Source organism: Micromonospora sp. CNZ297 (genome assembly GCF_007827625.1).
Map to the genome: position 1 here is coordinate 341,923 of NZ_VISU01000004.1, position 55,653 is coordinate 397,575.

General features: G+C 73.6%; 56 protein-coding genes (2 of these 56 cut by a window edge). 23 read left to right on the top strand and 33 right to left on the bottom strand.

What is annotated here, in order from left to right:
* The 3 genes from FB454_RS10475 to FB454_RS10485 all read left to right on the top strand — a co-directional run.
* Window positions 1-474, top strand: partial view of a SpoIIE family protein phosphatase gene (locus tag FB454_RS10475; RefSeq protein WP_145753263.1) — the 3' portion only. It extends 1,332 nt beyond the left edge of the window; only the last 474 of its 1,806 coding nucleotides appear in the window; its start codon lies off the left edge, out of view; it ends in the stop codon at window positions 472-474.
* Between the two features lie 85 nt (window positions 475-559).
* The gene (locus FB454_RS10480) at window positions 560-1,735 is read left to right on the top strand and encodes a PQQ-dependent sugar dehydrogenase (RefSeq protein WP_145753265.1); all 1,176 of its coding nucleotides are present in this window, start codon (window positions 560-562) and stop codon (window positions 1,733-1,735) included.
* Window positions 1,736-1,788: 53 nt separating this feature from the next.
* A complete protein-coding gene (locus tag FB454_RS10485) occupies window positions 1,789-3,402 on the top strand; it encodes a metallophosphoesterase family protein (protein WP_013474306.1) in 1,614 nt (537 codons plus the stop codon).
* Between the two features lie 618 nt (window positions 3,403-4,020).
* Here the strand turns inward: FB454_RS10485 and FB454_RS10490 are convergent.
* The 7 genes from FB454_RS10490 to ligA form a co-directional block, all read right to left on the bottom strand.
* Window positions 4,021-6,378, bottom strand: coding sequence for a transketolase-like TK C-terminal-containing protein (locus FB454_RS10490; RefSeq protein WP_145822873.1), 2,358 nt, complete (start codon window positions 6,376-6,378; stop codon window positions 4,021-4,023).
* Between the two features lie 117 nt (window positions 6,379-6,495).
* A complete protein-coding gene (gene gatB, locus FB454_RS10495) occupies window positions 6,496-7,989 on the bottom strand; it encodes an Asp-tRNA(Asn)/Glu-tRNA(Gln) amidotransferase subunit GatB (RefSeq protein WP_091329759.1) in 1,494 nt (497 codons plus the stop codon).
* 124 nt (window positions 7,990-8,113) lie between these two features.
* The gene (locus FB454_RS10500) at window positions 8,114-9,286 is read right to left on the bottom strand and encodes a putative Ig domain-containing protein (protein WP_145753269.1); all 1,173 of its coding nucleotides are present in this window, start codon (window positions 9,284-9,286) and stop codon (window positions 8,114-8,116) included.
* Window positions 9,287-9,519: 233 nt separating this feature from the next.
* Window positions 9,520-10,995 (bottom strand): Asp-tRNA(Asn)/Glu-tRNA(Gln) amidotransferase subunit GatA, encoded by a 1,476-nt coding sequence (gene gatA / locus FB454_RS10505; protein ID WP_145753271.1) that lies wholly within the window; start codon window positions 10,993-10,995, stop codon window positions 9,520-9,522.
* On the bottom strand, window positions 10,992-11,297 hold the full coding sequence (gene gatC / locus FB454_RS10510) for an Asp-tRNA(Asn)/Glu-tRNA(Gln) amidotransferase subunit GatC (RefSeq protein WP_013284468.1): 306 nt from the start codon (window positions 11,295-11,297) through the stop codon (window positions 10,992-10,994). Before gatC ends, gatA begins: the two co-directional genes overlap by 4 nt.
* A gap of 105 nt (window positions 11,298-11,402) precedes the next feature.
* Window positions 11,403-13,946 (bottom strand): GGDEF domain-containing phosphodiesterase, encoded by a 2,544-nt coding sequence (locus FB454_RS10515; protein WP_145753274.1) that lies wholly within the window; start codon window positions 13,944-13,946, stop codon window positions 11,403-11,405.
* Window positions 13,947-14,097: 151 nt separating this feature from the next.
* Window positions 14,098-16,251 carry an NAD-dependent DNA ligase LigA gene (gene ligA, locus FB454_RS10520; RefSeq protein ID WP_145753276.1) on the bottom strand — a complete coding sequence of 718 codons (2,154 nt, stop codon included), beginning with the start codon at window positions 16,249-16,251 and terminating at the stop codon, window positions 14,098-14,100.
* Window positions 16,252-16,433: 182 nt separating this feature from the next.
* On the opposite strand from ligA, the gene FB454_RS10525 reads away from it, so the two are divergent.
* On the top strand, window positions 16,434-17,048 hold the full coding sequence (locus FB454_RS10525; protein WP_145753279.1) for a type II toxin-antitoxin system PemK/MazF family toxin: 615 nt from the start codon (window positions 16,434-16,436) through the stop codon (window positions 17,046-17,048).
* 38 nt (window positions 17,049-17,086) lie between these two features.
* On the opposite strand, the gene FB454_RS10530 is transcribed toward FB454_RS10525, so the two are convergent.
* From FB454_RS10530 to FB454_RS10560, 7 genes are all read right to left on the bottom strand, one after another.
* Window positions 17,087-18,154: an ADP-ribosylglycohydrolase family protein gene (locus tag FB454_RS10530; protein WP_145753282.1), complete on the bottom strand. Its 1,068-nt coding sequence runs from the start codon at window positions 18,152-18,154 to the stop codon at window positions 17,087-17,089.
* Window positions 18,155-18,180: 26 nt separating this feature from the next.
* Window positions 18,181-18,549, bottom strand: a complete 369-nt coding sequence (locus FB454_RS10535) for a VOC family protein (protein WP_030270144.1) — start codon at window positions 18,547-18,549, stop codon at window positions 18,181-18,183.
* Between the two features lie 37 nt (window positions 18,550-18,586).
* Window positions 18,587-19,591: a methionine synthase gene (locus FB454_RS10540; RefSeq protein WP_145753284.1), complete on the bottom strand. Its 1,005-nt coding sequence runs from the start codon at window positions 19,589-19,591 to the stop codon at window positions 18,587-18,589.
* A gap of 30 nt (window positions 19,592-19,621) precedes the next feature.
* Window positions 19,622-20,698 carry a tRNA 2-thiouridine(34) synthase MnmA gene (mnmA, locus tag FB454_RS10545; protein WP_013284461.1) on the bottom strand — a complete coding sequence of 359 codons (1,077 nt, stop codon included), beginning with the start codon at window positions 20,696-20,698 and terminating at the stop codon, window positions 19,622-19,624.
* A gap of 37 nt (window positions 20,699-20,735) precedes the next feature.
* Complete coding sequence (locus FB454_RS10550) at window positions 20,736-21,911, bottom strand: cysteine desulfurase family protein (RefSeq protein WP_030270148.1); 1,176 nt, start codon at window positions 21,909-21,911, stop codon at window positions 20,736-20,738.
* 108 nt (window positions 21,912-22,019) lie between these two features.
* A complete protein-coding gene (locus tag FB454_RS10555; RefSeq protein ID WP_145753286.1) occupies window positions 22,020-22,691 on the bottom strand; it encodes a class F sortase in 672 nt (223 codons plus the stop codon).
* Window positions 22,688-23,521, bottom strand: a complete 834-nt coding sequence (locus tag FB454_RS10560) for a DUF4397 domain-containing protein (RefSeq protein WP_013474295.1) — start codon at window positions 23,519-23,521, stop codon at window positions 22,688-22,690. Before FB454_RS10560 ends, FB454_RS10555 begins: the two co-directional genes overlap by 4 nt.
* Before the next feature lie 240 nt (window positions 23,522-23,761).
* Between FB454_RS10560 and FB454_RS10565 the strand changes: the two genes are divergently transcribed.
* Both FB454_RS10565 and FB454_RS10570 read left to right on the top strand, forming a co-directional pair.
* A complete protein-coding gene (locus tag FB454_RS10565; protein ID WP_030270152.1) occupies window positions 23,762-24,367 on the top strand; it encodes an RNA polymerase sigma factor in 606 nt (201 codons plus the stop codon).
* Window positions 24,321-25,088 (top strand): anti-sigma factor, encoded by a 768-nt coding sequence (locus FB454_RS10570; protein WP_030270154.1) that lies wholly within the window; start codon window positions 24,321-24,323, stop codon window positions 25,086-25,088. The genes FB454_RS10565 and FB454_RS10570 overlap by 47 nt, the downstream gene beginning before the upstream one ends.
* 97 nt (window positions 25,089-25,185) lie before the next feature.
* Here FB454_RS10570 and FB454_RS10575 read toward each other — a convergent pair whose 3' ends face one another.
* The 4 genes from FB454_RS10575 to FB454_RS10590 form a co-directional block, all read right to left on the bottom strand.
* The gene (locus FB454_RS10575) at window positions 25,186-26,145 is read right to left on the bottom strand and encodes an electron transfer flavoprotein subunit alpha/FixB family protein (RefSeq protein WP_013474293.1); all 960 of its coding nucleotides are present in this window, start codon (window positions 26,143-26,145) and stop codon (window positions 25,186-25,188) included.
* 12 nt (window positions 26,146-26,157) lie between these two features.
* Window positions 26,158-26,937 carry an electron transfer flavoprotein subunit beta/FixA family protein gene (locus FB454_RS10580; RefSeq protein WP_013284454.1) on the bottom strand — a complete coding sequence of 260 codons (780 nt, stop codon included), beginning with the start codon at window positions 26,935-26,937 and terminating at the stop codon, window positions 26,158-26,160.
* 176 nt (window positions 26,938-27,113) lie between these two features.
* Window positions 27,114-27,518 carry a hypothetical protein gene (locus FB454_RS10585; protein WP_013284453.1) on the bottom strand — a complete coding sequence of 135 codons (405 nt, stop codon included), beginning with the start codon at window positions 27,516-27,518 and terminating at the stop codon, window positions 27,114-27,116.
* A gap of 2 nt (window positions 27,519-27,520) precedes the next feature.
* Entirely contained in the window at window positions 27,521-28,318 is a 798-nt protein-coding gene (locus FB454_RS10590) for a GNAT family N-acetyltransferase (protein ID WP_013284452.1), read from the bottom strand.
* A 41-nt stretch (window positions 28,319-28,359) separates the two neighbouring features.
* On the opposite strand from FB454_RS10590, the gene FB454_RS10595 reads away from it, so the two are divergent.
* The 3 genes from FB454_RS10595 to FB454_RS10605 are packed head-to-tail and all read left to right on the top strand — an operon-like array spanning window position 28,360 to window position 29,467.
* Window positions 28,360-28,746 carry a YidH family protein gene (locus tag FB454_RS10595; RefSeq protein WP_013284451.1) on the top strand — a complete coding sequence of 129 codons (387 nt, stop codon included), beginning with the start codon at window positions 28,360-28,362 and terminating at the stop codon, window positions 28,744-28,746.
* Window positions 28,743-29,042, top strand: a complete 300-nt coding sequence (locus tag FB454_RS10600; RefSeq protein WP_013284450.1) for a DUF202 domain-containing protein — start codon at window positions 28,743-28,745, stop codon at window positions 29,040-29,042. The genes FB454_RS10595 and FB454_RS10600 overlap by 4 nt, the downstream gene beginning before the upstream one ends.
* Window positions 29,043-29,068: 26 nt before the next feature.
* Window positions 29,069-29,467 carry a PLD nuclease N-terminal domain-containing protein gene (locus FB454_RS10605; protein ID WP_013284449.1) on the top strand — a complete coding sequence of 133 codons (399 nt, stop codon included), beginning with the start codon at window positions 29,069-29,071 and terminating at the stop codon, window positions 29,465-29,467.
* A gap of 55 nt (window positions 29,468-29,522) precedes the next feature.
* Here FB454_RS10605 and FB454_RS10610 read toward each other — a convergent pair whose 3' ends face one another.
* Together FB454_RS10610 and FB454_RS10615 are read right to left on the bottom strand one after the other, a co-directional pair.
* Window positions 29,523-31,145: an acetolactate synthase gene (locus FB454_RS10610; RefSeq protein WP_013474291.1), complete on the bottom strand. Its 1,623-nt coding sequence runs from the start codon at window positions 31,143-31,145 to the stop codon at window positions 29,523-29,525.
* Window positions 31,146-31,215: 70 nt separating this feature from the next.
* The gene (locus FB454_RS10615) at window positions 31,216-31,989 is read right to left on the bottom strand and encodes an enoyl-CoA hydratase/isomerase family protein (RefSeq protein WP_013284447.1); all 774 of its coding nucleotides are present in this window, start codon (window positions 31,987-31,989) and stop codon (window positions 31,216-31,218) included.
* Between the two features lie 131 nt (window positions 31,990-32,120).
* Between FB454_RS10615 and FB454_RS10620 the strand changes: the two genes are divergently transcribed.
* On the top strand, window positions 32,121-32,729 hold the full coding sequence (locus FB454_RS10620; protein WP_145753288.1) for a DUF6232 family protein: 609 nt from the start codon (window positions 32,121-32,123) through the stop codon (window positions 32,727-32,729).
* On the opposite strand, the gene FB454_RS10625 is transcribed toward FB454_RS10620, so the two are convergent.
* Window positions 32,675-33,106 (bottom strand): nuclear transport factor 2 family protein, encoded by a 432-nt coding sequence (locus FB454_RS10625; RefSeq protein WP_071096462.1) that lies wholly within the window; start codon window positions 33,104-33,106, stop codon window positions 32,675-32,677. The two genes, FB454_RS10620 and FB454_RS10625, sit on opposite strands and share 55 nt — an antisense overlap.
* 58 nt (window positions 33,107-33,164) lie before the next feature.
* Here FB454_RS10625 and FB454_RS10630 point away from each other — a divergent pair, with 58 nt between their 5' ends.
* The gene (locus FB454_RS10630; protein WP_013284444.1) at window positions 33,165-33,647 is read left to right on the top strand and encodes a DUF6232 family protein; all 483 of its coding nucleotides are present in this window, start codon (window positions 33,165-33,167) and stop codon (window positions 33,645-33,647) included.
* A gap of 9 nt (window positions 33,648-33,656) precedes the next feature.
* On the opposite strand, the gene FB454_RS10635 is transcribed toward FB454_RS10630, so the two are convergent.
* Window positions 33,657-35,138 (bottom strand): alpha/beta fold hydrolase, encoded by a 1,482-nt coding sequence (locus tag FB454_RS10635; RefSeq protein WP_145822874.1) that lies wholly within the window; start codon window positions 35,136-35,138, stop codon window positions 33,657-33,659.
* 94 nt (window positions 35,139-35,232) lie between these two features.
* Here FB454_RS10635 and FB454_RS10640 point away from each other — a divergent pair, with 94 nt between their 5' ends.
* Window positions 35,233-35,997 (top strand): hypothetical protein, encoded by a 765-nt coding sequence (locus tag FB454_RS10640; RefSeq protein WP_013284442.1) that lies wholly within the window; start codon window positions 35,233-35,235, stop codon window positions 35,995-35,997.
* 45 nt (window positions 35,998-36,042) lie between these two features.
* Here FB454_RS10640 and FB454_RS10645 read toward each other — a convergent pair whose 3' ends face one another.
* Complete coding sequence (locus tag FB454_RS10645) at window positions 36,043-36,939, bottom strand: ribokinase (RefSeq protein ID WP_145822875.1); 897 nt, start codon at window positions 36,937-36,939, stop codon at window positions 36,043-36,045.
* A 16-nt stretch (window positions 36,940-36,955) separates the two neighbouring features.
* On the bottom strand, window positions 36,956-37,795 hold the full coding sequence (locus FB454_RS10650; protein ID WP_013474286.1) for an ABC transporter ATP-binding protein: 840 nt from the start codon (window positions 37,793-37,795) through the stop codon (window positions 36,956-36,958).
* A 132-nt stretch (window positions 37,796-37,927) separates the two neighbouring features.
* Between FB454_RS10650 and FB454_RS10655 the strand changes: the two genes are divergently transcribed.
* Complete coding sequence (locus tag FB454_RS10655) at window positions 37,928-38,932, top strand: ATP-binding cassette domain-containing protein (RefSeq protein WP_145753292.1); 1,005 nt, start codon at window positions 37,928-37,930, stop codon at window positions 38,930-38,932.
* Window positions 38,929-39,939, top strand: a complete 1,011-nt coding sequence (locus FB454_RS10660) for an ABC transporter permease subunit (RefSeq protein WP_013474284.1) — start codon at window positions 38,929-38,931, stop codon at window positions 39,937-39,939. Before FB454_RS10655 ends, FB454_RS10660 begins: the two co-directional genes overlap by 4 nt.
* An 85-nt stretch (window positions 39,940-40,024) precedes the next feature.
* Here FB454_RS10660 and FB454_RS10665 read toward each other — a convergent pair whose 3' ends face one another.
* Entirely contained in the window at window positions 40,025-41,230 is a 1,206-nt protein-coding gene (locus tag FB454_RS10665; RefSeq protein WP_145822876.1) for an ROK family transcriptional regulator, read from the bottom strand.
* Window positions 41,231-41,354: 124 nt separating this feature from the next.
* On the opposite strand from FB454_RS10665, the gene FB454_RS10670 reads away from it, so the two are divergent.
* The 4 genes from FB454_RS10670 to FB454_RS10685 all read left to right on the top strand — a co-directional run bounded on the left by FB454_RS10670 (window position 41,355) and on the right by FB454_RS10685 (window position 44,481).
* Window positions 41,355-42,809, top strand: a complete 1,455-nt coding sequence (locus tag FB454_RS10670) for a glycoside hydrolase family 3 N-terminal domain-containing protein (RefSeq protein ID WP_145753294.1) — start codon at window positions 41,355-41,357, stop codon at window positions 42,807-42,809.
* Between the two features lie 118 nt (window positions 42,810-42,927).
* Window positions 42,928-43,362 (top strand): hypothetical protein, encoded by a 435-nt coding sequence (locus FB454_RS10675; protein WP_013284435.1) that lies wholly within the window; start codon window positions 42,928-42,930, stop codon window positions 43,360-43,362.
* Entirely contained in the window at window positions 43,359-43,841 is a 483-nt protein-coding gene (locus FB454_RS10680) for a thiol-disulfide oxidoreductase DCC family protein (protein WP_145753296.1), read from the top strand. Before FB454_RS10675 ends, FB454_RS10680 begins: the two co-directional genes overlap by 4 nt.
* Window positions 43,780-44,481, top strand: a complete 702-nt coding sequence (locus FB454_RS10685; RefSeq protein ID WP_013284433.1) for a TetR family transcriptional regulator — start codon at window positions 43,780-43,782, stop codon at window positions 44,479-44,481. The genes FB454_RS10680 and FB454_RS10685 overlap by 62 nt, the downstream gene beginning before the upstream one ends.
* A gap of 183 nt (window positions 44,482-44,664) precedes the next feature.
* On the opposite strand, the gene FB454_RS10690 is transcribed toward FB454_RS10685, so the two are convergent.
* Window positions 44,665-45,330 (bottom strand): GNAT family N-acetyltransferase, encoded by a 666-nt coding sequence (locus tag FB454_RS10690; protein WP_186461569.1) that lies wholly within the window; start codon window positions 45,328-45,330, stop codon window positions 44,665-44,667.
* A 230-nt stretch (window positions 45,331-45,560) separates the two neighbouring features.
* On the opposite strand from FB454_RS10690, the gene FB454_RS10695 reads away from it, so the two are divergent.
* Together FB454_RS10695 and FB454_RS10700 are read left to right on the top strand one after the other, a co-directional pair.
* Window positions 45,561-45,746 carry a DNA repair protein gene (locus FB454_RS10695; protein WP_145753300.1) on the top strand — a complete coding sequence of 62 codons (186 nt, stop codon included), beginning with the start codon at window positions 45,561-45,563 and terminating at the stop codon, window positions 45,744-45,746.
* Between the two features lie 108 nt (window positions 45,747-45,854).
* Window positions 45,855-46,373, top strand: coding sequence for a hypothetical protein (locus tag FB454_RS10700; protein ID WP_013284430.1), 519 nt, complete (start codon window positions 45,855-45,857; stop codon window positions 46,371-46,373).
* Between the two features lie 48 nt (window positions 46,374-46,421).
* Here the strand turns inward: FB454_RS10700 and FB454_RS10705 are convergent, their stop codons facing one another.
* Window positions 46,422-47,159, bottom strand: a complete 738-nt coding sequence (locus FB454_RS10705) for a Clp protease N-terminal domain-containing protein (protein ID WP_013284429.1) — start codon at window positions 47,157-47,159, stop codon at window positions 46,422-46,424.
* 64 nt (window positions 47,160-47,223) lie between these two features.
* Between FB454_RS10705 and FB454_RS10710 the strand changes: the two genes are divergently transcribed.
* Window positions 47,224-48,936, top strand: coding sequence for a Na+/H+ antiporter (locus FB454_RS10710; RefSeq protein WP_145753302.1), 1,713 nt, complete (start codon window positions 47,224-47,226; stop codon window positions 48,934-48,936).
* Between the two features lie 27 nt (window positions 48,937-48,963).
* On the opposite strand, the gene FB454_RS10715 is transcribed toward FB454_RS10710, so the two are convergent.
* On the bottom strand, window positions 48,964-49,143 hold the full coding sequence (locus tag FB454_RS10715; RefSeq protein ID WP_486481525.1) for a DUF7737 domain-containing protein: 180 nt from the start codon (window positions 49,141-49,143) through the stop codon (window positions 48,964-48,966).
* On the opposite strand from FB454_RS10715, the gene FB454_RS10720 reads away from it, so the two are divergent.
* Together FB454_RS10720 and FB454_RS10725 are read left to right on the top strand one after the other, a co-directional pair.
* Window positions 49,131-50,321 carry a CAP domain-containing protein gene (locus FB454_RS10720; protein WP_486481521.1) on the top strand — a complete coding sequence of 397 codons (1,191 nt, stop codon included), beginning with the start codon at window positions 49,131-49,133 and terminating at the stop codon, window positions 50,319-50,321. The genes FB454_RS10715 and FB454_RS10720 overlap by 13 nt on opposite strands.
* Before the next feature lie 45 nt (window positions 50,322-50,366).
* Window positions 50,367-51,347, top strand: coding sequence for a DUF2804 domain-containing protein (locus tag FB454_RS10725; protein WP_145822877.1), 981 nt, complete (start codon window positions 50,367-50,369; stop codon window positions 51,345-51,347).
* Here the strand turns inward: FB454_RS10725 and FB454_RS10730 are convergent.
* From FB454_RS10730 to amcB, 5 genes are all read right to left on the bottom strand, one after another.
* Complete coding sequence (locus FB454_RS10730; RefSeq protein ID WP_145822878.1) at window positions 51,332-53,089, bottom strand: glycosyl hydrolase 2 galactose-binding domain-containing protein; 1,758 nt, start codon at window positions 53,087-53,089, stop codon at window positions 51,332-51,334. The genes FB454_RS10725 and FB454_RS10730 overlap by 16 nt on opposite strands.
* Window positions 53,086-54,414: an MFS transporter gene (locus tag FB454_RS10735; protein WP_145753306.1), complete on the bottom strand. Its 1,329-nt coding sequence runs from the start codon at window positions 54,412-54,414 to the stop codon at window positions 53,086-53,088. Before FB454_RS10735 ends, FB454_RS10730 begins: the two co-directional genes overlap by 4 nt.
* A 138-nt stretch (window positions 54,415-54,552) precedes the next feature.
* Window positions 54,553-55,215, bottom strand: a complete 663-nt coding sequence (locus FB454_RS10740; protein WP_013284421.1) for a pentapeptide repeat-containing protein — start codon at window positions 55,213-55,215, stop codon at window positions 54,553-54,555.
* 62 nt (window positions 55,216-55,277) lie between these two features.
* Entirely contained in the window at window positions 55,278-55,460 is a 183-nt protein-coding gene (gene amcA / locus FB454_RS10745; protein WP_013284420.1) for a multiple cyclophane-containing RiPP AmcA, read from the bottom strand.
* Window positions 55,457-55,653 carry the 3' end of a cyclophane-forming radical SAM peptide maturase AmcB gene (amcB, locus tag FB454_RS10750; protein ID WP_013284419.1) on the bottom strand. The gene runs 940 nt beyond the window's last position, so 197 of the gene's 1,137 nt are visible here — the last part of the coding sequence; its start codon lies beyond the right edge, outside the window; its stop codon occupies window positions 55,457-55,459. The genes amcA and amcB overlap by 4 nt, the downstream gene beginning before the upstream one ends.

Here is a 55,653-nt window from a genome sequence, read left to right on the forward strand (position 1 = left end):
GGCAACGCGTACGGGCGTAACGACCCGGTGGAGGATCTGGTGGCCCACCTCGACCAGGCCATGGGCGGGCTTCGGGTGCCCACCGTCGCGACCGCCGTGCTGGCCCGGGTCCGTCCGGCCGCCGGCGGGCTGACGGTCTTCTGGTGCAACGCGGGGCATCCGCCGCCGCTGCTGGTCCGCGCCGACGGCACGGTCTCGGTGGCCGACGGCCGCGGGCCGCTGCTCGGGCTGGCCCGGCCGCCCCGGCGTACCGGCCGGACGCTGACCCTGGCACCGGGCGACACGCTGCTGCTGCACACCGACGGGCTGATCGAGCGCCGGGACCAGCCGATCGACGAGGGACAGGCCGAGCTGCTCGCCCACCTCGCGGCCGGCGGGCCGGGCGTACCGCTGGACCTGCTCTGCGACCGGCTGCTCGCCGCCGCGCACCGGCGCGAGGACGACGTCGCCCTGCTCGCGCTGCGGGCCGGCTGACCGGGACTCCTCCGAACGGCCGGACGCGGGCAGGGGTGCGCGCGACGTGCCCGGTTCGCCGGTCCGCCCGGCTAGGCTGGGCCGGGTGAGCCCGCGTCTTGCGTACCCCCGTGTCAGCCGCCTCCGGACGGCGCTGGCGGCGTCCTGCGCGGCGTTGCTCCTGGGCGCCGCCGGCTGCTCCCTCGGCGAGCCCGAGCCGGACCCGGCCGGCGCGCCGCCCAACCTCCCCACACCGTCCGGCACCGCGAGTCCCGGCGGGGCCGGTCAGCAGGTTGTCGCCACCGTGCTGGCCAAGGGGCTGGAGGTGCCGTGGGGCATCGCGTTCCTGCCCGACGGCGGGGCGCTGGTGACCGAGCGGGACAAGGGACGGATCCTCCAGGTCGGCCCGGAGTTCGGCCCGGACGGGCTGGCCGTCCGGCCGGTGCAGACCGTGCCGGACGTGGCCGCCGGCGGCGAGGGCGGCCTGCTGGGCATCGCGGTCTCCCCCGCGTACGCCAAGGACCGCACGGTCTTCGTCTACTACACGGCCGAGGACGACAACCGGATCGCGAAGATGCAGCTCGGGCAGGCGCCGAAGCCGATCCTGACCGGCATCCCGAAGTCCGGCACGCACAACGGCGGCGGGCTCGGCTTCGGCCCGGACGGCCACCTCTACGCGAGCACCGGCGACGCCGGGCGCACCGAGAACGCCCAGGACGCCAAGAGCCTCGGCGGCAAGATCCTCCGGATCACGCCGGACGGCAAGCCTGCGCCGGGCAACCCCACCGCCGGATCGCCGGTCTGGTCGACGGGCCACCGCAACGTCCAGGGCTTCGCCTGGACGCCGGACAAGAAGATGTACGCGGTGGAGTTCGGCCAGAACACCTGGGACGAGATCAACCAGATCAACAAGGGCGGGAACTACGGCTGGCCCCGGGTCGAGGGGCGCGGCGACGACAAGCGCTACGTGAACCCGCTCACACAGTGGCCCACCGGTGACGCCTCCTGTTCCGGCCTGGCGGCGGCGGACCGTCTGCTCGTCGCCGCCTGCCTGCGCGGCCAGCGACTCTGGCTGGTGGAGCTGGCCGGCAACGGCACAGTCCTCGGTCAGCCGCGCGACCTGCTCAACGGCCGGTACGGTCGGCTACGGGCCGTCGCGGCGGCGCCGGACGGCTCGCTCTGGGTGAGCACGTCGAACCGGGACGGGCGGGGTACGCCCACCGCCGAGGACGACCGCCTCCTGCGGCTCGTCTTCGCCGACGGGGGCGCCGGCCGGAGCTGATCCGGCCCACCGGGTTTGTCAAGATCGCGCAAGGGGCAGGTCAGAATCTCAGCATGGACGGCCACGAGAACGAACAGCACCGCACCGGGGACGAGACGTCTCCGGAGCGCGGGCGCGCCCGCCGCCTGACGGCGTGGCGGCCCGGTCACCGGCTGCGCCGGCTGGGTGTCGTGCTGGCTCTGCTCGCGGTCACGCTCGGCGGCATCGTGATCGGCACGTACGCGGGCGGCCACGTCGGCACCGACATCGGCCCGTTCCGGGCCGAACTGAAACTCAGCCCGTCGCTGTCCGGCGGCACCACCGTCGACATCCCGCCGCTGGGCGCGCTGCTGCTGGACAGCCACGACGGCCCGGCGTACCTCACAGTCGAGGTGGGCTCGCTGGATCAGGGGCGCACCGAGGCGCTCATCGACGACCCGGCCAGCATCAGCCGGGCCAGCCAGTCCGCCGTCCAGGACGTCCGCGACGGCGTGATGCGGCTCGGGCTGCGTACGCTCGCCTCGGTCGTGCTCGCAACGCTGCTGCTGGCCGCGCTCGTCTTCCGGGACGTCCGGCGTACCGCCTGGGCCGGCGGCCTGGCGCTGGTCGTGACCGCCGGCAGCCTCGGGATGGCCGCGAGCACGCTGCGTCCGCAGGCGATCGAGGAGCCGCGGTACGAGGGCCTGCTGGTCAACGCGCCGGCGATCGTCGGTGACGCGCGGCGGATCGCGAACGACTACACCAAGTACGCCGAGCAGCTCCAACGGCTGGTCGGCAACGTCAGCAAGCTCTACACCACGGTCTCCGCCCTGCCCGTGGTGCAGCCGTCGCCCGGCACCACACGGGTGCTGCACGTGTCGGACATCCACCTCAACCCGACCGGCTGGCAGCTGATCCGTACCGTGGTCGAGCAGTTCGGCATCGACGTGGTGGTCGACACCGGCGACATGACCGACTGGGGCAGCGAGCCGGAAGCCTCGTTCGTCGGGTCGATCGGCCTGCTCAAGAAGCCGTACGTGTTCATCCGCGGCAACCACGACTCGCCGCGCACCGCCGCCGCGGTGGCGCAGCAGCCGAACGCGATCGTGCTGAACAACTCGGTCACCACAGTGGGTGGGCTGACCATCGCGGGCATCGGCGACCCCCGCTTCACCCCCGACAAGGAGACCTCACCGGCCGGCAGCGGCCTCACCTCGGCCGTCGCCGACCAGGTGATCGGCGCCGGCGAACAGCTCGCCGCCACGATCGACAAGTCGCCGCGCAAGGTCGACATCGCGCTCATCCACGACCCCGCCTCGGCCGGCCCGCTCTCCGGCGACTGCCCGCTCGTGCTCTCCGGGCACACCCACTCCCGGCAGGTGTCGAAGCTGCCGCAGGTGGAGGGCAAGCAGCCGACCACGCTGATGGTGCAGGGCTCCACCGGTGGGGCCGGGCTTCGCGGCCTGGAGGGCGAGAAGCCGACTCCGCTGACCATGACTGTGCTCTACTTCGACCAGCAGAAGCTGCTCCAGGCGTACGACGAGATCACTGTGGGCGGCACCGGGCAGTCGCAGGTCAACCTGGAGCGGCACGTCATCCGCGACCCGGCGAAGGGCGACCAGGTGCCGGTCACCCCGACCCCGACCCGCGGCCCGTCGGAGTCGCCGTCGCCGGGCACGACCACGCTGAGCCCCACCCCCACGAGCTGACCGCCCCGCTTCTCGCCTTTCTCGCGGTCAGCCCGGCGCCCTGCCGCACTGACACTCGGTCACTCGGCGTCACCAAGCCCGTCGGGCACGGGGATGCCCCGCCGCCGACTTTGCTCTGCACCCATCGGCGCAGCAGGAACCGAGCGTCACCGTCTGGGTGGGTGCAGAGCGGCGAGCGTTCCACTACGCCCCAGCTCAGGGCGGTGATGCGGATATGGCTGCAGAGCAAAGGGGCCGAGAGGTGATCCCCCGGGTCGCCAGAGGCGGTTACCCTCCGCAGCCATTCCCGCCGTCACTTTCCGTGAGGAATGCCGTCCACCGCGCCACCCGAATCGGCCAGGACGCGGCCCGCCGTGCCGGGGTCGATCCGGGAGCCAGGAGAGCCGGCAGAACCCGGTCGCAGGACGCACCGGGCCGAGTGCCAAGGGCGGGCCGGATCGCCCGAGAGAGCCGGAAGACCGGCGAGCCGAGAGGCTGAGGCCCACCCGGAGGCCGGACCTCACCGCGAGGACCCGGGACCGCCGCACGGAGGCCGGACCTCCACCGCGAGGGCCCGGGGCCGCCCGGATGTCCGGCCGGCCCCGTGGCGGCGTGCGGTCAGCGCAACGGACGCGCGCCTCAGCGCAGCGCGATCGCGGCCAGCGCGGCGTTGACGATGCTGCCGGGCAGCAGGTCGTGCAGCTCGTACAGCTCCCGGACACTGCCGGACTGGCCGAACTCGTCCACCCCGAGCGGCACCGCCGGAGCGCCGACCGCCGAGCCGAGCCAGGCCATCGCGTGCGAGGCCGCGTCGTGCACGGTGACCACCGGCACCCGGTCGGCGAACGCCGACCGCAGCGCGCCCGGCACGCTCGGCACGGTCGCGGTCCGCACACCCTGGCGCAGCGTCCGCTGCCACGCGCGGTAGAGCCGGTCCAGGCTGGTCACGTCGACCACGTGCGCGGCCACGCCCTCCTCCGCCAGCTCCGCGGCGGCCGCGAGCACCTCCGGCAGAACCGCGCCGGAGGCGGCGAGCTGCACGACCGGGGCGTCAGCCAGATCGGGGTACGCCTGGTGCGCGTCGACGAGCCGGTACGCGCCGGCCACCACCTGCCGCCGCAGCACGGCGTCCCCGAGCCGTGCCCGGGCCGCCTCGAACGGTGCCTGGTCGATCGGCCGGGTGCTGAGCCGGAAGTAGTACGCCCCGTCCTCGGCCGGCGCGGCTGTCGCGGCCGGAGCGGAGCCACCGGCGATCTGCCCGAGCGCGTCGCAGAGCAGCCAGTCGAGGCTGCCGGCGTACGCGGGCTCCAGGAACGTCACCCCCGGCAGCTCCAGGCCGACCGACGCGGTGATGGTGGACTGGTGCGCGCCGCCCTCCGGGGCCAGCGTGATGCCGGACGGGGTGCCTGCCACCACGAACCGGGAACCGGAGTACGTGCCGTACAGGAACGCGTCCAGACCGCGCAGCACGAACGGGTCGTAGACCGTCCCCACCGGCAGCAGCGGCTGGCCGGACAGATCCCACGACAGGCCGAGCTGGCCGAGAAGCAGGAACAGGTTCATCTCCGAGATGCCCAGCTCGATGTGCTGCCCGGCGGGGCTCTCGGTCCAGCGCAGCATCCGGTCCTCGGTCCAGGAACGCTGCTCGGTCGGTGCGAAGACGCCCGTCTTGTTGATGAACCCGGCCAGGTTGGTCGAGGTGGCCACGTCCGGCGCGGTGGTCACCAGGTAGGGCGCAACCTGCGGATCACGGGCCAGGTCGACGAGCACCCGGCCGAAGACCTCCTGGGTGGAGACGGGCTTGTTCGCGCGTACCCTCGTGGTCTCCGGAACGGTGACGCCCAGCGCGCGCTCGCGCGGCGGGCGGGACAGCGCCTCCCGGCGCTCGCCGGCCCGGATGCCGGCCGGGGACGCCGGGTCGAGGCGGTCCCACTCGGTCTCCGGGGTCAGGCCCTGCGCGGCGCGCAGCGCGTCGACCTGCTCGGTGGTGAGCAGCGCCGAGTGGTTGCGCGGGTTGCCGGCGATCGGCAGGCCCCAGCCCTTGACCGTGTACGCGAAGACGACGCTGGGCCGGTCGGTGACGGCGTCGCACTGGGCGTAGGCGTCGAGCATGGCCTGCGCGTCGTGCCCGCCCAGGTCGGTGACGAGCGGGCCCAGCTCGTCGTCGCCGATGTCGGCGACGAACGCGGCCACCTCGGCCGGCGCGCCGTCCAGGAACTGCTTGCGCAGCGCCGGCCCGGCCAGCCCGAACAGCGACTGGTACTGCTCGTTGGGCATCCGGTCGATCCAGTCGCGCAGCGCCGCGCCGCCGGGCCGGGCGTACGCCTCGGCCAGCTTGCGTCCGTACTTGACCTCCACGACGTGCCAGCCGGCCGCCTCGAACTGGCCGCGCCACTGGTTGATCCGGATGCCGGGTACGACCCGGTCCAGCGACTGGCGGTTGAAGTCGACGAGCCACATCACGTTGCCGAGCCCGGTGGTTGCCGGGTCGGCGACGGCCTCCCAGATGTTGCCCTCGTCCAGCTCGGCGTCACCGATGATGGCGACGAACCGGGAGTGCGGGCGCGCGCCGAAGTGCGCGTCGACGTAGCGGCGGGTGACGGCGGCGAACAGCGGCGCGGCGGCGCCCAGGCCGACCGAGCCGGTGGAGAAGTCCACCTCGTCCGGGTCCTTGGTGCGCGACGGGTACGACTGGAGCCCACCGCGCGCCCGCAGCTTCGGCAGGTACGACCTGTCGAGGTTGCCGAGCAGGTACTGGATCGCGTGGAACACCGGCGAGGCGTGCGGCTTCACCGCCACCCGGTCCTCGGCGTCCAGGTGGTGGAACCAGAGCGCTGTCATCGCGGTGACCAGGGAGGCGCTTGACGCCTGGTGGCCGCCGACCTTCACCCCGTCACCGGTGTCGCGGTCGTGGTTGGCCGCGTCGACGATGCGGGTGGCGAGCCAGAGCACCCGGCGCTGGATCTCATCGAGGACGTCGAGGTCGTGCTGGTTCACGGTGACTCCATCCGGGCGTCGCCGTTGACGCCCTGTCCGGGGAGGGGGTGGCGAGGCGTTAGGAAGGGCCCCTTCCCATGCACCAGGCGTTAAGAAGGGGCCCTTCCTTACAACACGTCAGGCGCCGAGGCGCGCCAGGATCAGCTCGCGGACGGTCTTCGCGTCCGCCTGGCCGCGGGTGGTCTTCATGACCGCGCCGACCAGCGCGCCGGCCGCCGCGACCTTGCCGCTGCGGATCTTGTCGGCGACGTCCGGGTTGGCGGCGATCGCCTCGTCCACGGCGGCGGTGAGCGCGCCGGTGTCCGAGACGACCTCCAGGTTGCGGTTGGTCATGATCTCGGTCGGCGAGCCCTCGCCGGCCACCACGCCCTCCAGCACGGTACGGGCCAGCTTGTCGTTGAGCTTGCCGGCGTCGACGAGGCCCTGCAGCTCGGCGACCTGGGCCGGGGTGGCACCGACGTCGGCCAGCTCCACGCCGGTCTCGTTGGCGCGGCGGGACAGCTCGCCCAGCCACCACTTGCGGGCCGCGGCCGGGGTGGCGCCGGCGGCCACCGTCGCCTCGATCAGCTCGACCGCGCCGGCGTTTACCACCGACTGCATGTCGAGGTCGGACAGGCCCCAGTCCTGTTGGATCCGCTTGCGGCGCAGCCGCGGCAGCTCCGGCAGGGCGGCCTTCAGCTCGGCCACCCACGCGGTGTCCGGGGCGAGCGGCACCAGGTCCGGCTCCGGGAAGTACCGGTAGTCGGTGGCGGTCTCCTTGGACCGGCCCGACGTGGTGTCGCCGGTGTCCTCGTGGAAGTGCCGGGTCTCCTGCGTGATCCGGCCTCCGGCCTCCAGCACCGACGCCTGGCGCAGCATCTCCGAGCGCACCGCCCGCTCGACCGAGCGCAGCGAGTTGACGTTCTTGGTCTCGGTGCGGGTGCCCCACTCCTCGCCCGGCCGGTTCAGCGACGTGTTGACGTCGCAGCGCAGCGAGCCCTCCTCCATCCGCACGTCGGAGACGCCGAGCGAGCGGATCACGTCACGCAGCTCGGTGACGTACGCGCGGGCGACCTCGGGCGCGAGCGCGCCGGTGCCCGGGATGGGCTTGGTGACGATCTCGACGAGCGGGATGCCGGCCCGGTTGTAGTCGACGAGCGATTCGGTGGCGCCGTGGATGCGACCGGTGGCGCCGCCGACGTGCAGCGTCTTGCCGGTGTCCTCCTCCAGGTGCACCCGCTCGATGCCGATGCGCACCAGTTCGCCGTTCACCTCGACGTCCAGGTAGCCGTCGAAGCACAGCGGCTCGTCGTACTGGCTGATCTGGAAGTTCTTCGGCATGTCCGGGTAGAAGTAGTTCTTCCGGGCGAACCGGCACCACTCGGCGATCGAGCAGTTCAACGCCAGCCCGATCCGGATGGTCGCCTCGATGGCGGCCTTGTTCGCCACCGGCAGCGAGCCGGGCAGGCCGAGGCAGACCGGGCAGACCCGGGTGTTCGGCTCGCCGCCGAAGTCGGTCGGGCAGCCGCACCACATCTTGGTGTTCGTGCCCAGCTCGACGTGGGTCTCCAGGCCGATCACCGGTTCGAAGCGCGCGACGACCTCGTCGTACGCGGGCAGTGTCGTCGTCATCTGAGCTCCAGGCGCGATCCGGACAGAACCGCTCCAGCCTAATCGGCTGGCCCGGCCACCCCGCTGCCGGGCTTCGAGATCACCGCACGGCGGCCCGCCACGACGACCTGGCCCGGGCCGGGCGTCACTCGGGTGCGGTGAAGCTCCGCCGGCGGTTGTAGGCCAGCACGAGCAGGATGCCGCCGACGGAGAAGGCCACGACGCTCAACAGCAGCAGTACGAGCGGCGAACCCGGCCCGGTGATCGGCAGCCACGCGCCACTCACCTTCGACGGCGAGGGCGTCGGCTGGGGCGCCACGGTGCTGCTGCTCGCCGACGGCGTGGCGGCCGGATCGCTCGGCGTCGGCGTCGCAGTCGGGGCGGCCGGGGTGGGCGTCGAGCCGGTCGGGGTCGCCGTGGGGGTGGCCGGGGCCGGGGCGGCGACGGTCAGGGACACCTCAGTCGTGGCGCTGGTGCTGTATCCCTTCGCCGAGACGGTGAAGGTGAACGTGCCGGCGCTGCCCGGGGTGCCGCGGAGCCGGCCCTCCTCGTCGAGGGTGAGACCGCCCGGCAGTGCCCCGGCGGCCAGGGCGAACGCGATGTCCGAGTCACCGTCGGCGGTGAACCGGAAGGAGTAGGGCTTACCGGCAGTGGCGGCGGGCGGTTCGCCGGAGGTGAACACCGTCGCCGCCTCGGCGACGACGACTGTGGCCTTCTGCTCGTCGAAGCGGTCGTTCTTGTCGGTCATCCGCAACGTGAACGTGTACGTGCCGGGGGTGGTCGGCGCGCCACCGAGCGACGTCCCGACCACGAGCATCCCCGGCGGCAGACCGCCCGACGTCACCGACAGCCGGTACGGCTCGGTGCCGCCTGTGGCCTCGACGGTGTGGATCGCGTACACCCGCCCGAGGTACATGGGCGACCGCGGCGTGCCGGACGTGATGACGACAGTCGGCTCGCGTACCTCGATGGTCGCCGTCTGCTCGTCGAAGAGGTCGTTCTGGTCGGTCATCCGCAACGTGAACGTGTACGTGCCGGGCGTCGTCGGCGCACCACCGAGCGACGTCCCCACCACGAGCATCCCCGGCGGCAGACCGCCCGACGTCACCGACAACCGGTACGGCTCGGTGCCACCTGTGGCCTCCACGGTGTGGATCGCGTAGACCTGCCCGATGACCATGACCGGCCGGGGCTTGCCCGAGGTGATGGTGACGGTCTCCGTGACGGCGGTGGCCGGTTGCGCGGTGGCGGGCTGCGCGGCGCCCAGCAGCAACGCCGCGACCATCGTCAGGGCCATGGCCGGGCGAAGTGTCCCCATCGCACATCCAGCTCTCGGTCGGAACCGCTCGCGTCCGCCAGCGGGCCACAGTCCAGTCGATCCAGCAGACCCGGAGTTTATTCGACCAGTGCCAGTGACCCCGGGCAATCCACTGATCGGTGATCACCGTGTCGCCGCGACGACAGCCGCGCCCGGCGCGGTCGTGGTGACCGCACCGGGCGCGGGACGTCGTCCGGTACGGAGGCGGGCGGCCCGCCTCCGTACCCCTTGGTTCAGAGCGCCGGCGGGGTGAGCGTGCCGACGGCGTTCTCCAGCGCGGCGGCGACCCGGTACATCCGGTCGTCGGCCATGGTCGGCGCCATGATCTGGAAGCCGACCGGGAGCCCGTCGGACAGGCCGCACGGCACCGAGATGGCCGGGCCGCCGTACAGGTTCGTCGGGATGGTGAACAGGTCGGCCAGGTACATCTGGTACGGGTCGGCGGTGCGCGACCCGATCGGGAACGCCACGAACGGCGTGGTCGGCGAGATCAGCGCGTCGACCTGCTCGAACGCACTGGTGAAGTCCCGCGTGATGAGCGTGCGGACCTTCTGCGCCTGGCCGTAGTAGGCGTCGTAGTAGCCCGAGGAGAGGGCGTACGTGCCGAGCATGATGCGGCGCTTGACCTCGGGGCCGAAGCCGGCCTCGCGGGTCAGCGACATGACCTCCTCCAGCGACCGGTTGCCGTCGTCGCCGACCCGCAGGCCGAACCGGACGCCGTCGAACCGGGCCAGGTTGGAGGAGCACTCGCTCGGCGCGATCAGGTAGTACGCCGGCAGCGCGTACTTGAAGTTCGGGCACGAGACCTCGACGATCTCGGCGCCCAGCTTCGCCAGCGCCTCGGCGGCGTCGCGGAACGCGGCCATCACGCCGGGCTCCGCGCCCTCACCGGTGAACTCGGTGACCACGCCGAGCTTCACGCCGGTCAGGTCGCCGGTGGCGCCGAGCCGCGCCGCGGCCACCACGTCCGGCACCGGGGCCGGGATCGAGGTGGAGTCGCGCGGGTCGTGACCGCCGATCACCTGGTGCAGCAACGCGGCGTCGAGCACGGTACGCGCGCACGGGCCGGGCGTGTCCAGCGACGATGAGAACGCGACCAGGCCGTAGCGGGACGTGCCGCCGTAGGTGGGCTTCGCGCCGACGGTGCCGGTGACCGCGCCGGGCTGGCGGATCGAGCCGCCGGTGTCCGAGCCGATCGACAGCGGCGCCTCGTACGCGGCCAGCGCCGCCGCGCTGCCACCGCCGGAGCCGCCCGGGATCCGCTCCAGGTCCCACGGGTTGCGGGTCGGCCCGTACGCGGAGTACTCGGTGGAGGAGCCCATCGCGAACTCGTCCATGTTCGTCTTGCCGAGCATCACCGTGCCGGCGTCGCGCAGCCGCTCGACGATCGTCGAGTCGTACGGCGGGCGCCAGCCCTCCAGGATCTTCGACCCGACCGTGGTCGGCACGCCCTTGGTGGTGAGCACGTCCTTCACCGCGACCGGCACACCGGCGAGCGGGCCCAGTTCCTCACCGGCGGCGCGGCGCTCGTCCACGGCACGCGCGGCCGCCAGCGCCCCCTCGGTGTCGACGTGCAGGAACGCGTGCACCCGGTCGTCGACGGCGCCGATCCGGTCCAGGTGGGCCTGGGTGACCTCGACCGCGGAGGTCTCGCCGCTCGCCACCAGCCCGGCGATCTCAACGGCGGTGAGCTTGGTCAGGTCGGTCATGAGGCCACATCCTCGTCCAGGATCCGCGGGACGCGGAACCGCTGCTCCTCGGCGTCGGGGGCGCCCGACAGCGCCTCCTGCGGGGTCAGGCCCGGCCGCACCACGTCCTCACGGAGCACGTTCGTCAGCGGCACGGAGTGGGACGTCGGCGGGATGTCCGCCGCGGCGACCTCGCCGACCTGCGCGACCGACTGGAGGATCACATCCAGCTGGCCGGCGAAGGTGTCCAGTTCCTCCTCCGTGACGGCGAGCCGCGACAGTCGCGCGAGGTGCGCGACCTCCTCGCGGGAGATGGCGGCCATCAGTGCCCCCTTCGTGGCTGTCCTGAGACGTCTGCGGTGGGCCGGCCGCGCGTGCGGGCGTGCTCGATGACGCGCGGTGACCGGAGCGAGTCTATTGTCCCGCCGTCACGACGACGCCTTCGACTCCCCCTCCGGGGCCGGACCGCTGCGGCTCCCCGCCTCCGCCGGGCGCACCGGACGGTAGCGGGACAGCCAGGCCACCAGGTCCTCGGCCGGCATCGGCCGGGCGTGGAACCAGCCCTGCGCCACGTCGCACCCGGCGGCGTGCAGCATCCGCCAGGTGCGCTCGTCCTCCACGCCCTCGGCCACCACACGCAGCCCGAGCGCCCCGGCCAGTTCGATCATCGAGCGGACGATCGCCGCATCGTCCGGGTCCTCGGCCATCCCGAGGACGAACGACCGGTCCACCTTCACCTCGGACAGCGGGAGCCGCCGCAGGTGCTGGAGCGACGAGTAACCGGTGCCGAAGTCGTCGAGCGCGATGCCGACGCCGATGCGGTGCAGCTGGGTGATGCTGGCGAGCACCCGCCGCGGGTCGGCCATCAGCGCGCCCTCGGTGATCTCCACCTGGAGGCGCTCCGGCGGCACGCCGTACCGGGTCAGCCGGTCGGCGATCTGGTCGGCGATCTCGCCGGTGTGCAGGTCACGGACGCTGACGTTGAGCGCGGCCCGCAGCGTGAGCCCGGCCGCCGACCACTTCGCGAGCTGCTCCACCACGTCGTCCACCACGCGGCGGGTGAGCAGCCGCATCACCGCGCTCTGCTCGGCGACCTGGATCAGCTCGCCCGGGTCGACCATGCCCCGGCGCGGGTGCCGCCAGCGCAGCAGCGCCTCGACGCCCACCACCTCGCCTGTCGCGATGGCGATCTGCGGCTGGTAGTACATGGTGATCTCGCCCGGGTGCCCGGCCTGCTCGTCCGGCCCGGCCACCGTGCTTCCGTCGGCGGTCGGCCCGATGACGCCCGGCGCACCGGTGCTCACGGCGGCCTCCGCGTCCCGGGTGACGTCGGCGTCGGCGGTCTCCGTCTCCGTCTCCGGCGCGAGCTCCGCGTCACCCACCACGAGCGGACCCGCGACCGGTCCGGCGCCGGCCCGGGCGGCCCGGCGGCGGATCGGGTCGGCGCCGGTGAGGATCCGCTCGATCAGGTCGTCGTCGTGCCGCTCCTCGACGCGCTCGCGGCGCCGTCGCAGCCAGCGGTTCGCCCCGTCGCCGGACCGCCGGCCGCCGTCGCGCGCCGGCCGCTGGTTGCGGGCCGGGCGGTCGGCCCGCACCGGCAGCGCCGGGGTCAGGGCGGCGCCGTCACCCCCGCGTACGCCCACAGTCTCCCCGCCCTGCGCGGACGGGCCGGACTCCAGCACCCGGCGCAGGTCGGCCAGCAGGCTCAGGCGCTCGGCCGAGTTGTGGTCGGACTCCGGCGCGTAGACCGCCACCGTGTCGTTGCGGTGCTTCGCGTCGTACATGGCCACGTCGGCGTGGCGCATCAGGGTGGCGAAGTCCTCGCCGTGGTCGGGGTAGAGCGCGATGCCGATGGCGCCGCCCACGTCCAGCGGCAGCCCGTCCAGCGGCACCGGTTCGGCGAGCGCGGCGACCACCCGGTCGGCCCGCTCGCGAGCCTGGTCGATGTCGGTGAGCCGGGGTACGACGATGGCGAACTCGTCGCCGCCGAGCCGCGCCACCATGTCACCGGCGTCCACAGCGCCCGTCAGACGGGCGCTCACCTCGACCAGCAGGCGGTCCCCCACCGCGTGCCCGAGCGCGTCGTTGACGTGCTTGAACCGGTCGAGGTCGAGCAGCAGCAGCGCCAGGTGCGCGTCCGGCGCGCCCCGGGCGGCCCGGTCGCCGTGCAGGTGCACCTGCTCGGCCACCTCGGTGAGCAGCGCCTTGCGGTTGGGCAGCCCGGTGAGCGGGTCCACGTCGGCGAGCTGTTCCCGTTCGGCGGAGAGCCGGGCCATCCGGTAGACGGCGAACAGCGGCACCAGCACCAGCGGGATCAGCGCCGCGCTGGCCCGGGCGGCGGCCACCAGCACCGGCGCGAGCAGCAGCAGCGAACCGGTGGCGAGCAGTTCGTAGGCCAGGCCGCTGCGGACGCTCGGCCACCACCTGTCGCCGAAGCGCAACCGGACCGCGGAGCTGACCAGCCCGTAGTTGACCACGAACCAGGCGACCGTCGCGCCGCCCACCGCCGCCACGTCGGTCCAGTGCAGACGGCCGCCGTCGAACAGCTCACCCGGGCCCAGCCGGGTGACCGCGTACGCGGCGGCGAGCGCGCACGCGTACTGCGCGGCGTTGAAGCCGGTACGCCAGGGGGCGTACCCGAGCCGCCAGCCGCTGACCGCGACCGCCACGGCCTGCACCGCGACGGCCGGACCGAAGCCCCAGCCGAGCAGGATGGCGAAGGTGAAGCAGGTCGACGGGAACACCGCCGAGGTCTGCCGCCGGCCGGGCGGGACGAACGGGCGGGCGTCGCAGGCGACGGCGAGCGCCGCCATCGTCCAGAACGCGGCCGGCAGTTCACTCCATCTGTCGGCGAGCGCGACGAGCGGCCCGGCCGAGACCGCCAGGGCGACCACGCCGATCGCGCCGACGAAGCCGAAGAACGGCCCGCTCCGCCCGGGCGGGACGGAGTTACGCGGGTCGCCGGTCTCCATCGCACCTCCCGGGGAACGTCCTGGCGCGCGCCGTCACGCGTCGTACGCCAATGAAACGCCCTCCGAGGCGATTTCCCCGACACGACAGTCACGAATCGGTCGTAGTCGTAATTAACTTGGTATCCGCCGGACGATCGCTGTGACCAGCCTGTCAGTCCTGCACCCGGGCCACCTCGCGGGCCGCCTCCGGGCCGGAGTCCAGCAGCACCCGGAATCCGTCCTCGTCGAGGATCGGCAGTTTCAGGGTGGCGGCCTTGTCGGCCTTGGAGCCGGGATTGTCGCCGACCACCACGAAGCCCGTCTTCTTGGAGACCGAGCCGGTCACCTTTCCGCCCCGGACCTGGATCGCCTCGGCCGCCTGGTCGCGGCTGAACCCGCCGAGCGTGCCGGTGACCACTACCGTGATCCCGTCGAGCGGTCGCGGCCCCTCGTCGGCGGCCTCCTCGGCCATCCGTACGCCCGCCGCGGCCCACTTGCGCACCACGTCGCGGTGCCAGTCGACGGCGAACCACTCCTTGACGCTCGCCGCGATGGTCGGGCCGACGCCGTCCACCGAGGACAGCTCCTCCTCACCGGCGGCTTCGATCGCGGCGACCGAGCGGAAGTGCCGGGCGAGCGCCTGGGCGGCGGTCGGGCCGACGTGCCGGATGGACAGCGCCACCAGCACCCGCCACAGGTCGCGTTCCTTGGCCTCGGCGAGGTTGTCGAGCAGCTTGGTGGCGTTGCTGCCCAGGCTGCCGTCCTTGTTGACGAAGAACGGCGACCGGCTCAACTGCTCGGCGTCGAGCTGGAACAGGTCGCCCTCGTTGGTGATGATCTGGGCGTCCAGCAGCGCCGCCGCGCCCTTCTCGCCGAGCACCTCGATGTCGAGCACCTTGCGGCTGGCCAGGTAGAAGACCCGCTCGCGGATCTGACCGGGGCAGGCCCGCCCGTTGGGGCAGCGGATGTCGACGTCGCTCTCCTTGGCCGGCGCGAGCGGCGTGCCGCAGGCCGGGCAGGTGGTAGGCATGACGAACGGGCGGGCGTCGGCCGGGCGCAGCTCGACCACCGGGCCGAGCACCTCGGGGATCACGTCGCCGGCCTTTCGCAGCACCACCGTGTCGCCGATGAGCACACCCTTGCGCTCGACCTCTCGGGCGTTGTGCAGGGTGGCGTAGGCGACGGTGGAGCCGGCCACCCGCACCGGCTGGAGCACGGCGCGCGGGGTGACCCGGCCGGTGCGCCCGACCTCCACCTCGATGTCGAGCAGCTTGGTGTTGACCTCCTCCGGCGGGTATTTGAAGGCGATCGCCCAGCGGGGCGCGCGGCTGGTCGAGCCGAGGCGGCCCTGGATGGAGACCGGGTCGACCTTGACCACCACGCCGTCGATCTCGTGCTCGACGTCGTGCCGGTGCCTGCCGTAGTAGGCGATGTATTCCGCGACGCCGGCCAGGTCGTCCACCACCCGCCACCGGTCGCTGGTGGGCAGCCCCCACGCCTTGAGTGCGGCGTACGACTCGGACTGCGCGGCCGGCCGGAACCCGGTGCGCGCGCCGACGCCGTGCACCACCAGGCGCAGCGGGCGGGAGGCGGTCACCCGGGGGTCCTTCTGCCGCAGGCTGCCGGCGGCGGCGTTGCGCGGGTTGGCGAACGGCGCCTTGCCCTGCTCGACCAGGCTCGCGTTCAGGTCGGCGAACGCGGCCACCGGGAAGTAGATCTCGCCGCGCACCTCGATCAGGTCGGGCACGTCGGGGAAGTCGCCGGCCGGGGTCAGCCGGGCCGGTACGCCCTTGATGCTGCGCACGTTGGCGGTGACGTCCTCGCCGGTGCGGCCGTCGCCCCGGGTGGCCGCGCGCACCAGCCGGCCCTTCTCGTAGGTGAGGTTGATGGCGAGCCCGTCGACCTTCAGCTCGCACAGGTAGGGCACCGGGCCGCCGGCGTCGCGCTCGACCCGCTCCGACCAGGCGGCCAGTTCCTCGTCGGCGAAGGCGTTGTCGAGCGAGAGCATCCGCTCGGCGTGCGTGACCGGCGTGAAGTCGGTGGAGAAGGTGCCGCCGACCCGCTGGGTGGGCGAGTCGGGGGTGCGCAACGCCGGGTATTCGGCCTCCAGCGCCTCCAGTTCCCGCAGCTGCTTGTCGAACTCCGCGTCGGTGACCGTCGGCGCGTCGAGCACGTAGTAGCGGTACTGGTGCTCGGTCAGCTCCTGGCTGAGCGTGGCGTGCCGCTCCCGGGCCGCCGGGGTCGGCTCGGCACCCGCCGCCGCGTCCTGGGCCGCGTCGACCGCTGAGGGAACCGCTTCTTCGGACACGCCGCCGCCTTCGGACACCGCTGTCGACCTCCCGTGTTCGTGCTACCCGAGAACCGTAGCGGTCGGCTGTGACAGTCGTCCGGCCACCCGCGCCGAGCAGGGCGAACGGACGCCCACCGCGCCACCCGGGCGGGTGGGGCCGGGCCGTGCGACGATCGGTCGGCGGTAGTGGGCCACAACGGTCGGAAGGCGGACGACGGATGCGCGACGGGGTGATCTGGGCGCTGGTGATCGCGGCCTGCGTCGCAGCCGGCTGGCTGTGGAACGACTGGCGCCGCCGGGCGGCCGAACGCGCCGGGACGCGCGACCGGGCCGACGGGAAGCGCGACCGGGCCGACGGACGGCGGCCGGGCACCGGGCGTGGCAGCCGCACCGGCGGACCGGACGGCGAGCGGACCGGCGGTGGACGCCGCGGTGACCGGGCCGGCACCGGGCCACGGGGCGGCCGCACCGCGACGCCGCCGAGGCCGCGGGGCGCCGGATGGACGAGCCGGGACGAGCCCCGGCCCGGGGAGATCTGGTGGGCCGACGTGCCCTACGCCGACGGGACCGGTTCGAAGGTGCGTCCCTGTCTGGTGCTGCGCGTCGACGGCCGGGACGCCGAGGTCCTGAAGATCACTAGCCAGGACAAGTCGGACCGGGACGACCACCTGCCGATCCCGACCCGGGACTGGGATCCGGACGCCGACCACGACAGCTACCTCGACGTCAGCGAGCCGATCCCGGTGCCGCTGGACGCGTTCGCCGACCGGGCCGGCACCTGCGACCCGGACCTGTGGCGGGGCGTCCGCCGGCTGAGCCACCTCACCGGCTGAGCGAGCCGCCTCGCCCCGGCCTCACCCGGAAGGCGGGGTCACGCCGCCGGTCCCCGGCCGTCACGGGGTGAGCCGGCGCCGGACGCCTCCCCGTCGAACGCGTCGGCGAGCGCGGTGAGCTGGCCGGCGTACTCGATCCGCCCCGCCCACCCGGCGGGCCAGGCGGCCGTGCCGTACGCGGCCCCGACGAACGCGCCGGCCAGCGCGGCGATGGAGTCCGAGTCACCGGCCGTGGTGGCGCCCCGGGCCAGCGCGCCGACCGGGTCGTCGGTGTGGCGCAGCGCGCAGAGCAGCGCGGTGGCCAGCGCCTCCTCGGCGATCCACCCCTCACCGGTGAACCGGCACGGGTCGCCGCCGTCGTCCGGGCGGGCCAGCGCCGCCTCCAGCCGGCCGAGCACGCGCAGGCAGTCGTCCCAGCCCCGGGCGACGAACTCGGCCGCGTTGCTCTCGCCGGGCCGCTGCCACAGGTCACCGAGCCAGTCTTCCCGGTAGACGGTGCGCTGCGCCCGGGCCCGCTCGGTGAGCAGGCCGGGCAGTTCCGGCAGCGCCGCGCCGTCGCGCAGCAGCCGGACCGCGTACGCGGTCAGCTCGCTCGCCGCCAGCCCGGTCGGGTGGCCGTGGGTCAGGCCGGCCTGGAGCTGGGCCAGCCCGGCCATCGTGTCCAGGTCGACGTCGAGCAGCCCGACCGGGGTGACGCGCATGTTCGCGCCGCAGCCCTTGGAGCCGGCGACTGTGGCCTCCTGCCAGCGGGAGCCCCGGGCCAGCTCGGCGCAGGCCCGCAGGCAGGTCATGCCCGGGGCGCGGTTGTTCTCCGGGCTCACCGACCAGTCGACGAAGCGCTGCCGCAGCAGCGGCTCCACCACCTCGGCCGTGTACGCGGGCGCGTCGTGCAGCGCCCACGCCACGGCCAGCGCCATCTGCGTGTCGTCGGTGACCAGGGCCGGGTCGCCGGTCAGCTCGCGCGGACCGCCCGGACCGTAGCGCCGGACGATCTCGGTGACGGTGAGGAACTCGGTCGGCTTGCCCAGGGCGTCGCCGTAGGCCAGGCCGAACAGCGAACCGGCGGCCCGGCCGGTGGCGGTGGAGGCGGTCACGGTGGCGATCATGCCCCCGCCGCGCAAGTGGCGGAAGATCAGTCCCAGCAGAGGCAGAACGGGTGGCCGACCGGGTCGGCGTAGACCCGGAAGCCCTCCCCCTCACCGGGGAGCCGCCGTGCGCCGAGCGCCAGCACCGCCTTCTCGGCCGCCTCGATGTCGTCGACGCTCACGTCGAGGTGGAACTGCTGCGGCCGGGCCGGATCGGGCCAGTCGGGGGTGCGCAGGCCCGGTGCCCGCTGCAAGGCCACCCGCGGCTGGTGCCCGGGTGGGCCGCCGAGCACCACCCACTCGTCGCCGTCGGAGTTCTCCTCCACCACGGGCAGGCCGAGCAGCTCGGAGTAGAAGGCAGCGAGCGCGCGCGGATCGGGGCAGTCGATCACTGTGGAACGCAGTCGTCCAATCATGCCGGTCATCGTGCCCGGCGGGTACGACGGAAAAACGTCAGTCCTCGGCGAGCCGCCGGCCCGCGTCGCGGCAGGCGGTGAGCACCGCGCGGGCGTACCCCGGGGTGGCGCCGGCCAGGCCGCACGCGGGGGTGACCACCACCTGCTCGGCCAGCCGGCGGCGGGGGAAGCCGAGCTGGTCCCAGACCCGCCGGACCCGGTCGGCGACCTCGGCCGACGTCGGCGCCCGACCGGACGGCGGCGGCAGCGTCGGCGCGGCGCCGGCCAGCAGCCCGAGCCCGGCGTCGATCGCCTCGCCGAGCGGGTCGAGGTCGGTGACCAGCGACAGGTCGAGCGCGACGCCCACCGCGCCGGCGGACCGGATCAGCTCCAGCGGCGCGTCCGGCGCGCAGCAGTGCACGAGCGCCGGAACACCGGCCGCCTCGATCACGTCGTGCAGCAGCGCCCGCGCCACCTCGGTCTCCACCGGACGGTGGGTGCCGAATCCGCTCTCGGTGGGCACCCGGCCGGCCAGCACCGCCGGCAGGGACGGCTCGTCGAGCTGGAGCAGCACCGAGGCACGGGGCAGCCGCCGGGTCACCGCCTCGACGTGCCCGCGCAGCCCTTCGCCGAGCGAGCCGGCGAGGTCGCGTACCGCGCCCGGGTCGCGCAGCATCCGGCCGCCGATCGGCAGCTCCAGCACGGCGGCGAGGGTGAACGGGCCGGCGGCCTGGACCTTGACCGGTCCGGCGTACTCCTCGGCCTGCTCGGCGAGCTGGTCGAGGTCGCGTTCCATCAGGTCGCGGGCACGACGCACGTCCCGGCCGGGGCGCGGGGCGATCCGCCAGCGGGCCGCGTACAGCTCGACCGGCAGTTCGACGAGCAGGCCGGCGGTGCGGCCGACGATGTCCGCGCCCGGCCCCCGGGCTGGCAGCTCGGGCAGGTGCGGCAGTGCGGGCAGCTCGCCGAGCACGATCCGCTGCGCCTCGGCGATGTCGGTGCCGGGCAGCGACCCGATGCCGGTCGCCGCGCCGGTGGGCCAGGGCCACGCCTGCTCAGTCACGGCCGCAGCCTATCCGCTGCCCGTCGCCGGTCAGGCGGCGGTGATGGTGGCGGAGCCGAGGACCACGTCACCGGCCGGGTCCGGCCGGTAGGCCACTATCGCCTGGCCGGCTGCCACACCCCGGACCGGGCGGCGCAGCGACGCGCGCAGGCCGTCGGCGTCGACCTCGACGGCGGCCGGCACCACGTCGCCGTGCGCCCGGAGCTGCACCTCGCACTCGACCGGCCCGTCCGGGCGCGGCCCGCCGGTCCACACCGGGCGGGTGGCGCGTACGTCGGAGACCTCCAGCGCCTCGGCCGGGCCTACTGTCACCGTGTTCGTGGTCGGGGTGATGGACAGCACGTAGCGGGGCCGGCCGTCCGGCGCCGGGCGGTCCAGGTGCAGGCCGCGCCGCTGTCCGACGGTGTACTGGTAGGCGCCGCTGTGGCTGCCCACCACCGCGCCGGTGAGCGCGTCCACCACCTGGCCCGGCGCCTCGCCGAGCCGCTCGGCGAGGAAGCCGCGGGTGTCGCCGTCGGCGATGAAGCAGATGTCGTGCGAGTCCGGCTTGTCGGCCACGGCGAGGCCGCGCCGGGCGGCCTCCGCGCGCACCTCGGCCTTCGTCGAGTCACCGAGCGGGAAGATCGACCGGTCGAGCTGCGCGCGGGTCAGCACCGCCAGCACGTACGACTGGTCCTTGGCCGCGTCCACGCTGCGCCGCAGCAGGCCGTCCGCGCCGAGCCGGGCGTGGTGGCCGGTCACCACCGCGTCGAAGCCCAGGGCCACGGCCCGGTCCAGCACCGCCGCGAACTTGATCTTCTCGTTGCAGCGCAGGCAGGGATTCGGGGTACGCCCCGCGGCGTACTCGGCCACGAAGTCGTCCACCACGTCGTCGTGGAACCGGTCGGCCATGTCCCACACGTAGAACGGGATGCCGAGCACGTCGGCGGCGCGCCGGGCGTCCCGGGAGTCCTCCAGCGTGCAGCAGCCCCGGGCGCCGGTGCGGTACGTCTGCGGGTTACGGGCCAGGGCCAGGTGCACGCCCGTCACGTCGTGCCCGGCCTCCACCGCCCGTGCCGCCGCGACGGCGGAGTCCACCCCGCCCGACATCGCCGCCAGAACCCTCACCGGCCCACTCCCCTCGTCCTCACCGAGCGTATCCGGGTCAGCGGGGAGTACGGAGGGCGGCCGCGCGGCGGGCCCGCTCCACCGCTGCGGGCAGCGCGGCGATCAGCGCGTCCACGTCCGCGCCGGTGCTCGTGTGGCCGAGCGTGAAGCGCAGCGAGGACCGGGCCCGGTCGTCGTCGGCGCCCATCGCCAGCAGCACGTGCGAGGGCTGGGCCACCCCGGCGGAGCAGGCCGACCCGGTCGAGCAGGCGATGCCCTGGGCGTCCAGGAGCAGCAGCAGCGCGTCTCCCTCGCAGCCGGGGAAGGAGAAGTGCGCGTTGCCCGGGAGCCGGTCGGCCGGGTCGCCGTTGAAGATCACCTCGGGGACGGCCTGCCGGACCCGCTCGACCAGCTCGTCGCGGAGCGCGGCGACGCGGGCGGCGTACTCCTGCTGGCCCTTGACCGCGGCCTCGACGGCGACGGCGAACGCGACGATGCCGGCGGTGTCCAGCGTCCCGGAGCGTACGTCGCGCTCCTGGCCGCCGCCGTGCAGCAGCGGGGTGGCCGCCACGTCGCGGGCCAGCAGCAGCGCGCCCACACCGGCCGGGCCGCCGAGCTTGTGCCCGGTCACGGTGAGCGCCGACACGCCGCTGGCGGCGAAGTCGACGGGGACCTGCCCGACCGCCTGGATGGCGTCGGTGTGGAACGGCACCCCGTGTTCGGCGGCGACGGCGGCCAGCTCGGCCACCGGCTGGACGGTGCCCACCTCGTTGTTGGCCCACATGGCGGTGACCACCGCGACACGCTCGCCGTGCTCGGCCAGCTCGGCGCGCAGTCGCTCCGGATCGAGCCGTCCGGCCGCGTCGACCGGCAGCCAGCCGGCCTGCGCGTCCTCGTGCTCGACCAGCCAGTCCACCGCGTCGAGGACGGCGTGGTGCTCGACCGCGCTGGAGACCACCCGGACCCGGTCGGCCCGGGCGGCGCGACGAGCCCAGAAGACGCCCTTCACGGCGAGGTTGTCGCTCTCCGTGCCGCCGCCGGTGAAGATCACCTCGGAGGGGCGAGCGCCGAGCGCGGCGGCCACCCGCTCGCGGGACTCCTCCACCCGCCGCCGGGCCCGGCGGCCCGCCGCGTGCAGCGACGAGGCGTTGCCGACCTCGCGGGCGGCAGCGACGTACGCCTCGAGTGCCTCGTCCAGCATCGGGGTCGTCGCCGCGTGATCAAGGTATGCCATCACGGTTCAGCCTAACGGCCTGCGTACCAGGCACCGGGGGCCGGACCGCCCCGTCCCACCCGGGGCGGTCCGGCCCGCTCTCGCGCGCTCACGCGGGAACGGCCGTGATCACGCGGGAACGGCAGTGACCACGATGTTGTCCCGGTAGCTGCGGGTCTTCGCGTCGAACGGCCCGCCGCAGGTGATCAGCGTGAGGCGGGGTTTACCGTCGCGCGCGAAGTACCGCTCCAGCGGGATCTTCGACTTCCGGTACTCCTCCCGGGCAACCACCCGGTAGGAGCGCTCGCGGCCGTCCGAGCCGGTGGCGGTGAGCTCGTCCCCCTGGCCCAGCTCACGCAGCCGGAAGAACGCACCCTTGCCCTGCTCGGCGCTGTCCACGTGCCCGGCGATCACCACCGAGCCGGCGCCGGCCTCCAGGCCCGGGCCGTAGCGGTACCAGCCGACCTGGTCCACGCTGGGCGGCACCTCGAACTCGTCGGTGCGCTCGTTGACGCCCACCGGGTTGACGGTAGCGGTGACCCGGATCGGCGGGATGCTCAGCTTCACCGGCGGCACGATCTCGCTGTCGGCCGGCAGCGTCCCCGGGTTCACCGGTACCGAACCGCCGCCGGTCGCCGTCGCCGCCGGTGTGGGCGTGGGTGTGGCGCCGGCCAGGGCGGTCACCTCGTCGCCGCCGACGTCCTCGGCGGGCTCGGACCCGCACGCCACCACACCCGCCAGGGTGAGCGCGGCGGCGCCGGCGGCCATCGCCGCCAGCGCCCCGCGGTTGCGCACCGTCACCGGCGACCGGCCCGGGCGGTTGCCGCCACCCGCGCCCCGCCGCCGACCAGGAGCAGCACGCCGGCCCCGGCCAGCACGTACCACCAGGTGTCCACGCCGGTGCCGGCCTGGCCGCCGGTGCCGCTGGGCACGCCGCCCGGCGCCGAGTGCAGGCCGTTGATGGTCTGGGCGACCACGCTCAGGTTCTTCGCCTCGGCCGAGCCGATCGCGTAGACGATGGTGGCGGTGCCCTCCTTCAGGTTCAGGTCGGCCGGGCCGATGGCGACGGTGTCGGTGCCGGCGAGCACCACGTCCGCCTCGACCGAGCCGGCGGCCACGTCCGCCTTCGCCTCCTTCGGGTTGGTCAGGCCCTCGAAGACCGGCTTGCCGCCGGCCCGCACGTCGACGGCCGGGGCGGCGGCGGTGTGCCGGACGATCAGCCGGGCCTTGCCGGCGCCCACCTTGGACACGTCGTTGACGAACGGGGTGATCTGCGGCTCGCCGGCGGCGCTCAGGTGGGCGGCGAGGCTGATGTTCGCCCCGCCCGGCACCGCGGCGTCGTCCACCTTCAGGATCGCCTTGTCGATGGCCTCACCCGGCTTGGTCAGGGCGATGTCGTACTCCCCCTCGGGCAGGGTGAGCGGGCCGGCGACGTCGCCGGGCTTGAAGTTGTTCAGCGTCTTCTCGCCGTTGACGTACACGTCGACCGGGGTGTCCGGGATGCCGTGGACCACGGAGACCTTCGACGAGGCGGCGTAGGCCGGGCTCATGGTGGCGGCGCCGACGCCGGCGAAGGTGAGGGCGGCCACTGCGCCGCCCGCGGCGACCCGACGGAACATCGCGTACTGCATTGTCTGCCTCCTGGTGGTTGGTGCTGATTCGTCAGGCCTGGCTTGCAGAACGGGTTACGCCGGCTCCGTCGCCCCCGGATGCGCCCGGATCCGATTTCTTTTTCCCGTCTCCGGGCGCATCCGCCGGACCCTCCGGCGACGAAGGAGAGGTGACGAGGGTCGTGACCGACACACCGGGAGAGTGGGGCGAAGGCTGTGGGAGTTACAGTCGGGCATGCCCCACGGAAGGCGAGCCGCCCGGTGACGGCGGCGAGGCAGGGCCCCGAACCGCCGGGCGAGGACGACCTCGCCACCCGGTTCCGCGACGGCGACGAGGCGGCCCTGCGAGAGGCGTACGACAGGTACGGGCGAGCGGTGCTGCACCTGGCCGCCACGACGCTCGTGAACCGCAGCGATGCCGAGGACGTGACCCAGGCGACGTTCGTCGCCGCCTGGCTCGGCCGGGAGACGTTCGACCCGGCGAAAGGCTCACTGGTCGGCTGGCTGCTCGGAATCGGGCGGCGCAAGGTGGTCGACCGGATCCGGGCCTCGGCCCGGGAGACCCGGGTGGTCGAGACGGTGAAGCAACTGCCGGAGCCGGTCTCCACCGGCCCCGACCCGGACACCGTGGTCGACCGCCTGGTGGTCGCCGACGAGCTGGCCCGGCTCCCGGACGAGCAGCGCCGGATGCTGGAGCTGGCGTTCTACGACGACCTGACACACCAGCAGATCGCGGCGGTGACCGGAGTGCCGCTCGGCACCGTCAAGAGTCACATCAGACGCGGCATGCAGAGCCTGAAACGCAGATGGGAGGTGGACGGTGCAGCACCTGGACCACGACCGGCTGGTCTTTCTGGCGCTCGGTGAGAGCGAGGCGGCTGACGGCGAGGCCACCCATCTGGACACCTGCGACCACTGCCGGGGCGAGGTGGAGACGCTCCAGCACGTCGCCGGGCTCGGCGCGGGCACCCAGGGCCTGGCCGAGCTGCCCGACCCGCCGGAGCACATCTGGCAGGGCATCATGGCCGAGGTCCGGGCCGCCGAGCAGCTGCCGGCGCTGACCGACAGGCGCCTGCCGCGTTCGGCCGACCCGGTGGAGCCGGCCGCCGTACCCGTCGTGGCACGTCGTCCGCGGCGGAGCCGGCGCTGGCCGGGTTGGGCGACCACAGCGGTCACCGCCACAGCCGCCGCGGTGATCGGCGTGGCCGGAACCGCCGCGGTGCTCGGCGGCGGCGAGGAGACCGATCCCCGGCCGCCGGTGCTGGCCAGCGCGCCGCTCGCCGCGTTCGGTTCGACGCCGAAGGACGCCTCCGGCGACGCCCGGGTGCTCGGCGACCACCGATTGCATCTGCACGTGGCGAATCTCCCGACCGTTCCGGGGTACTACGAGGTCTGGCTGATCGATCCGAACACGATGGATATGTTCTCCGTGGGTACGCTGAGCAACGGATCAGGGGACGCGCTCCTGCCGATCCCCCCGAACGTCGACCTGCGTACCTACACCGTGGTCGACGTCAGCGCGGAGCAGTACGACAACAAGCCCGGCCACTCCGGCGACAGCCTGCTGAGGGGCACCCTGACGGGCTGATCGGCGGGCCGGCTCAGCTCCCCGGCCCGCCGATCAGCTCCCTACGAGAAAGGCCGCCGCCCGGTGCACCGGGCGGCGGCCTTCTTTCACGCGACGCTCACTTGCGCTTGCGGATCTCCTCGGCGGCCTGCGGGACGACCTTGAACAGGTCGCCGACCACGCCGTAGTCGGCCAGCTCGAAGATCGGCGCCTCGGCGTCCTTGTTCACCGCGACGATGGTCTTCGAGGTCTGCATGCCGGCCCGGTGCTGGATCGCACCGGAGATGCCCAGCGCGACGTAGAGCTGCGGGGAGACGGTCTTGCCGGTCTGGCCCACCTGGAACTGGTGCGGGTAGTAGCCGGAGTCGACTGCCGCGCGGGACGCGCCGACCGCGCCGCCGAGCAGGTCGGCCATCTCCTCGACCAGCTTGAAGTTGTCGGCGTTGCCGACACCGCGACCGCCGGAGACGACCACCGACGCCTCGGTCAGCTCGGGGCGGGAGCCCTTCTGCTCGGCGACCCGCTCGACGACCTTGGCGAGCTTGTCCGCGTCGGTGACCGACACGGTGAGCTGCTCGACCGCCGGGGTGGCAGCGGCCGGGGCCGGGTTGAGCGAGTTCGGCCGGACGGTGACCAGCGGCAGGCCCTTGGTGACCTTGGACTTGACGATGGTGGAGCCGGCGAACGCGACCTGGGTGGCGGTGCCGTCGGCGGCCAGGCCGACCACGTCGGTCAGGATGCCGTTGTCCAGCTTGACCGCGAGGCGGGCGGCGATCTCCTTGCCCTCCTGCGACGAGGCGAGCAGCACGGCGGCCGGCTGGACGCGCTTGACCAGCTCGGCGACCACCGTGGCCTTGGGGGCCACCAGGTAGCCGTCGATCTCCTCGCCCTCGGCGGCGTAGATCTTCTCCGCGCCGTACTCGCCGAGCTTGGCGCTCAGCGCCTCGGCGGCGCCGGCGCCACCGAGGACGACGGCGCTCGGGGTGCCCAGCTCGCGGGCGAGGGTGAGCATCTCCAGGGTGACCTTCTTGACGCCGAATTCCTTCGTGGCTTCGACGACGACGAGAACCTCAGACATGTCAGTGACCTCTCACACGAACTTCTCGGTGGCGAGGAACTCGACCAGCTTCACGCCGCCCTCGCCCTCGTCGGTGATCTTCTCGCCGCCGGAGCGCGGCGGGCGCTTGGAGTGCTCCACCACGGCGCTGGTGGCGCCGTCGAAGCCCACCTCGGCCGGGGCCACGCCCAGGTCGCCCAGGGAGAGCGTCTGCACCGGCTTCTTCTTGGCCGCCATGATGCCCTTGAAGGACGGGTAGCGCGGCTCGTTGATGGTGTCCCAGACGGAGACCACGGCCGGGGTCGAGGCGGTGACCACCTCGTAGCCCTCCTCGGTCTGCCGCTCGACGGTCAGGTTCGACCCGTCGACGGTGAGCTTGCGCGCGCCGGTCAGGGCGGCCACGCCCAGCCGCTCGGCGATCATGTGCGGCATGACCTGGACCCGGCCGTCGGTCGACTCGGCGCCGCAGATGACCAGGTCGGCGTTGAGCTGCCCGAGGGCGGCGGCCAGCACCTTCGAGGTGGCCACCGCGCAGGAGCCGTGCAGGGCGTCGTCCACCACGTGGACGGCCTTGTCCGGGCCCATGGAGAGCGCCTTGCGGATCGACTCGGTCGCCCGGTCCGGACCCATGGTCAGGATGGTGACCTCGCCGCCGTGCGCCTCCTTGATCTTCAACGCCTCTTCGATGGCGTACTCGTCCATCTCGTTGATGACGTTGTTCGCCGAACCGCGGTCGACGGTGTTGTCGTCAGAACGCAGGTTGCGGTCCGCGCCCGAATCGGGCACCTGCTTGACGAGTACGACGATGTTCATCGCGCTTCGACGACCCTCCTGTTTGGTGTAGCGATCACTCGCCCGGTCACGGGCGCAGCCTCCCGCGTGACGCAACGTGGGTCAACCGCGGGCTGCTGTGCACTTCCCCACGGAGCAATGTTACCCGCAAGTAGCATGGCCACCCCGGCGGCCCGGAGTGACGCAACTCACCACCGTCACGCCGGCTCGGCCAGCGCCTGCCGGATCTTCTCGATCGCCGCCGCCTCGGCCGGCTCGATCCCCCGGTGCGCCTGGGCCACCCGCTCCGCCGCGGCCAGCACCACCGACCGGTACGTCTCGACGTCGCCCGGCGACTTGGCGCGCAGGATCTCCACCGACCGGCCCAGCGCGGGCAGCACCACCGACTCGACCTCCAGGACCGAGTCCCGGGGGAGCTGCGGCAGCGGCCCGGTGGTCAGCGCCTCCTTGACCACGCCCCCCACCTCGGCGAGCGCGCCGGAGGCGGCGAAGCTCTCCCGCACCATGGCCAGCACCCCGGGTACGGCGTTGGAGACCAGGAAGACGGCACCGAACGCACCGGTCTTCAGGGTGAGCCGCTCGTCCGCCGTCAACCGTTCCATGATCACGGAGTGTAGACGTACGGCGTGGAGGTGGTGACCGCAACGAGCCCGAGCCGCTCCAGGATGGGGCGGCTGTCCGGCGAGCAGTCCACCTGGAGCAGCGTCTTGCCGCGCTGCTGCGCCAGCCGCGCCCGGTGGGCCACGAGCGCCCGGTAGACGCCCTTCCTGCGCCACTGCGGCAGCGTCGAGCCGCCCCAGAGGCTGGCGAAGCCGGTGCCCCGCTGGTAACGGATCCAGCCGGCGCTGATCACGGTCTCGCCCGCCTCCGCCACCACGATCGTGATCGACTGCGGATCGGCCTCGATCTCCCGGACCAGCCCGTACACCAGGTGGCTGCGGTCGGAGTGCCAGACCTCCTCCTCCATCGCGGCGATCCGCTCCAGGTCCGCCCGGCTGGTGACCTCGCGCAGGCGTACCCCCTCGGGGAGCACCGGGACGGCGGCGGCGAGCGGCGCGACCGGGCCGACCACGACCGTCTCCTGGTCCTCCGGCACGAATCCGGCGGCGCGCAGCCGGTCGCCCAGGTCGGCCGGCTCGTCGTGACCGGCGAGCTTCCACTCGACCGGCTCGCCCCGGTCCCGGAAGACCTCGACCTGCCGGGCGATGAGCGCGTCCAGCTCGGCGCCGGCCAGACCGTCGAGCGTCCGGTACGTCAGGAAGCCTCGGTGGTCGAGCCCGAGCACGCGGAACAGCGGGCCGTCGCGCTCGACCGTCACCCCGGCCGGCAGCGGGTCCGGCAGCTCCGGTCGGATCTGGCTGTCGTAGGCGTCGCGCAGCTCGCGCGCGTCAAGATCGGTCATCCCCCCAGGCTAGGCGCGGGGCAAAGCGGATAATCGGCAGCGTGTGGGAGTCGATCAAGAGCTGGTTCGACCCGCGTGAGCTGCGTTCGGTCGGCACCCCGCCGGACTACCGCTTCTCGCTGGCGAACGAACGGACGTTCCTGGCCTGGCTGCGAACAGGTCTCGCGCTGGTGGCGGGCGGGCTGGCCGCCGCGCAGTTCCTGCCGCCGCTGCGCCTGGCCCACCTGCGCGAGACGCTCGCGGTCGCGCTGCTGCTGCTCGGCGCCACCGTCTCGATCCGGGCGGTCGACCACTGGGCGCGCACCGAACGCGCCATGCGGCTGAACGAGGAGTTGCCCGCGTCCCGCTTCCCGGCCGTCCTCGCACTCGTCGTCGCGGTCGGCGCGCTGCTGCTGGTGGCCGCCGTGCTGGTGGGCGGCGCGCGGTGACCCGTGACCCCGGCCTGCAACCCGAGCGCACCCGGCTGGCGTGGCGGCGGACGCTGCTCACGCTCACTGCGGTGCTGCTGCTCCAGCTCCGGCCGGCGTTCGGCGGCCGGGCCGCGGACGCGGCGCCGGCCGGGCTCGCGGTGGTGGTCTGGCTCGCCGTGCTCGTGGTGACGTGGCACCGGGCCACCGGCACCGGACCGCGCCGGTTCGACAGATGGTCGGTGCCGCTGACCGCGCTCGGCGCGGCCGGACTTGCGGTGCTCGGCGTGGCGCACGTGCTCGGCGGGGTGCGCTGACGAGCGGCGGTGAGCCATCATGAGTCATGGCCCGCCTCTACGTGCTGCTCTTCCTGGTCCAGATCGTCCTCGCCGTGTGCGCGCTGATCAGCTGTCTCTCCGCCGACGAGGAGAAGGTCAAGGCGCTGCCCCGGATGATCTGGGTGCTGATCATTCTCTTCTTCCCGCTGGTCGGCTCGATCGCCTGGTTCCTGGTGGGCCGCGAGCGCCCGGCCGGGACCGCCGGCGTCACCGGCACGGCCCGGCCCGCCGCCCCGGCCCGCCGCCCGCTCGCACCGGACGACGACCCGGAGTTCCTCGCCTCGCTGGACGAGCGGTCCCGCCGCGAGGACCAGGAACGGCTGCGGCTGTGGGAGGAGGACCTGCGCCGCCGCGAGGAGGAGCTGCGCGGCCGCCCGGACGACAGGGACCGCCCCGAGGTCTGACACGCGCAGCGGGCCGCCCGCCGGTCACCCGGTGGACGGCCCGCACGCGCCGTGGTCAGGCCAGGTTCGACGAACGGGGGTACGCGTCCGCGGGGTCGGTCAGCACGTTCACCAGGTACGGCACGCCCGAGTCGAACGCGCGCCCCAACGCGGGCCCGAGGTCGGCGGCCTTCTCCACCGTCTCGCCCGCGCCGCCGAGCGCCTCGACCACCTTGTCGTAGCGCAGGCCGGGCTGGAGGTCGGCGGCCACGTCGTAGCCGTACATCGCCCGCATCGGGTGCTTCTCCAGCCCCCAGATGCCGTTGTTGCCGACCACGATCACCACCGGCAGCTTCTGCCGGACCAGCGACTCCACGTCCATCAGCGAGAAGCCGGCCGCGCCGTCGCCCATCAGCACGCAGATCTGCCGGTCCGGGTGGCTGACCCGGGCGCCCATCGCGTAGCCCATGCCGGTGCCGAGGCACCCGTACGGGCCGGGGTCGAGCCAGGTGCCGGGCTGGGCCGGCTCCAGATAGCGGCCGGCGTACGACACGAAGTCGCCGCCGTCGCCGATGGTGATGGCGTCCGGGGCGAGCGCCCTGCGCAGCTCGCCGTAGATCCGGGCCGGGCGGATCGGGTCGGTCTCGGCGGCCATCTCCTCCGCGTCGCGGGCCTTCGCCGCGTCCTCGGCGGTCCGCAGCTCGGCGATCCAGTCGGCGTGGTCGGCCCGGTCACCGGCGTGGTCGGCGAACGCGCCGAGGATCAGCCGCAGGTCACCGGCCGGCGCGGCGGCCGGCTGCACGTGCCCGGCCCGCTGGCTGGGCGCGTCCACGACGTGCACCACCTGGGCGTCGCCGAAGTCGCCGAAGGAGAGCCGGAAGTCCAGCGGGGTGCCGATCACCACGACCACGTCGGCGCCCTTGAGCGCGACCCGGCGGGCCTTGGCGAAGGCGAGCGGGTGCTCCGGCGGCAGCGCGCCCCGGCCCATCCCGTTGGTGAACACCGGCACCCGAAGCGACTCGGCGGCGGCGCGCAGCGCCTCGACGGCGTCGCCCGCGTACACGTCGGAGCCGGCGATGACGACCGGCCGCGACGCGCCGGCGATCAGGCGGGCCGCCTTCGCCACCTCGTCCGGGTCCGGCTCGATCGGCGCCGGCGGCGTGACCGCCGGCAGGTCGGCGTCACCGACCGAGAAGACCGCCTCCAGCGGGAAGTCCAGGAACACCGGGCCGCGGTGCGGGGTGAGCGCGGTGGTCAGCGCCGCCGACACCGCGCGCGGGATGTCGTCGGCGCTGAACACCGTCTCGGCGTGCTTGGTCACCGGCGCGACGAGCGGCAGGTGGTCCATCTCCTGGAGGCTGCCCGAGCCCCAGCGGAACTGCGGCGCCCGCCCACCGAGCACCAGCACCGGTGAGGCGTTGAAGAACGCGCTGGTCAGGCCGGAGACCCCGTTGGTGACGCCGGGGCCGGCGGTGAGCACGGCCAGGCCGGGGCGGCGCTGGAGCTTGGCGACCGCCTCGGCGGCGAACACCGCGGACTGCTCGTGCCGCACGTCGTAGAGGGGGAAACCCGCCCTGTGCGCGGCGTCGTAGAGCGGGAAGACGTGCCCGCCGGACAGCGTGAACATCTCCCGTACGCCGTGCGCGCGTAGTGCCGCGAGTGCCAGATCGCCCCCGTGGCCCTCGATCCGCTCCGTCATGCCATTCCCCTTCGTCGACCGACCGGGGTCACGCTACTGGCCGGTATCGCGGATGTGAACAGGTCTCGCGTCAGCGACCGGTGAAGCCCGGCTTGCGCTTCTCCACGAACGCGGCCATGCCCTCGCGCCGGTCGTCGGTGGCGAACAGCGCCGCGAAGAGCTGGCTCTCCCAGGCCAGGCCCGACGTGAGGTCCATGTCCAGACCGCCGTCGACAGCCGCCTTCGCCGCGCGCAGCGCCTGCACCGGCCCGGTCAGGAACGGCTTCACGTACGCCACAGCGGCGTCGTAGACCTCGGCGGCCGGGACCACCCGGTCGGCCAGGCCGATCCGCAGCGCCTCGGCGGCGTCGACCATCCGCCCGGTCATGATCAGGTCCTTGGCGCGAGCCGGGCCGACCAGGCGGGCCAGCCGCTGGGTGCCGCCGGCGCCCGGGATGATGCCCAGCTTGATCTCCGGCTGGCCGAGCTTGGCGTCCTCGGCGACGATCCGCCAGTCGCAGGCCAGCGCCAGCTCGCAGCCGCCGCCGAGCGCGTACCCGGTGATCGCGGCGACGACCGGCTTGGGGATGCGGGCGATCGCGCCGAGCGCGCTGGACAGGTCGGCAGCGCGCTCCGCCATGTCCACGTAGGACATGTCGGCCATCTCCTTGATGTCCGCACCGGCCGCGAAGACCTTCTCGCCGCCGTACACGATCACGGCGCGGACCTCGGCGTCGCCGGTGGCCGCCGACGCGGCGGCGCGCAACTCCTCCTGCACCTGGGTGTTGAGCGCGTTCATCGGCGGCCGCTCCAGCCGGATGGTGCCGATGCCGTCCTTCACTTCCAGCCTGACGAACTCGCCCACGCTGCCCTCACTTCCTCGTCGAAGTCGCGTGCCAACCTTACGACTCGCCTCGTTGGGGTAGACAGTGTGGTGTCGGCGACTCCCCAGGTCGCCGCCGGAGTCGCCGCAGCCCCGCCACCGGGAGTGAGGCCATGATCACCTACTACGACGACCGCTCCGTCCAGGTCACCTCCACAGCGGTACGGGTGGACGGGCGCAGCTACCCGCTGGCCGAACTGACCACCGTGTGGCACCGGCGGGGCGACCGCTCCTGGCGGGTGCTCGCCGGGCGCAGCGCGATCGGGGCCGCGCTCGCCGGGCCGCTGGTGGCCGCCGTGCTGGGCATCGCGCTGGCCGTGTGGCTGCAGCGCTCGGCGCCGGTCACCGTCGCCATCGTCGGCGTCTCGGTGCTGGTCGGGCTCGCCGTCGGCCCGCTCGCGGACTTCCTCTTCGAACACCTGGACCGCTCGTACGCCCGGGGCAGCCGGGAGATGGAGATGTGGGCCGAATGGCGGGGCCGCCCGGTGCGGCTGCTGCACACCCGCGACGCGATGCGCTTCGGGCAGGTCTACCGGGCGGTGCAGCGCGCCATGGAGAGCCTGCCGTCCGCACCGGGTCGCCCCGGGCCGGGCCGTACCGCACCCGGTCGTCCCGCGGCCGGTCGTCCCGCGACCGGTCGTCCCGCGACCGGTCCTGCCGCGACGGGTCAGAACGTGATCGGCTCGTCCGGCAGCAGGCCGAGCCCGCGCAACAGACCGTAGGTGTCCTGCTCGCCCCAGAACTGCACGATCCGGCCGCCGGCCAGGCGGTACATCTTGCAGGCGCTCTGCACGGTGGTCGCACCGGTCGCGTCCCGCCGGTACGTCTGCGCCAGCGACACCACCACCCGGTCCCCGGCCGCGAAGATCTCCCGAACCTCTTGGTCGATCACCGTCAGGCCGGGTGAGGAGACGGCGGCCTCGGGGTAGCGCCTGCCGCGCACCGCGGTGCCGGAGCCGTAGATCTCCACGTCCTCGTCGACCACCTCGGCCAGTTCGGCCAGGTCCTTCGTGACGAAGGTGCGCAGGTAGCGCCTGACCACCTCGACGTTGCGCGCCTGCTCGTCACCGCCGGTTCCGGCCCCGTTCCGGTCCGTCATGCCGTCATCCTACCGACGCTCGACCGTCCGCTGTCGACACACGCGGTTAGGCTGATTCATGGTCCTCTATTACCGGGACGACGCCGTACAGGTCACCTCGGAGGCGATCCACGCGGGCGGGCAGGTCGTCGCGCTCGCCGACGTCACGTACGTCTGGCACGCACGCGGCACCACCACGCTCGCCGTCCGGGGACGGGTGCTGGGCCGCGGGGTGCTGGTCCTGCTGCTGTCGCTGCCACCCCTCGTCGCTGTGGTCTGCGTGCTCTCGCTGGCCTGGTCCGCGCAGGACCGGGGCGAGTGGAAACTGGCCCTGATCATCCTGGCCGCGTTCGTGGTGGCGGGGCTGGCGCTCACCCCGTTCCTGGAGGTGCCGCTCGGGTGGCTGGACCGCTCCTACGAGCGCGGCAACCGGGTGCACGAGCTGTGGGTGCAGCACCACGGCCGGGAGACGATGCTGGTCCGCACGCCCGACGCGCTGCGGTTCGGGCAGATCTACCGGGCCGTGCAACGCGCCGTGGAACAGCAGACCGACAGCCGATAGCGGCGACGGTCAGGCCAGCGGCAGCGTGGTCGCGATCGGCCAGGCGAGCACCACCGCCCCGACCGACGACGCCAGCCACCACGGCGCGGCCCGGCGGCGCAACACCACGGCCCAGGCCGCCTGCCCGGCCACCAGCGCCGCGAACAGCGGCACCACCAGCAGCACGAACCCAGGTGCCAGGCCGAGCACCGCCGCGACGGCGAGCACCAGCACGGCGATCCCGCCGGTGGCCGCGTACCGGATGCCGTGGCCGTCCGCGAGCCGTTCGGCGCCGAGCAGGAAGACCAGGCAGCAGAACGTCACCAGGGGCAGCAGCCACCACCGGGCCCCGACCGGCACGGTCGAGGTGAGGCCGAGGTGCAGCGGCAGCGCGACGGCGAGCGCGGCGTACCCGAGGAGCCCGACAGCGACGGCAGCGGACCGGACGCCACCCTCGGTCACCGGTGGCCGGCGGGGTTGCGCGAGGCGTGCCACGGCGGCCAGCAGCACGCCGGTGAACAGCAGGAACACTGCCACGTACCCGCCCACGGCGAGCGGCAGCCGGGCGGTCGGCAGCAGCGCGGCGAGCGCGGCGCCCAGCCCGGCCGCCGCCACCGTCGCGGCGAGCCACCGGCCCGCACCCGTACGCGGACCGCCGGTGCCCGCCCCCGCCCGGCGCGGTAGCAGCGCCGCCAGCGGCACGAAGCCCAGCGCGAGCCCTGCCAGCAGCAGCCCGGCGCCGCCCGGCCGGGTCAGCGGGGCCGGCGGCGGCCCGCCGGTACGGTCCGGGAGCGCGTCGAGCACCGCGGCGTGGGTACGCGGCGCGAACAGCACCGACACGTGCTCGGTGCCCGGTGCCACCACCCGCGTGCGGGTGCCCGGTGGCGCGTCCCGCGTCGCCTCGTCGACCGCCTGGCGGAAGCCGGCGAACTCCAGCCCGCCCACCACGAGCGTCAGCCTCCCGGGCCAGCCGGCCGGCACGTCACCGCCGTCGGGCAGCGAGATCGCCACGGTCCGGTCGATCTCCGGATGCGCCACCGCGTACCGGGTGACCGCGCCGGCGCCCATCGAGTGCCCGACCAGGACGATCCGGTCCGGGTCGACGCCGGGACGCCCGCGCAGCCAGGCGACCGCCACGTCCAGGTCGTGCCGCAGCAGCGCCCGGCTGCGATCCTCGTCCCGGCCCGCACCGGGTAGCCGAGCGTGGCTGGCGCCGTGGCCGGCGAAGTCGAGCAGCACCGCGATCCCGCCCCGGCGGGCCACCGAGTCGGCGAGCGGCCGCATCAGCCGGGCCGACCCGGCGAAGCCGTGCGCGATCACCACCCCGGGCCGCAGGTCGCCGCTCACGCCGTCCGCCCGGACCTCGGTCAGCGGGACTCCCGCCACGGTCGCCCGCCGGGTGCTCAGACCGGCGTCGGCGCGGACCAGGAGCAGGGCGCCCAGGACGACGGCGAGCAGCGCGACCACGCCGCAGGCGAGCAGTCGCCGCGACGCCGGGCCGGGGGTGGGCATGCCGGCACCCTACGCCGCGTCGGCGGCCCGGCGTGACCTTCGCCGCCCGGCTGCCGTCGGGCGGCACTGGCAGCGACGCCGCACACTGGATGTCATGGCGATCCCTCTTCCCCGGCCCGGCGCCGTGCTCGGCCTCACCCGTACCGCCCTGGACCAGGCGCTCGGCTCGGCCGCCACGGTGGCCTCGGTACCCGCTCGCGCCTTCGCCGTCCTCGATCAGGTGGAGGCGCTGGTCCGGCGGATCGACGGGGTGGTGGACCGGATCGAGGGCACGCTCGACCGCACCGACCGGGTGCTCACCGACGCCGAGACGGCGGTCCGCGAGGTGGCGGTGATCAGCACCGCCGCCACCGCGGCGATCGACACGGCGACCGAGGTGGCCGCCGCGGCGACTGTGGTGGTCGGCGAGGCGCAGCGGGTCTCCGAGGCGGCGGCCACGGTGGTCGGCCAGGCCGACCGGGTGGCCCGGACGGCGGCCGGTGTGGTGACCGAGGCGGAGACGGTGACCGCGCGGGCGGCGGGCACGCTGGCGACCGCCGAGAAGGCGACGGGCGTCGCGACCGAGCTGCTGACCGCGTACGAGGCGACGCTGCGCCGGGCCGCGCCGATGGCAGCGCGTTTCGTGGAGCAGCTCAGCCCGGAGGAGGTGACCGCCGCGATCCGGCTGGTGGACGAGTTGCCGAAGCTCAAGGACCATCTCACCTCGGACGTGCTGCCGATCCTGGCCACGCTGGACCGGGTCGGCCCGGACCTGCACGACCTGCTGGACGTCACACGCGATCTCAAGCTCGCGGTCGCCGGCATCCCCGGGCTCGGCATGCTGCGCCGCCGCGGCGAGCGCCTCACCGACGAGGTGTAAGGAAGGGCCCCTTCTTAACGCCTCCGGTAGAGGAAGGGCCCCTTCTTAACCGCCGGGGAACAGCTCGTCGATCTCCGCGCGGTGCGGCAGCGCCACCGAGGCGCCGAGCTTGCGCACGCACGCCGCACCGGCGGCCGCCGCCCAGCGCACCGCGTCGGCCAGGTCCCGCCCCTCGCCCCAGGCCACCGCGAGCGCGGCGGTGAACGCGTCCCCGGCGGCGGTCGAGTCGACCACGTCCACCGGCACGGCCGGCACGTGCGTCGGCGGGCGGTCCCGGTCGACGTACCAGGCGCCGTCGCCGCCGAGGGTGAGCACCGCCCGGGGCACCAGGTCGAGCAGCGCCGCCGGCTCGTCCCGGCCGCGACCGGTCAGCGCCTGCGCCTCCGGCTCGTTCACCACGAGCAGGTCGGTGGCCGCCAGCAGCTCGGCCGGCACCGACCGGGCCGGCGCGGCGTTGAGCACCACCCGGGTGCCCGCGGACCGGGCCGCCAGCGCCGCCTCGGTCACCGTCTCGACCGGCACCTCCAGCTGCGCGACCAGCACGTCCGCATCGCGTACGGCGGAAAGCTCGCCGGCGGTCAGCGACGTGAACGCGGCGTTCGCCCCGGGGGTGACCAGGATGGCGTTCTCCCCCCGGCCGCCGACCATCACCAGCGCGACGCCGGACGGGCCGTAGACCACCCGCAGGTGGCCGGTGTCCACGCCGGCCGCCGTCATCCGGGCCCGCAGCGTCACGCCGAACGAGTCCGAGCCGATCGCGCCCAGGAAGACACAGGACGCGCCGGCGCGTACCGCGGCGACCGCCTGGTTGGCGCCCTTGCCGCCGGGCAGCATGACGAAGTCGTCGCCCAGCACGGTCTCGCCGGGCCGGGGCAGCGCGGCGCCGATGCCGACCAGGTCCATGTTGGCACTGCCGACGACGGCGATCCGGGTCTGCGGCACTGTGTCGTCCCGTCGCTCAGGCGGCGCGGGCGGCCCAGCGGTCGCCGGACCGCGTGACCACCAGCGGAAGGCCGAACGTCTTCGACAGGTTGTCGGCGGTGAGCACGTCGGCGAGCAGGCCCTGCGCCACCACGGCACCCTCGCGCAGCAGCAGCGCGTGGGTGAAGCCCGGCGGGATCTCCTCCACGTGGTGCGTGACCAGCACCATCGCGGGCGCGTCCGGGTCGTACGCCAGCTCGGCCAGCCGGGCCACCAGGTCCTCGCGCCCGCCCAGGTCGAGCCCGGCGGCGGGCTCGTCGAGCAGCAGCAGCTCCGGGTCGGTCATCAGGGCGCGGGCGATCTGGACCCGCTTGCGCTCGCCCTCGGACAGCGTGCCGTACGTGCGGTCGGTGAGGTGGCCGACGCCGAGCTGGCGCAGCAGCGCGGCGGCGCGGACCTCGTCGGTGCGGTCGTAGCTCTCCCGCCAGCGGCCGACCACCGACCAGGCGGCGGTCACCACCACGTCGACGACGCGCTCCTCGGCGGGGATCCGCTCGGCGAGCGTCGCTGTGGACAGGCCGATGCGGGTACGCAGCTCGTTGACGTCGGTACGGCCGATGCGCTCGCCGAGCACGTGCGCGACGCCGCTGGTCGGGTGCAGCCGGCCGGCGGCCAGGTTGAGCAGCGTGGTCTTGCCCGCGCCGTTCGGCCCGAGCACCACCCACCGTTCGTCCAGCTCGACCCGCCAGTCGACGTCGTGCACCAGCGCCGTGCCGGAACGCTTGACGCCGACCCCGTCGAGGCTGACCACCAGATCCGCGTCCACGGTCGAGGGGGCGAGGGCGCCCGGGGCGCCGGGGATCAGGTCACCAGTCACCGCTCCATCCAATCACGCACCCGGCCCGGCGCCCCCCACGGGCGGCGCCGCCGCCATAGGGTGGGGCGCCGTGTCGTTGGTCACCGCTTCCGGAAGGACACCCATGCCCGACCGCTGCCGGGAGGCGCGCGGATGAGCGCGGTCATCGAGATCGCCGGCCTCCGCAAGACGTTCCACACGCTGCGCCAGGGGCGCCGGGTCGCCGTCGACGGCTTCGACATGCTGGTCGAGGCGGGCCAGGTGCACGGCTTCCTGGGGCCGAACGGGTCCGGGAAGACCACCACGCTGCGCGCGCTGCTGGGGCTGGTCCGGCCGGACGCCGGGCGGATGCGCGTGCTGGGTGCCGAGTCCCCCGAGCACCTGCCGGACGTGGCCGGGCGGGTCGGCGCGATCGTGGAGAGCCCGCAGTTCTTCGCCAACTTCACCGCGCACCGGACGCTGCGGCTGCTGGCCCTGGCCGGGGGTGTGCCGACCGCCCGGGTGGACGAGGTGCTGGAGCAGGTCGGGCTGCGCGACCGGAGCGACGAGCGGGTCAAGGGCTACTCGCTGGGCATGAAGCAGCGGCTGGCGGTCGCGTCGGCCCTGCTGAAGAACCCGGAGCTGCTGATCCTGGACGAACCGGCGAACGGGCTGGACCCGGCCGGCATCCGGGAGATGCGTGATCTGACCCGGTCGCTGGCCGAGGCCGGGGTGACGGTGCTGCTGTCCAGCCACATCCTCGCCGAGATCCAGTTGATCTGCGACCACGTGACGATCGTGAGCCGGGGGCAGCGGGTCGCGTACGGGCCGGTGGAGGAGGTGCTGGCCGGCTTCGACCAGCACCAGTGGCGGGTCCGGGTGGCCGATCCGGAGCAGGCCGGGCAGGTGCTGGGCCGCGCCGGCCTGTCGGTGGCGGTAGCGCCGGACCACCTGGTGGTGACCGGTGTGCAGGATCCGGAGACGATCAGCCGGACGCTCGGCGAGCAGGGCATGTGGGTACGCGAGCTGGTCCCGCTGCGGCCGGACCTGGAGAGCGTCTTCCTGGAGCTGACCGGCGGCAACGAGCACGTGGCGGTGCCGCGGCAGGTCGACGGCGCGCCGCCGAGCGACGGAGTGATCGACCTCGACGTCCGGGAGAGCCGGGAGGTGGACGCGTGAACCTGGTCCGTGCCGAGCTGGAGCGGCTGGCCGCCCGGCGCTTCGTGCAGCTCATGGTGGTGCTGCTGGCTGCCGCCTTCGCGGTGACCGTGGTGACCACGCTCGCCGGTTCGCACCGGCCCGGCCCGGCGGAGCTGAGCCGGGCGCAGGCGCAGGCGGCGGAGAGCGTGCGCCAGATGGAGATGACGTACGACCGCTGCCTGCGGATCCGCGAGGGCACGATCCCGCCGGGCGAGAATGACTACCTGCCGCGCGACTGCGCCCAGATCGACCCGGCCCAGATCGAGGAGTTGCCGACCACGGCCGACTACCTCAGCGGTGTGTTCGTCTTCGCCAAGGAGGCCGAGCCGCTGCTCTACTTCCTGATCGCGTTCCTGACGCTGTTCGGGTTCCTGGTGGGCGCCTCCTACATCGGGGCGGACCTGAACTCGGGCGGGGTGGTCAACCTGCTGCTGTGGCGGCCCCGGCGGCCGACGGTGCTCGCCACGAAGCTCGGCACGCTGCTGGGCGGGCTGCTCGGCCTGTCGGTGCTGGCGTCGGCGGCGTACCTGGGGTCCTTCTGGTTGATCGGCCAGGCGTCCGGACTGGTCGGGCGGACCGGCGGCGACTTCTGGCCGTCGCTCGCAGCGATCTGGGTACGCGGGCTGATGCTGGTGCTGCTCGCCGCGGCGCTCGGGTTCGCCGTCGCCACGCTGGGCCGGCACACGTCGGCGGCGCTCGGCACCGTGGCCGCGTACGTGGTGGTGTGGGAGCTGGGGGCGCGGCTGGTGTTCCAGATCCTGGAGGTCGGCCGGCCGGACCGGTACATGCTGTCCAGCTATCTGGCGGCCTGGCTGTCCGGTGAGGTGCGGCTCTGGGACAACAACGCCTGCGGCCCCGGGATCTCCGGCTACTGCGACGGCTCCTACACGCTCACCTGGACGTCCGGCCTGGTGGTGCTGCTCGGGCTCACCGGCGCGCTGGTGGCCGCCGCGTTCACGGTGTTCCGCCGCCGCGACCTGATCTGACCGGAGCCACACCTCGGCAACTCCTTGCGAACCCTGACGCCATGATGAAGGATTCCTTCACATGGCGCCAGGGTGCACGACGCGGTCAGCCGACCGTCGAGCCGAACACCTCGTCGCGTACGGCGTCCAGCGCGGTACGCAGCGCGCCCCGCAGGATCGGCTCCTCGGTCAGCCCGGTGGTCACCACCCGGGGCCGGACCAGCGTGATCGCGGCGACCTCGTGCTGCACGCGCTCGGCCAGCGCCGCCCCGCCCGCCTGCCCGACCGCCCCGGCGAGCACCACGAGCGGCGGGTCCAGCACCACGCAGGTGCTCGCCACACCGAGCGCCAGCCGCCGGGCCAGCTCGTCCAGCATCGGACCACCGGCGGTGCCGGCGGCGATGGCCGCGCGTACCACCTCGGCAGCTCGGGCCGCCGCGACGCCCTGCTCCGCCGCCTCCGGGCTGGCGAAACCGTGCTCGGCGGCCACCGCGCGTACCGCGTCGGCGCCGACGAGCTGCTGGAACGCCGGCTTGGCCCGCTTGGACACGTCGCGCGGGATGGGTGCGCCGGGCACCGGCAGGTAGCCGATCTCGCCGGCCGCGCCGCTGCTGCCGTGGTGCAGCCGGCCGCCCAGCATGATGGCCAGGCCGACGCCCGCGTCCACCCAGACCAGCACGAAGTCGGCGGTGCCACGGGCCGCGCCGGACTGCGCCTCGGCCACCGCCGCGAGGTTCACGTCGTTCTCGAACACGACCGGGGTGTCCAGGTCCTCGCGCAGCGCGGCGAGCAGGCCGCTGTGCCAGCGCGGCAGGTTGAACGCGAACGTGATGTCGCCGGTCTGCGGGTCGACCAGGCCGGGGGTGCCGAGCACGACGCGCCGGACGGCGGACAGCTCCGCCCCGGCGCTGCTCGCCGCCTGGACCACGGCGCTGTGCACCACGCCGACCGGGTCGTCGGTGTCCTTCGTGGACTGCTCGACCCGGCCGGCCACCGTACCGGTGATGTCGGCGCAGGCCGCCACCACCCGCTCCGCGCCCACCTCGACGCCCACCACGTACGCGCTGCTCGGCCGGACGGCGTAGAGCTGCGCGTTCGGGCCCCGCCCGCCGGCCTGCTCGCCGACCCGGGCGACCAGGCCGCGCTCCTCCAGCCGCTCGACGAGCTGGGACGCGGTGACCTTGGACAGCCCGGTCAGCTCACCGATCCGGGCCCGGGTCAGCGGGCCGCGTTCGAGCAGCAGCTCCAGGGCCGCACGATCGTTGAGCGCCCGCAGGAGTCGGGGGGTGCCGGGCAGCCGGGTCGCACTCATGCCAACGTCCTCAATTTTCAGTAAAGTTTTCTAACCACAAAACGCCTGCCGAGGGGTGCCCGTTAGCGTATCGGCCACCCCCATCCGCAGAGGTCGGACGACCCGGCAGGGAAAGGGGATACTCGTGGGTCTGGATCCAGGACTGCGCCGGCTCGCGCTGGGCACGCTGCTGGCCGCGTACCCGGGACCGGTCCCGCCGGACTGGGCGGTCGACCTGCTCGCCGACGGGCTCGCCGGGCACACCCTGTTCGGTACCAACATCCACGACCCGGCCCAGGTGGCGGCGTCCACGGCAGCGCTGCGCGCCGGCCGCCCCGACGTGATCGTGGCGATCGACGAGGAGGGCGGCGACGTCACCCGGCTGGCGCACGCCACCGGCAGCCCGTACCCGGGCAACGCCGCGCTCGGCGCGGTGGACGACCCCGACCTCACCCGCCAGGTGTACGCGGCGATCGGCGGGGAGCTGGCAGCGCTCGGTATCACAGTCGACCTCGCCCCCACTGTCGACGTGAACACCGCCGACGAGAACCCGGTGATCGGCACCCGCTCGTTCGGGGCGGACCCGAAGCGGGTCGCTGTCCACTCGGCCGCCGCCGTCGCCGGTCTCCAGTCGACCGGCGTGGCGGCGTGCGCCAAGCACTTCCCCGGGCACGGCGCCACGGTCGCCGACTCGCACCACGAGCTGCCCACAGTCGACGTGCCGCCAGCGGTCCTGCGGGGCCGCGACCTGCCGCCGTTCGCCGCCGTGGTCGACGCGGGCGTCCGCGCGGTGATGACCGCGCACATCCGGGTGCCGGCGCTGACCGGCGACGGTCCGGCCACGTTCAGCCGCGCGGTCCTGCACGACCTGCTGCGCGTCGAGTACGGCTTCACCGGCGCGGTCATCACCGACGCGCTGGAGATGAAGGGCGCCGTGCTCGCCGCCGGCGGGGTCGGTGCGGGCGCGGTGCGGGCCCTGGCCGCCGGCGCGGACCTGCTGTGCATCGGCGCCCGGGTGGACGCCGAGCTGGTCGAGTCGGTCGCCGCCGAGATCGTCGCGGCGATCACCGACGGCCGGCTGGCTCGGGAGCGGGTCGAGGAGGCCGCCGGCCGGACCGCCGCGCTCGCCGCCGCCACCGGCCCCGCCGACGCCCCGCCGCCGGCCGTCGACGGCCTCGGCTACGCCGCCGCGCTGCGGGCGGTACGCGTCGAGGGCGATCTCACCGGCGACACCGCGCCCCTGGTGGTGCAGGTGCACGCCACCTCCACCATCGCCGAGGGGCGGGTGCCCTGGGGGCTCGGCCCGCACCTGGCTGCCGGGGTCGAGCAGGCCCGCGCGGTGGCGGGCGAGACCGACCCGGACCAGTTGCGGCGGCTCGCCGGGGACCGGCCGGTCGTGCTGGTCGGCCGGCACCTGCACCGGCTGCCCGGCGCGCGCGAGCTGGTCGAGGCGCTGGCCGCCACGCATCAGGTGACTGTGGTCGAGATGGGCTGGCCGGGCGCGTGGCGGCCGGCGGGCGCGCGCGCCTTCGTCGCGACCCACGGCGCCAGTCACGCCAACGGCCGTGCCGCCGCCGAGGTGCTCGGCCTGACCGCCTGACCCGGACCTCACCCGGCCCGCCGTCTCCGGACGGCGGGCCGCCTTCTTGAACGTGTTCAAATTCTGTCGTACGCTCAGGGCGCCCAGGATTTGAACACGTTCAAGAGAGGCGACGGGGATGGACGTGAAGGTCTGGATGTACCTGGCCTACCTGACGGTGAGCATCGGCCTCACCATCTGGGTGGCGCGGGCGCTGTCCCGCAACGGGCTGGTGTTCCTGCAGGACGTGTTCGCCGACAGCCGGCTGGCCGAGGCGGTCAACAGCCTGCTGGTGGTCGGCTTCTACCTGCTCAACCTCGGCTACGTCACGGTGGCGATGAAGGAGTCCGGTCCGGTCGGCGACGCCAGCCAGGCGCTGGAGCAGCTCTCGCTGAAGGTGGGGCTGGTCCTGCTGGTGCTCGGCGCGCTGCACTTCTTCAACGTCTTCGCGCTCGGCCGCTACCGCCGCGGCCGCCTGCGCCAGCAGGCCACCCACCCGCCGCTGCCGCCGGTCGGAATGCTCCCGCCGCAGGGCGGACCGGTACCGGCGGGTCCGAACCCGCCGGCCCGGTGACGTCCGCCCCGGGCGGGCGCCGGCAGGATCCCACCGGGCACGGGGCCGGTGGGATCCGCGGGTTCACCGTCCTGTTCGACGCGGACTGCCCGATGTGCCGGGCCGCCCGGCGGTGGCTCGCCTCGCGCGCCCAGCTCGTACCGCTGGAGTTCGTGCCGGCCGGGTCCGCCGAGGCCCGGCGGCGCTTCCCCGGCCTGGACCACGACGCCGCGCTGCGCGACCTGACCGTGGTGGCCGACACCGGCGCCGTCTACCGCGGCGACGGCGCCTGGTTCGCCTGCCTCTGGGCGCTCGCCGAACATCGCGCCACGGCCGAGCGGCTGGCCCGCCCGCACCTGCTGCCGCTGGCCCGGCGGGTGGTGGCGGCGGCCTCCGCGGTCCGCGAACGGATCCGGGAACCGGGATACGGTGACGACGATGACCGAGCAGAGTGCGCCGACGACCGCTGCGGGTGGACAGGGGTCGACGGCCCGGGGTGAGCAGACCCGTCAGCTGATCCTGGACACGGCGATGCGGCTGTTCCGCGAGCGCGGATACGCGCGGACGACGATGCGCGCGGTCGCCCAGGAGGCAGGCGTGGCGGTGGGCAACGCCTACTACTACTTCGGCTCCAAGGAGCACCTGGTCCAGGAGTTCTACGCGGGCACCCAGCGCGAGCACCGGGAGGCGGCCGCGCCGGTGCTCGCCCGGGAGCGGGACTTCGGCCCGCGACTGGCCGGGGTGCTGCACGCGGGCGTCGACGTACTGAGCCCGTACCACGCGTTCGCGGGCGCCTTCTTCAAGACGGCGGCCGAGCCGACCTCGCCGCTCAGCCCGTTCTCCGCCGAGTCGTCGGCGCCCCGGGACATGTCGATCGCGCTGTTCCGCGAGGCACTCACCGGGTCCACCGTCAAGCTCGACGACGAGCTGCGCGAGGCGCTGCCCGAGCTGCTCTGGCTCGGCTACATGGGGGTGGTGCTCTACTGGGTGCACGACCGCTCGGAGGGGCAGGTCAAGACCCGGCAGCTCATCGACGGCGTGGTGCCGCTCGTGGACCGGCTGGTGGGGCTGTCCCGGCTGCGCGTGCTGCGGCCGGTCACCCGTCAGGCGCTCGCCCTGATCCACACGCTGCGTCACTGACTTCGCCGCCGCGCCTGCCAGCGATTGCGCAGGTGAGAGTCCGTAACCGGACAGTGGCACACCCCTTGTTGACCACCGGCACTAACACATAGCGTTACCGATGTCGGGGCCTGGGGGAGAGCAGCGGACCGTGGATCCGGCCCGGGATCCACGGTCCGCGCCAGGCCGGGGATCCAGGCTGGCTCAGCGGGGGAAGACGCCGAAGGCGGTGAGGCCGCGATCCGGGAACCCGGCCGCCTCGGCCACCCGGCCGGACGCCGCGTTGCCCGGGTCGTGCAGGTAGGTGGGGATCGCCCCCTCGTCGAGCACCCGGCGGGCCGCCTGCGCGACCAGCCGCCGGGCCAGGCCGCGCCCGCGCGCCGTCGGCACCGTGCCCACCGCCAGCTCATGCCCGTACGCGTCGTGCCGCTTGATCCCCACGCCGGCCCGGTACGCGCCGTCGGCGCCCCGGACCACGAGCACCTCCCGGTCGAACAGCCGCAGCCACGGCGGCAACCCGGCCAGCGTGGGCGGCACCCACTCCCCCACCTCGGGCAGCGGCGCCGGGTCGGTGCACCACCGGAAGACCGAGGTGTGCGCGATGAACTCGGGCATGCCGACCGTGTCCGGCAGGGCGGGCAGCCACTCGCCGAGCGGCCGGTCCCGCACCAGCGTCCGGACCGCCTCGACCCGGTCGGCGGCCACCGAGAGGACGGTGCTGCCGCCCGCTGTCACCGCGACGGCCGGGCGCAGCCGCCCGTCCCAGGCCGGGCGGGCGCGGCGGTAGGACCGGACCACGTGCAGCCCGGGGCCCGCCGGCCACTGCCCCAACCAGGTCGCCAGATGAAGGAAGACCCGCCGGTCGAGCACGTGATCATGGTACGCCGGGACGCCGCGCCCGTGCCTGCGGAATTCGCCGATCGCGGCGCGGTTGAGACGCGCGGCACGCGGGTAGAGGGTCGGCACGCCAGCGGCGGGCGCCGATTCCTGGTTCCGCCACCGGCCGCAGGAACCCCGGCGCTTCGCGGAACCGAAGGCATCGCCCCCTGCGTCATATTCATTTCCATACATGGACAAGTTTCTCTGGGACGGTAGTGGTCATGCCTCACGAACCGAATGACCGATACCAGCAGGACGCGGAGCGCGGCTGGCGGGCCGCCGCAGACGCCGGACGGTTCCCGGCGCAGCCGGCGTACCGCGAGGCCCGCGACCGAGCGCTCTCCTGGGCCGAGCTGAACGCGCAGCCGGCCGGCACCGCCGCCTGGCGTGGCCTCACGCCCCTCTGAGAGGGCGGGCGGCGACACACCGGCCGGGCGGGCGTACCGGCCTTCGCACACCTGTGCGGTAGCGTCTTGTGGTCCGATTTCCGGCCTACGACAGGAGAAGCTCCGCGCATGGGCAAGAAGACGATCCACGTCTCCGACTTCACCGGTCAGGTGCTCAGCCCCGACGACGAGGTGGTCAAGGTCGTCGTCCTGGAGCACCCGGACCTGGTCGCCGGCCCCGTGCAGCTGGACGCCACCGCGGTCGAGGTGGAGAGCATCGACGACGCGGCGCTCGACGTCGCGGTGGTGGAGATCCACGACCGGCACGGCCACGGTGAGCCGCGCCGGGTGGTGCTGACCGCCAGCGAGTTCGACGCGATGGCGACCGACGTGCCGATGGCGCAACTGCTGCGTACCGCCGAGCGGGTCAAGCCGCCGAAGGCCCGCCGCGCCACCGAGAAGATCGACTACGGCACCATCGAGCACGCCGGGCGCCCGCACCGCGGCCGGGTCACCGAGGAGGAGGCCCGGCTGGTCCGGGAGCACCTCGACGAGGTGAACAAGCGGCTGGCCGACGCCGGCATCCGCCAGGTCGACCCCGCCGACCCGGAGCACGCCGCCCGGTACGGCTTCCCCACCGCCGGCTGACACCCGGACGCCGGGCACGCGCCCCCGTGACGCGTGCCCGGCGTGGTGTCAGGCCCCTTTCCGTGTGATCTCGGCGAGCGCCGCCTCGAACGCCGACTCCAGCGCGGACTTCTCCAGGCCGAGGCCGCGCAGCACGCCGTCGTCGCCCTCCTCCTCCAGCAGGGCGAGCAGGATGTGCTCCGTACCGATGTAGTTGTGCCCCATCCGCAGCGCCTCTCGGAAGGTCAGCTCCAGGACCTTCTTGGCCCGTGCGTCGTAGGGGATCAGGTCCGGGACCGGGTCGGCCTTCGCCGGCAGCGTCGCGGTGACGACCTCCCGCAGCCGTTCCAGGGGTACGCCCCGAGCCACGATCGCCGCGGCGGCCAGCCCTTCCGGCTCGGCGAGCAGTCCGAGCGCGACGTGGCCCGGGGTGATCTCGGCGTTGCCCGCAGCCCGCGCCTCCTCCTGCGAGGCCAGCACCACGTTGCGGGCGCGCGGGGTGAACCGGCCGAACCCGGAGTTCGGGTCGAGCGCGGCGGCGGTCTCCGCCTTGGCGGCGGAACGCTTCTGGGCGGCCTGCTTCGTCACGCCCATGCTGCGGCCGATCTCCGTCCACGAGGCGCCGGAGCGGCGCGCCTGGTCGACGAAGTGCCCGATCAGGTGGTCGGCCACGTCGCCCAGGTGGTCGGCGACGAGAACGGCGCCGGCCAGCTGATCGAGCGCGTCGGTGTGCGCCTTCTTGATGCCGTCGATGAGGTCGTCGAGTCGTACCGGCTGGGTCATCTTGAGCGGTTCGGTCTCCTCCATGCGTCAACCATAGGTTGACGATCTCGGACCGTCAACCCTCGGTTGACGGCACCGTCCGCGTCGCATGATGATCTCGACGCGGGTACTGTCGGTCGAGGTGAGCACCCATTCGACACTGCTGTTCGTGCTCGCCGCCGTCGCGGTCGTCATCGCCGTGCGGTGGGTGGCCTCCCGGACCGGCCTGCCGGCAGCCGCGCTGCTGCCACTCATCGGCATCGCGTACGCGCTGCTCCCCGGCCCCAACGTCAGCCTCGACCCCGACCTCGTGCTCATGGTCGTGCTGCCGCCGCTGCTCTACAGCGCCGCGCTGGACTCCTCCCTGCTGGACATCCGCCGCAACCTGCGGATCGTGGTCAGCCTCTCCGTGGTGCTGGTGCTCCTCACCGGACTGCTCGTGGGCATCGGGTTCCACCTGTTCGTGGCCGGCGCGACGCTGGCGGCAGGCATCGCTGTCGGTGCCGCGATCGCGCCGCCCGACCCGGTCGCCGCCCTGGCCGTGGGCCGCCGGGTCAACCTGCCGCCGAAGATGGTCACGATCATCCAGGGCGAAGGGCTGCTGAACGACGCCACCGCGCTGACCATGCTCAGCGTCGCTGTGGCCGCCGCCGTGGGCGGCACGTTCTCGTTCCCCGCCGCGATCGGGCAGTTCGTGCTGGCGGCGGCCGGCGGCATCGCGGTGGGCGTGGTCGTCGCACGGGCGAAACGGCTGGTCCGGCCGCTCACCGCGGACCCGCTGCTGTCGAACGCGATCTCGCTCGCGACGCCGTTCGTGGCGTACCTGCTCGGCGAGGCGCTGCACGTCTCCGGCGTGCTGGCAGTGGTGGTCGCCGGCCTGATCGTCGGCCACGAGACGCCACAGTTCGGCTCCGGGGCCGCCCGCCTCCAGACCAACGCCGTGTGGCGGCTCGTCGACTTCCTCCTCGAAGGCTTCGTCTTCCTGCTGATCGGCCAGCAGCTCCCCGCCGTCATGCGGGGCCTGCGCCAGTACGAGACGTCGACAATCGTCATCGCCGTCGCCGTGTCGGTCGGCGTGGTGCTGCTTCTCCGCCCGGCCTGGCTGATCCTGACCCAGTGGCTCCCCCGGTCGCTGCACACCCGGCTCGGTGGCGTCGCCGAACAGGACGACACCGACGACCCTGATGCCGCACGCCGGCTCGGCGGCGTCGACCGCAACGCCCGCGGGCTCACCTCCCGCGAGGTGGTGGCCCTGAGCTGGTCCGGTACGCGTGGCGTGATCAGCCTGGCCGCGATCTTCACACTGCCGCTGACCACCCGTAGCGGAGATCCCTTCCCCGATCGTGACCTGCTGCTGTTCTGCACCTTCGTGGTCGTCCTGGTGACGCTGGTCGGGCAGGGCCTGACGTTCGCGCCGCTCGCGCGCATGCTCGGCCTGCGCGCCAACGAGGCCGACCAGGCCCGGGTACGCAACGAGGCCCGCTCGGCCGCGGTGGAGGCCGCGCTGGCCCGCCTCGACCTCGTCGCCGCCGAGGAGCCGGACAGCAGGGTCGCCGTCAACACCACGCGGGCACAGTTGCAGACCCGGCTGGCCCGCTACCGAGGGCGGCTCGACCTGCTCCAGCAGAGCGGATCGTCGGAGCTGCCCACCTCACCGGAGTACGAGACGGCGCTGCGGGTCCGCAGGACCGTCCTCGAAGCGCAGCGCGAGGAGTTGCTGCGGTGGCGCGACTCCGGGCGGCTGCCGGACGAGGAACTACGCGTGCTGGAACGCGAACTCGACCACGAGGAGCTGCTGCTGCCGAAGCGGGCGCCGGGCTGACTCCGGACCCGGCGCCCGCCGACCGCCTCACAGTTGGCGCAGGATCACCGGATCCTTGATCTTCTTGTCGGCGGCCAGCAGCAACGCCTTGCTGATGATCTCGGCGAGCCGGCTGTCACCTTCGAAGGGCAGGTACATCTCCGGCTCCTTCGCCTTCGCCGAGTCCGGGATGATGCACAGGTACCGCTCGTCCGGTGCGATCAGGATGTTCCCGGAGCGCGGACTTCGAGGACCTGACCCTGACCCAGCTCCGCCTCGCCGACCAGCGCCGGGAGGTCGTCCTGGCCACGCGCTGGCTGGACGACGACCACCGCCACCTGCTGTCGCTGTGGTGGCTGGTCGAGGCCGGTCACCTCAGCCGCGCCGACCTGGTCGACGCCCTGAAGCTGGCCCCGCACCACGTGACAGTGCGCGTCTCCCGGATGAAGGCGCAGCTGGACACCGCCCGGCTGGTCGTACGGGCCCTCACCGCCCGGCCCGCTTGCGCCGGCCTGGCCGACACGGCCGGCGGCTGGGACCGCCGACCCGCGCCGGTGTGGCGCAAGCGGTTCGCCCGCCACATCCGGGACTGCCCGCACTGCCCGGACGCGACGACCGACCTGGTCCCCGCCGAGCGGCTGCTGGCCGGCCTGGCGCTCACCCCGATCCCGGCCGGGCTCGCCTCGGACGTCACGCACCACCTGCGCAACGTCGCCTCGCCGTCGCACGTCGTACCGCCCGGCGCGCAGATCGTGACCGCCGGGGCGCGGTCGACGCTCTCCCTGTCCAAGACCCTGGTCGGCGTCGTCGCCGCCGTCGCCGTGCTCGGCGGGGGCGGGCTCGTCCTCGCCAACTACCCGGAGGAGCCGGGCCGGCAGCCGGCGAGCGCGGCAGCCGCGCGGCCCTCGGCCGCGACCGCCGCACCGGCGCTCACGCCCTCCCCGACCGCGGTGGAGCCTTCAGCGACCACGGTGAAACCGTCCCCCACCACGGCGCGCCCGAGTCGCGCCAGGTCGGTGAAGCCGTCACCGAAGCCGACTCCGTCGCCGTCCCGGTCGGCCGGCACGTCGACGGGTGTCTCCACCGCGGAACGGCGGCTGCTGGTGCTGCTCAACGAGCGGCGTCGCGCGCTCGGGCTGACCGAGGTCAAGCTCGGCGCGGCGCAGCACCGCGACGCGGAGGCCTGCGTACGGCAGAACCTGAACGCCGGCAGCGGGCTGAAGCACTGCGGGCACGAGGTGCTGTTCGCGTCGTCCGGCACCGCCACGCCCGAGCAGATGATCGAGGCGTGGTTCAACAGTCCCGGCCACAAGACGGCGCTGACGTACACCGGTTCCCGCTTCGCCGGCCCGGCCATCGTCTCCAACGGCAGCCGCCAGGTCGCCGCCATCAACATCGACTACTGAGAGCGGGCCCGGACCACGGTCGTCGGCGGTCGCTACGCTCCCCTGATGACGCACGAGAAGGAGATCGTCGAGCCGGTCGACCTGTGCATGCCGGACGGGCGGCTCAACCCCGCCGCGGTCGGCTGGACCCGCCGGCCGCTGCACCGGGCGAACCTGCGCGGCTGGGGAAGGGCCAAGCGCTGGGAGTACTGGGGGATCGTGACGCCCACCCACATCGTCGGCCTCGTCGCGTCGTCGCTGGACTACGCCGGGGTGCACGGCGTCTACGTGCTCGACCGCGCCACGAAGGTCGAGACCGGCAAGGACGTCGTGGTCCCGTTCGCCCGTGGCGCCGTGCTGCCGCCGGTCAGCGGCGTGGGCACCGTGTACGCGCGCGGCGGCGGCCTGTCGATCGACATCGACCAGACCACCGAGGGCAGCACCATCCGTGCCACCGCACCGGGCATCGAGATCGACGTCGTGGTGCCGCTCCCGCCCGGCCACGAGTCGCTCGGCGTCGTGGTCCCGTGGAGCACGCGCCGGTTCCAGTACACGGTCAAGGACGTCGGGCGTCCGGTGCGCGGCTCGCTACGGGTCGACGGCACGACGCACGTCGCGCCCGAACGGGACTCGTTCGCCGTGCTCGACCACGGCCGGGGCAAGTGGCCGTACGCGATCACGTGGAACTGGGCGGCGGGCAGCGGACCGGACGTGTCGATCCAACTCGGCGGCAAGTGGACCGACGGCACCGGCTCGACCGAGAACGCGCTGTTCGTCGGCGGCCGGCTGCACAAGCTCGGCGCCGAACTGCACTGGAGCTACGACCGCCACGACTGGCTGCGGCCGTGGCGGATCAGCGGTGATCGGGTCGAGGTGGAGTTCCACCCGTTCCACGAGAAGATCTCGCGCACCAACCTCGGCGTCGTGGCCAGCGAGACCCACCAGTGCTTCGGGCACTTCTCCGGCTGGGCCCAGGCGGACGACGGCGAGCGGGTGGCTCTGGACGGCCTCGTCGGGTGGGCGGAGGAGGCTCAGAACCGCTGGTGACGCAGCCGGGCGTTGACCTGCCGGACCACCTCCTCGGGAAGCTTGACCACGCGCCGGTCGTACGTGAGCAGGCCGTTGAGCTCGTCCTCCACGTCGGACAGCTGGGTGTAGACGGTCGCGCTCAGACCGGCCCGGATCGCGGGCACGATCTGCTCGGTGTGCAGCCGCGTGAACGCCTCCGCCAGTTCCTCGGCGGTCCGGCACCGCCGGTAGCCGAAATCCTTGCGGCTGAACGCGTGCCCGTCGACGCGCAGGTTGTAGCCGCCGTACTCCGACAGCACCAGCACCCGGCGGTCACCGCGTCGCCGCGGCACGCGGAAGCGGCGGAAGTAGACGTGCAGGCTGCGCAGGTCGCCCCCGCGCTGGTCGTGCCATCCGCTGGCGTGGTCGACAGTACGGGTGGGGTCGAGTTCGGCGAGGTCGCGGGCGATCCGGGCCGCGTCGAACTGCCCCCAGCCCTCGTTGAAGGGCACCCACACGGCGAGACTCACCACGTTGCGCAGATGCTCGACGGTGTCGCGCATCTCGGCCCGGAACCGGTCCCGCCCGCCTGCGTCGGCGCGGCCGAACCAGCGCCGCCACCGGCCCCGGTCGGGCAGCCGCAGCGGCGTCACCGCCGGCGCGGTGACGACCAGCGGGTGGTAACCGCTGCCGCCGTTGACCATGTCCTGCCAGACCAGCATCCCCAGCCGGTCGCAGTGGTAATACCAGCGCAGTGGCTCGATCTTGATGTGCTTGCGCAGCATGGTGAACCCGAGCCGCTTCATCGTGGCGATGTCGGCGATCATCGCCTCGTCGGAGGGCGCCGTGTACATGCCGTCCGACCAGTAGCCCTGGTCGAGGATCCCGGCGTGGAAGTACGGCCGGCCGTTGAGCAGCAGGCGGGGCGCGCCGTCCCCGTCCGGTCCGACACCGAACGAGCGCATGCCGAAGTAGCTGCGGACCCGGTCCGCGCCCAGCTCGGCGGTCACGTCGTAGAGGAACGGATCCTCCGGGCTCCACTGCCGTACCTCGCGGATCGGGATGCGCACCGCCACGCCGACCGGCGCGGTGGCCTCGGCCACCGCGATCCCGTCGGCCAGGATCCGGATGCCGGCGTCGCCGGCATCCGCCGGCGCGTGCGCCGTCACCTCGACGCACCGCTCGTCGAGGAGCGGCGTCAGGGTGAGGTGCCGCAGGTGTACGGCGGGCACGCTCTCGGCCCACACCGTCTGCCAGATCCCGGACTGGGCGGTGTACCAGATGCCGCCACGGCGCAGCCGCTGCTTGCCCCGGGAGTGGTGGCCGGTGTCGCTGTCGTCCTGGACCGCCACGACCAGGACGTTGGCGTCCTCGCGGAGCGCGTCGGTGATGTCGCAGGTGAACGGCAGATACCCGCCGGTGTGGCCGCCGACCGGGACGTCGTTCAGGTAGACCCGGCAGGTCTGGTCGACCGCGCCGAAGTGCAGCAACAGGCGCGAGCCGGCGGCGTGGAAGCCCGCCGGGAGGGTCAGCGGACGGCGGTACCAGAGCGTCTCGCCCGGCTGGAGCTGCCGCCCGACGCCGGAGAGCGCGGACTCCGGCGAGAACGGCACGAGGATATGGCCGTCGTAGCGTTCGGGCTCGGCGGGGGAACCGGTGATCGCGTACTCCCACCGGCCGTTGAGGTTGAGACAGCTGTCCCGGGCGAACTGGGGACGGGGATACTCGGGCAGGACACGCTCCGCGTCGAGCGTGGCACCCCACGGGGTCAGCAGCGTCATGCCGGGGCCCCCTGCTCCCGCCGCCGCAGGGCCACGGCCGGCACCGCGATGAGGACCAGCACGGCCAGTGCCATGAGGAAGATGCCCGGCGTCGGGACCTGCTTCACCACGCCGAGATCCTCGTAGACCTCGCCGGCGCCGGTGATCACGGCGGCGCCGAGGTACGGGCCGACGAGCATCGGAATGAGGATGGCGAAGACCATCCGCAGCCCCTGGACATGGCCGGCCCGGCCCGGTGGTGAGTAGTCGCGGACGAGGGCGCCGATCGGGGCGAGGACGAGCATGAAGCCCGACATCATCACGATCCCGGCGGCGATCACGGGAACCATGCCGCGGGCGAGGAACATCAGCGCCAGGCCGGCGCCGTAGACCACTACCGCCGGCAGCAGGAAGCGCACCTTGCCGACGCGGTCGATGAGCCGCCCGCCGACCACGCTGACCGCCGACGCCGTGACGAGGACGACGGCCAGGACGACGGCGTACCCCTCGATCCTCAGGTACCGCTGCAGGTAGATGATCAGATACGGCAGGAACACCTGCGTGGAGATCCCCCAGACGGACCAGGCCGCCAGCGCGAGGTAGAGCCCCGGGTTGGCCCGCATGGCGGCCGGGCGCAGACCGTGGACGACAGCCCGCAGGTAGCCGCCCTCGTGCCGGACGAGTGACGGGCTGTCCTCGACCAGGAACCAGGCCAGCACCCCGGCCACCGCCATGATCGCGCCGATGACCACGAAGAACAGCTGCCAGTTCCCGGCGCGGGCCAGCCCGTCGAACCCGCCGAAGATCACCAGCATCGAGACCAGCGGCATGATGGCGAGCACCGACTCGACCCGGCCACGGTTCGCCGGCACCGTCACGTCGGTGACCCACGCCTGGAACGCCGCGTCGTTGGCCCCCGAGCCGAGGAAGGACATCAGGCAGTCCAGCGTGATAACCGCGATCGCCGTGACCAGCACGACGTTCGCCACGGGCGCGATGTCCTCCACGAAACCCACTGTCAGGAAGCCGAAGGCGGCTGTGGAGACGCCCCACAGCAGGTAGCCGCCGGCGATGAACGACCTGCGCCGGCCGGTCCGGTCGGAGAGGGCGCCGAGCAGCAGGGTGGCGACGGTGGCGGTCACGGCGCTGGCGGCGACCATCGTGGCGATCGCGTTCGGATCGTCGGTGATCGTGTCGTACACGAACAGGTTCAGGTAGATGTTCTCGATGGTCCAGGCCATCTGCCCGACGAGTCCGAGGACGATCAGCGCGGTCCAGGTGCGGGGCCGCAGGCCGGCTGGACCGGCCGACGTGGCCGGGGTGAGCACGCTCCGGGTGGCGGACACGACGGCCTCCTTCGACGGATCAGAATATGATCCGTCCCGTCCGGCCGTCGATGGGTCCGGGGTCGGCCACGCCGCCGTTGAAGTGCGGGCACGACGAAAAGGCCCTGGTACGGAGTAGCCGGACCATGGCCTTCGTCATCAGTCTTTGCGGACGGCGAGGTTGAGGGCGGCGACGGTCAGCTGGGTGAGGTCAGGAAGTTGGTCCTCGCCGAGCGTGACACCGCGCAGGTTGTCCAGCGACGTCTTGAGACCGTGGAGGCGGCTGCCCCGCAGATCGGTCCCGTCGAGGTGACAGGAGTCCAGTTCCAGACCGGCGAGGTCACACGACCGCAACACCAGGCGAGGTAGTCGGCAGGAAGACCACGCGCCGTTCGTGAGAGTGCAGTCGGTGAACGCGACCGAGCCGGCGGCGGCGACGCGCTGGAGGCTGGCGTAGTCGAAGCGGCAGCCGTCGAACAGGACGTCCTTGAGGCGTACGTCAGTGAGTCTCGCGCCGGTGAACCGGGAGCCGGTGATCGCGCAGCGTTCGACGGTGATGCCGGTCAGGGTCGCTCCGGAGAAGTCGGTGCGGGTGATCTCGCAGCCGTAGAGGCTGCCGGCTTCCCAGGTGCTCTCGCTCAGGTCCGCGCCAGCGATCAGGCTGCTGCGGATACTGGCGTCCTCGAGGTGCGAGCCGCGCCACGCCGCGCCGTTGACGAGTGCCTCGGTGAGGCCGTCGGCGAGGTCCGTGGTGGTGTCGAGGTCGTCCGGATCGAGGTCCGGCAGCAGGATCTTCAGGTCGCCGATCGTGGTGGTGCGCATGTGTCCTCAACCTGTGTGGGCGCGGGGTGGGCACGCCACCCCGCGCGTCCCGTCGCGGAGGGCTACTTCTTCTTGTTCCAGTTGTCCCAGCCGGGTCGGCTGTCGAACTTACCCTTGTTGTCCCAGGTGGGGCGGTTGTCGAACTTCGCCGCGTCGATCGACGCTACCGACCGCTGCGGGTCGACGCCGAGGCGGGCGAGGTGCTCGGGTGCGGCGTTGATGAGGACTGCAAGGGCCTTGGTCATGGTGCTTCTCCTTGCGGGGTGAGGTGGTCCGCGGCGGCGCGGACGAGGGCCTGTCGGGTGGTTCGGCAGTAGGTCGTTTCTCGGGCGGTGAACGTCGCGTGCTCGAAGTAGCGGTTGCCGGCCTGCGCGCCCCGGCAGAAGTCGTAGAAGGCGCAGTGGTCGGCGCAGTCGTTGAGGGCCGTAAGGAACTCGG

Excerpts from the sequence above, each read along its gene's own strand:
- FB454_RS10485 (WP_013474306.1), top strand. The coding sequence starts at position 1,789 with ATGGACGGCCACGAGAACGAACAGCACCGCACCGGGGACGAGACGTCT.
- gatB (WP_091329759.1), bottom strand. The coding sequence starts at position 7,989 with ATGACGACGACACTGCCCGCGTACGACGAGGTCGTCGCGCGCTTCGAA.
- FB454_RS10500 (WP_145753269.1), bottom strand. The coding sequence starts at position 9,286 with ATGGGGACACTTCGCCCGGCCATGGCCCTGACGATGGTCGCGGCGTTG.
- gatA (WP_145753271.1), bottom strand. The coding sequence starts at position 10,995 with ATGACCGACCTGACCAAGCTCACCGCCGTTGAGATCGCCGGGCTGGTG.
- gatC (WP_013284468.1), bottom strand. The coding sequence starts at position 11,297 with ATGGCCGCCATCTCCCGCGAGGAGGTCGCGCACCTCGCGCGACTGTCG.
- FB454_RS10515 (WP_145753274.1), bottom strand. The coding sequence starts at position 13,946 with ATGGAGACCGGCGACCCGCGTAACTCCGTCCCGCCCGGGCGGAGCGGG.
- FB454_RS10525 (WP_145753279.1), top strand. The coding sequence starts at position 16,434 with ATGCGCGACGGGGTGATCTGGGCGCTGGTGATCGCGGCCTGCGTCGCA.
- FB454_RS10530 (WP_145753282.1), bottom strand. The coding sequence starts at position 18,154 with ATGATCGCCACCGTGACCGCCTCCACCGCCACCGGCCGGGCCGCCGGT.
- FB454_RS10535 (WP_030270144.1), bottom strand. The coding sequence starts at position 18,549 with ATGATTGGACGACTGCGTTCCACAGTGATCGACTGCCCCGATCCGCGC.
- FB454_RS10550 (WP_030270148.1), bottom strand. The coding sequence starts at position 21,911 with ATGGCATACCTTGATCACGCGGCGACGACCCCGATGCTGGACGAGGCA.
- FB454_RS10560 (WP_013474295.1), bottom strand. The coding sequence starts at position 23,521 with ATGCAGTACGCGATGTTCCGTCGGGTCGCCGCGGGCGGCGCAGTGGCC.
- FB454_RS10575 (WP_013474293.1), bottom strand. The coding sequence starts at position 26,145 with ATGTCTGAGGTTCTCGTCGTCGTCGAAGCCACGAAGGAATTCGGCGTC.
- FB454_RS10580 (WP_013284454.1), bottom strand. The coding sequence starts at position 26,937 with ATGAACATCGTCGTACTCGTCAAGCAGGTGCCCGATTCGGGCGCGGAC.
- FB454_RS10585 (WP_013284453.1), bottom strand. The coding sequence starts at position 27,518 with ATGGAACGGTTGACGGCGGACGAGCGGCTCACCCTGAAGACCGGTGCG.
- FB454_RS10590 (WP_013284452.1), bottom strand. The coding sequence starts at position 28,318 with ATGACCGATCTTGACGCGCGCGAGCTGCGCGACGCCTACGACAGCCAG.
- FB454_RS10605 (WP_013284449.1), top strand. The coding sequence starts at position 29,069 with ATGGCCCGCCTCTACGTGCTGCTCTTCCTGGTCCAGATCGTCCTCGCC.
- FB454_RS10610 (WP_013474291.1), bottom strand. The coding sequence starts at position 31,145 with ATGACGGAGCGGATCGAGGGCCACGGGGGCGATCTGGCACTCGCGGCA.
- FB454_RS10620 (WP_145753288.1), top strand. The coding sequence starts at position 32,121 with ATGATCACCTACTACGACGACCGCTCCGTCCAGGTCACCTCCACAGCG.
- FB454_RS10625 (WP_071096462.1), bottom strand. The coding sequence starts at position 33,106 with ATGACGGACCGGAACGGGGCCGGAACCGGCGGTGACGAGCAGGCGCGC.
- FB454_RS10630 (WP_013284444.1), top strand. The coding sequence starts at position 33,165 with ATGGTCCTCTATTACCGGGACGACGCCGTACAGGTCACCTCGGAGGCG.
- FB454_RS10635 (WP_145822874.1), bottom strand. The coding sequence starts at position 35,138 with ATGCCCACCCCCGGCCCGGCGTCGCGGCGACTGCTCGCCTGCGGCGTG.
- FB454_RS10640 (WP_013284442.1), top strand. The coding sequence starts at position 35,233 with ATGGCGATCCCTCTTCCCCGGCCCGGCGCCGTGCTCGGCCTCACCCGT.
- FB454_RS10655 (WP_145753292.1), top strand. The coding sequence starts at position 37,928 with ATGAGCGCGGTCATCGAGATCGCCGGCCTCCGCAAGACGTTCCACACG.
- FB454_RS10665 (WP_145822876.1), bottom strand. The coding sequence starts at position 41,230 with ATGAGTGCGACCCGGCTGCCCGGCACCCCCCGACTCCTGCGGGCGCTC.
- FB454_RS10675 (WP_013284435.1), top strand. The coding sequence starts at position 42,928 with ATGGACGTGAAGGTCTGGATGTACCTGGCCTACCTGACGGTGAGCATC.
- FB454_RS10685 (WP_013284433.1), top strand. The coding sequence starts at position 43,780 with ATGACCGAGCAGAGTGCGCCGACGACCGCTGCGGGTGGACAGGGGTCG.
- FB454_RS10695 (WP_145753300.1), top strand. The coding sequence starts at position 45,561 with ATGCCTCACGAACCGAATGACCGATACCAGCAGGACGCGGAGCGCGGC.
- FB454_RS10700 (WP_013284430.1), top strand. The coding sequence starts at position 45,855 with ATGGGCAAGAAGACGATCCACGTCTCCGACTTCACCGGTCAGGTGCTC.
- FB454_RS10705 (WP_013284429.1), bottom strand. The coding sequence starts at position 47,159 with ATGGAGGAGACCGAACCGCTCAAGATGACCCAGCCGGTACGACTCGAC.
- FB454_RS10710 (WP_145753302.1), top strand. The coding sequence starts at position 47,224 with ATGATGATCTCGACGCGGGTACTGTCGGTCGAGGTGAGCACCCATTCG.
- FB454_RS10725 (WP_145822877.1), top strand. The coding sequence starts at position 50,367 with ATGACGCACGAGAAGGAGATCGTCGAGCCGGTCGACCTGTGCATGCCG.
- FB454_RS10730 (WP_145822878.1), bottom strand. The coding sequence starts at position 53,089 with ATGACGCTGCTGACCCCGTGGGGTGCCACGCTCGACGCGGAGCGTGTC.
- FB454_RS10740 (WP_013284421.1), bottom strand. The coding sequence starts at position 55,215 with ATGCGCACCACCACGATCGGCGACCTGAAGATCCTGCTGCCGGACCTC.
- amcA (WP_013284420.1), bottom strand. The coding sequence starts at position 55,460 with ATGACCAAGGCCCTTGCAGTCCTCATCAACGCCGCACCCGAGCACCTC.